General features: G+C 69.1%; 55 protein-coding genes, 1 tRNA gene and 1 pseudogene (1 of these 57 running past the window's edge). 27 read left to right on the top strand and 30 right to left on the bottom strand.

Translation table 11 applies throughout. The features are described from left to right. From ACAM57_RS31435 to ACAM57_RS31420, 4 genes are all read right to left on the bottom strand, one after another. Positions 1-94, bottom strand: partial view of an alpha/beta fold hydrolase gene (locus ACAM57_RS31435; protein ID WP_369660148.1) — the beginning only. The gene continues 710 nt to the left of window position 1, outside the view; only the first 94 of its 804 coding nucleotides appear in the window; its start codon is at positions 92-94; its stop codon lies beyond the left edge, outside the window. Positions 95-167: 73 nt separating this feature from the next. Then, positions 168-1,715 (bottom strand): benzoate-CoA ligase family protein, encoded by a 1,548-nt coding sequence (locus tag ACAM57_RS31430; RefSeq protein ID WP_369660147.1) that lies wholly within the window; start codon positions 1,713-1,715, stop codon positions 168-170. A 29-nt stretch (positions 1,716-1,744) separates the two neighbouring features. Further along, positions 1,745-3,295, bottom strand: coding sequence for a 3,4-dehydroadipyl-CoA semialdehyde dehydrogenase (locus ACAM57_RS31425; RefSeq protein ID WP_369660146.1), 1,551 nt, complete (start codon positions 3,293-3,295; stop codon positions 1,745-1,747). Beyond that, positions 3,292-3,786 (bottom strand): DUF4863 family protein, encoded by a 495-nt coding sequence (locus ACAM57_RS31420; RefSeq protein WP_369660145.1) that lies wholly within the window; start codon positions 3,784-3,786, stop codon positions 3,292-3,294. Before ACAM57_RS31420 ends, ACAM57_RS31425 begins: the two co-directional genes overlap by 4 nt. Positions 3,787-3,949: 163 nt before the next feature. Here ACAM57_RS31420 and ACAM57_RS31415 point away from each other — a divergent pair, with 163 nt between their 5' ends. From ACAM57_RS31415 to ACAM57_RS31395, 5 genes are all read left to right on the top strand, one after another. Next, positions 3,950-4,894: a helix-turn-helix transcriptional regulator gene (locus tag ACAM57_RS31415; RefSeq protein ID WP_369660144.1), complete on the top strand. Its 945-nt coding sequence runs from the start codon at positions 3,950-3,952 to the stop codon at positions 4,892-4,894. A gap of 149 nt (positions 4,895-5,043) precedes the next feature. Then, entirely contained in the window at positions 5,044-6,720 is a 1,677-nt protein-coding gene (boxC, locus tag ACAM57_RS31410; protein WP_184638971.1) for a 2,3-epoxybenzoyl-CoA dihydrolase, read from the top strand. 184 nt (positions 6,721-6,904) lie between these two features. Then, a complete protein-coding gene (boxB, locus tag ACAM57_RS31405; RefSeq protein ID WP_126020605.1) occupies positions 6,905-8,332 on the top strand; it encodes a benzoyl-CoA 2,3-epoxidase subunit BoxB in 1,428 nt (475 codons plus the stop codon). 131 nt (positions 8,333-8,463) lie between these two features. Beyond that, positions 8,464-9,750: a benzoyl-CoA 2,3-epoxidase subunit BoxA gene (boxA, locus tag ACAM57_RS31400; protein ID WP_369660143.1), complete on the top strand. Its 1,287-nt coding sequence runs from the start codon at positions 8,464-8,466 to the stop codon at positions 9,748-9,750. A 10-nt stretch (positions 9,751-9,760) separates the two neighbouring features. After that, positions 9,761-10,231 (top strand): MaoC family dehydratase, encoded by a 471-nt coding sequence (locus tag ACAM57_RS31395; protein ID WP_369660142.1) that lies wholly within the window; start codon positions 9,761-9,763, stop codon positions 10,229-10,231. A 55-nt stretch (positions 10,232-10,286) separates the two neighbouring features. Here the strand turns inward: ACAM57_RS31395 and ACAM57_RS31390 are convergent, their stop codons facing one another. The 3 genes from ACAM57_RS31390 to ACAM57_RS31380 form a co-directional block, all read right to left on the bottom strand. Beyond that, positions 10,287-10,742: an adhesin gene (locus ACAM57_RS31390; RefSeq protein WP_184638963.1), complete on the bottom strand. Its 456-nt coding sequence runs from the start codon at positions 10,740-10,742 to the stop codon at positions 10,287-10,289. Positions 10,743-10,929: 187 nt separating this feature from the next. Beyond that, on the bottom strand, positions 10,930-11,964 hold the full coding sequence (locus ACAM57_RS31385; RefSeq protein WP_369660141.1) for an alpha/beta hydrolase family protein: 1,035 nt from the start codon (positions 11,962-11,964) through the stop codon (positions 10,930-10,932). A gap of 95 nt (positions 11,965-12,059) precedes the next feature. Beyond that, positions 12,060-13,217, bottom strand: a complete 1,158-nt coding sequence (locus ACAM57_RS31380) for a helix-turn-helix domain-containing protein (protein ID WP_369660140.1) — start codon at positions 13,215-13,217, stop codon at positions 12,060-12,062. A gap of 96 nt (positions 13,218-13,313) precedes the next feature. Between ACAM57_RS31380 and ACAM57_RS31375 the strand changes: the two genes are divergently transcribed. From ACAM57_RS31375 to ACAM57_RS31365, 3 genes are all read left to right on the top strand, one after another. Beyond that, positions 13,314-13,775, top strand: coding sequence for an Rrf2 family transcriptional regulator (locus ACAM57_RS31375; RefSeq protein WP_369660139.1), 462 nt, complete (start codon positions 13,314-13,316; stop codon positions 13,773-13,775). Then, positions 13,765-14,670 carry an NAD(P)/FAD-dependent oxidoreductase gene (locus ACAM57_RS31370; RefSeq protein WP_369660138.1) on the top strand — a complete coding sequence of 302 codons (906 nt, stop codon included), beginning with the start codon at positions 13,765-13,767 and terminating at the stop codon, positions 14,668-14,670. The genes ACAM57_RS31375 and ACAM57_RS31370 overlap by 11 nt, the downstream gene beginning before the upstream one ends. Before the next feature lie 92 nt (positions 14,671-14,762). Beyond that, positions 14,763-14,838 (top strand) — tRNA-Gly (locus ACAM57_RS31365). A 52-nt stretch (positions 14,839-14,890) separates the two neighbouring features. On the opposite strand, the gene fahA is transcribed toward ACAM57_RS31365, so the two are convergent. From fahA to ACAM57_RS31330, 7 genes are read right to left on the bottom strand one after another with little or no spacing between them, the layout of a single operon-like run. Next, positions 14,891-16,216, bottom strand: coding sequence for a fumarylacetoacetase (gene fahA, locus ACAM57_RS31360; protein ID WP_369660137.1), 1,326 nt, complete (start codon positions 16,214-16,216; stop codon positions 14,891-14,893). A 10-nt stretch (positions 16,217-16,226) separates the two neighbouring features. Further along, positions 16,227-17,033, bottom strand: a complete 807-nt coding sequence (locus ACAM57_RS31355) for a cyclase family protein (protein ID WP_369660136.1) — start codon at positions 17,031-17,033, stop codon at positions 16,227-16,229. A gap of 44 nt (positions 17,034-17,077) precedes the next feature. Next, positions 17,078-17,860, bottom strand: coding sequence for an ABC transporter permease (locus ACAM57_RS31350; RefSeq protein ID WP_369660135.1), 783 nt, complete (start codon positions 17,858-17,860; stop codon positions 17,078-17,080). Beyond that, complete coding sequence (locus ACAM57_RS31345) at positions 17,857-18,627, bottom strand: ABC transporter permease (RefSeq protein ID WP_184638947.1); 771 nt, start codon at positions 18,625-18,627, stop codon at positions 17,857-17,859. Before ACAM57_RS31345 ends, ACAM57_RS31350 begins: the two co-directional genes overlap by 4 nt. After that, complete coding sequence (locus ACAM57_RS31340; RefSeq protein ID WP_369660134.1) at positions 18,620-19,477, bottom strand: ABC transporter ATP-binding protein; 858 nt, start codon at positions 19,475-19,477, stop codon at positions 18,620-18,622. Before ACAM57_RS31340 ends, ACAM57_RS31345 begins: the two co-directional genes overlap by 8 nt. Next, the gene (locus ACAM57_RS31335) at positions 19,474-20,418 is read right to left on the bottom strand and encodes an ABC transporter substrate-binding protein (RefSeq protein WP_369660133.1); all 945 of its coding nucleotides are present in this window, start codon (positions 20,416-20,418) and stop codon (positions 19,474-19,476) included. The genes ACAM57_RS31340 and ACAM57_RS31335 overlap by 4 nt, the downstream gene beginning before the upstream one ends. Continuing rightward, positions 20,415-21,158 carry a TetR family transcriptional regulator gene (locus tag ACAM57_RS31330; protein ID WP_369660132.1) on the bottom strand — a complete coding sequence of 248 codons (744 nt, stop codon included), beginning with the start codon at positions 21,156-21,158 and terminating at the stop codon, positions 20,415-20,417. Before ACAM57_RS31330 ends, ACAM57_RS31335 begins: the two co-directional genes overlap by 4 nt. A gap of 101 nt (positions 21,159-21,259) precedes the next feature. Here ACAM57_RS31330 and ACAM57_RS31325 point away from each other — a divergent pair, with 101 nt between their 5' ends. Beyond that, entirely contained in the window at positions 21,260-23,254 is a 1,995-nt protein-coding gene (locus ACAM57_RS31325; protein WP_369660131.1) for an acetoacetate--CoA ligase, read from the top strand. Between the two features lie 7 nt (positions 23,255-23,261). Further along, complete coding sequence (locus ACAM57_RS31320) at positions 23,262-23,705, top strand: YbaY family lipoprotein (protein ID WP_369660130.1); 444 nt, start codon at positions 23,262-23,264, stop codon at positions 23,703-23,705. Positions 23,706-23,716: 11 nt separating this feature from the next. Here the strand turns inward: ACAM57_RS31320 and ACAM57_RS31315 are convergent. Then, positions 23,717-25,525 (bottom strand): annotated as a pseudogene (locus tag ACAM57_RS31315) (adenylate/guanylate cyclase domain-containing protein); the annotation flags it as partial. Between the two features lie 361 nt (positions 25,526-25,886). Then, positions 25,887-26,606: a 2OG-Fe(II) oxygenase gene (locus tag ACAM57_RS31310; RefSeq protein WP_126020570.1), complete on the bottom strand. Its 720-nt coding sequence runs from the start codon at positions 26,604-26,606 to the stop codon at positions 25,887-25,889. Between the two features lie 129 nt (positions 26,607-26,735). Here ACAM57_RS31310 and ACAM57_RS31305 point away from each other — a divergent pair, with 129 nt between their 5' ends. The 4 genes from ACAM57_RS31305 to ACAM57_RS31290 are packed head-to-tail and all read left to right on the top strand — an operon-like array spanning position 26,736 to position 29,234. Continuing rightward, positions 26,736-27,083, top strand: a complete 348-nt coding sequence (locus ACAM57_RS31305; RefSeq protein WP_221297555.1) for a hypothetical protein — start codon at positions 26,736-26,738, stop codon at positions 27,081-27,083. Beyond that, positions 27,080-27,901, top strand: coding sequence for a zeta toxin family protein (locus ACAM57_RS31300; protein WP_369660129.1), 822 nt, complete (start codon positions 27,080-27,082; stop codon positions 27,899-27,901). The genes ACAM57_RS31305 and ACAM57_RS31300 overlap by 4 nt, the downstream gene beginning before the upstream one ends. A 12-nt stretch (positions 27,902-27,913) precedes the next feature. Further along, positions 27,914-28,417, top strand: a complete 504-nt coding sequence (locus ACAM57_RS31295) for a GFA family protein (RefSeq protein ID WP_369660128.1) — start codon at positions 27,914-27,916, stop codon at positions 28,415-28,417. A gap of 16 nt (positions 28,418-28,433) precedes the next feature. After that, positions 28,434-29,234 (top strand): 2-keto-4-pentenoate hydratase, encoded by an 801-nt coding sequence (locus ACAM57_RS31290; protein WP_369660127.1) that lies wholly within the window; start codon positions 28,434-28,436, stop codon positions 29,232-29,234. On the opposite strand, the gene ACAM57_RS31285 is transcribed toward ACAM57_RS31290, so the two are convergent. Next, positions 29,221-30,135: a LysR substrate-binding domain-containing protein gene (locus ACAM57_RS31285; RefSeq protein ID WP_369660126.1), complete on the bottom strand. Its 915-nt coding sequence runs from the start codon at positions 30,133-30,135 to the stop codon at positions 29,221-29,223. The two genes, ACAM57_RS31290 and ACAM57_RS31285, sit on opposite strands and share 14 nt — an antisense overlap. Before the next feature lie 192 nt (positions 30,136-30,327). On the opposite strand from ACAM57_RS31285, the gene ACAM57_RS31280 reads away from it, so the two are divergent. The 6 genes from ACAM57_RS31280 (at position 30,328) to ACAM57_RS31255 (ending at position 35,089) form a co-directional block, all read left to right on the top strand. Continuing rightward, positions 30,328-31,527 (top strand): acyl-CoA dehydrogenase, encoded by a 1,200-nt coding sequence (locus ACAM57_RS31280; RefSeq protein ID WP_369660125.1) that lies wholly within the window; start codon positions 30,328-30,330, stop codon positions 31,525-31,527. Between the two features lie 151 nt (positions 31,528-31,678). Beyond that, positions 31,679-32,914 carry a CaiB/BaiF CoA transferase family protein gene (locus ACAM57_RS31275; RefSeq protein ID WP_369660124.1) on the top strand — a complete coding sequence of 412 codons (1,236 nt, stop codon included), beginning with the start codon at positions 31,679-31,681 and terminating at the stop codon, positions 32,912-32,914. 16 nt (positions 32,915-32,930) lie between these two features. Next, entirely contained in the window at positions 32,931-33,365 is a 435-nt protein-coding gene (locus ACAM57_RS31270; protein ID WP_184638912.1) for a VOC family protein, read from the top strand. Positions 33,366-33,581: 216 nt separating this feature from the next. Then, complete coding sequence (locus tag ACAM57_RS31265; protein ID WP_126020558.1) at positions 33,582-33,995, top strand: organic hydroperoxide resistance protein; 414 nt, start codon at positions 33,582-33,584, stop codon at positions 33,993-33,995. A gap of 88 nt (positions 33,996-34,083) precedes the next feature. Next, a complete protein-coding gene (locus ACAM57_RS31260; protein ID WP_369660123.1) occupies positions 34,084-34,668 on the top strand; it encodes a hypothetical protein in 585 nt (194 codons plus the stop codon). Between the two features lie 85 nt (positions 34,669-34,753). Continuing rightward, entirely contained in the window at positions 34,754-35,089 is a 336-nt protein-coding gene (locus ACAM57_RS31255; RefSeq protein WP_369660122.1) for a hypothetical protein, read from the top strand. Here ACAM57_RS31255 and ACAM57_RS31250 read toward each other — a convergent pair. Together ACAM57_RS31250 and ACAM57_RS31245 are read right to left on the bottom strand one after the other, a co-directional pair. Continuing rightward, complete coding sequence (locus ACAM57_RS31250; RefSeq protein WP_369660121.1) at positions 35,086-35,547, bottom strand: CopD family protein; 462 nt, start codon at positions 35,545-35,547, stop codon at positions 35,086-35,088. The two genes, ACAM57_RS31255 and ACAM57_RS31250, sit on opposite strands and share 4 nt — an antisense overlap. A 55-nt stretch (positions 35,548-35,602) precedes the next feature. Continuing rightward, positions 35,603-36,532, bottom strand: a complete 930-nt coding sequence (locus ACAM57_RS31245; RefSeq protein ID WP_369660120.1) for a LysR family transcriptional regulator — start codon at positions 36,530-36,532, stop codon at positions 35,603-35,605. Positions 36,533-36,662: 130 nt separating this feature from the next. On the opposite strand from ACAM57_RS31245, the gene ACAM57_RS31240 reads away from it, so the two are divergent. The 5 genes from ACAM57_RS31240 to ACAM57_RS31220 all read left to right on the top strand — a co-directional run bounded on the left by ACAM57_RS31240 (position 36,663) and on the right by ACAM57_RS31220 (position 42,085). Then, entirely contained in the window at positions 36,663-38,009 is a 1,347-nt protein-coding gene (locus ACAM57_RS31240) for a DUF3100 domain-containing protein (protein WP_369660119.1), read from the top strand. A 34-nt stretch (positions 38,010-38,043) separates the two neighbouring features. Beyond that, entirely contained in the window at positions 38,044-39,234 is a 1,191-nt protein-coding gene (locus ACAM57_RS31235; RefSeq protein ID WP_369660118.1) for a M20 aminoacylase family protein, read from the top strand. Next, positions 39,231-40,616 carry an L-serine ammonia-lyase gene (locus ACAM57_RS31230; protein WP_369662501.1) on the top strand — a complete coding sequence of 462 codons (1,386 nt, stop codon included), beginning with the start codon at positions 39,231-39,233 and terminating at the stop codon, positions 40,614-40,616. Before ACAM57_RS31235 ends, ACAM57_RS31230 begins: the two co-directional genes overlap by 4 nt. Positions 40,617-40,677: 61 nt before the next feature. Then, on the top strand, positions 40,678-41,505 hold the full coding sequence (locus ACAM57_RS31225) for an oxaloacetate decarboxylase (RefSeq protein WP_369660117.1): 828 nt from the start codon (positions 40,678-40,680) through the stop codon (positions 41,503-41,505). 4 nt (positions 41,506-41,509) lie between these two features. Then, the gene (locus ACAM57_RS31220) at positions 41,510-42,085 is read left to right on the top strand and encodes a uracil-DNA glycosylase family protein (RefSeq protein ID WP_126020545.1); all 576 of its coding nucleotides are present in this window, start codon (positions 41,510-41,512) and stop codon (positions 42,083-42,085) included. 7 nt (positions 42,086-42,092) lie between these two features. Here ACAM57_RS31220 and ACAM57_RS31215 read toward each other — a convergent pair whose 3' ends face one another. From ACAM57_RS31215 to ACAM57_RS31185, 7 genes are all read right to left on the bottom strand, one after another. After that, positions 42,093-43,769 carry an amidohydrolase gene (locus ACAM57_RS31215; protein ID WP_369660116.1) on the bottom strand — a complete coding sequence of 559 codons (1,677 nt, stop codon included), beginning with the start codon at positions 43,767-43,769 and terminating at the stop codon, positions 42,093-42,095. Position 43,770: 1 nt separating this feature from the next. Beyond that, complete coding sequence (locus ACAM57_RS31210; RefSeq protein WP_184638900.1) at positions 43,771-44,760, bottom strand: tripartite tricarboxylate transporter substrate binding protein; 990 nt, start codon at positions 44,758-44,760, stop codon at positions 43,771-43,773. Positions 44,761-44,822: 62 nt separating this feature from the next. Beyond that, entirely contained in the window at positions 44,823-45,179 is a 357-nt protein-coding gene (locus tag ACAM57_RS31205) for a cupin domain-containing protein (RefSeq protein ID WP_369660115.1), read from the bottom strand. A 28-nt stretch (positions 45,180-45,207) separates the two neighbouring features. Further along, positions 45,208-46,206 carry a zinc-binding alcohol dehydrogenase family protein gene (locus ACAM57_RS31200; protein WP_369660114.1) on the bottom strand — a complete coding sequence of 333 codons (999 nt, stop codon included), beginning with the start codon at positions 46,204-46,206 and terminating at the stop codon, positions 45,208-45,210. A gap of 3 nt (positions 46,207-46,209) precedes the next feature. After that, positions 46,210-47,100: a 3-keto-5-aminohexanoate cleavage protein gene (locus tag ACAM57_RS31195; RefSeq protein WP_369660113.1), complete on the bottom strand. Its 891-nt coding sequence runs from the start codon at positions 47,098-47,100 to the stop codon at positions 46,210-46,212. Then, complete coding sequence (locus ACAM57_RS31190; protein ID WP_184638895.1) at positions 47,097-47,861, bottom strand: SDR family NAD(P)-dependent oxidoreductase; 765 nt, start codon at positions 47,859-47,861, stop codon at positions 47,097-47,099. The genes ACAM57_RS31195 and ACAM57_RS31190 overlap by 4 nt, the downstream gene beginning before the upstream one ends. A gap of 19 nt (positions 47,862-47,880) precedes the next feature. Next, a complete protein-coding gene (locus ACAM57_RS31185; protein ID WP_369660112.1) occupies positions 47,881-48,747 on the bottom strand; it encodes a dioxygenase in 867 nt (288 codons plus the stop codon). Between the two features lie 130 nt (positions 48,748-48,877). Here ACAM57_RS31185 and ACAM57_RS31180 point away from each other — a divergent pair, with 130 nt between their 5' ends. Further along, a complete protein-coding gene (locus ACAM57_RS31180; protein ID WP_369660111.1) occupies positions 48,878-49,918 on the top strand; it encodes a LacI family DNA-binding transcriptional regulator in 1,041 nt (346 codons plus the stop codon). Between the two features lie 19 nt (positions 49,919-49,937). Here ACAM57_RS31180 and ACAM57_RS31175 read toward each other — a convergent pair whose 3' ends face one another. From ACAM57_RS31175 to ACAM57_RS31165, 3 genes are all read right to left on the bottom strand, one after another. Then, complete coding sequence (locus tag ACAM57_RS31175) at positions 49,938-50,270, bottom strand: hypothetical protein (protein ID WP_126020529.1); 333 nt, start codon at positions 50,268-50,270, stop codon at positions 49,938-49,940. Positions 50,271-50,292: 22 nt separating this feature from the next. Next, complete coding sequence (locus ACAM57_RS31170) at positions 50,293-51,984, bottom strand: hypothetical protein (protein ID WP_369660110.1); 1,692 nt, start codon at positions 51,982-51,984, stop codon at positions 50,293-50,295. A gap of 71 nt (positions 51,985-52,055) precedes the next feature. Next, positions 52,056-52,250, bottom strand: a complete 195-nt coding sequence (locus ACAM57_RS31165; protein WP_126021252.1) for a DUF1127 domain-containing protein — start codon at positions 52,248-52,250, stop codon at positions 52,056-52,058. 104 nt (positions 52,251-52,354) lie between these two features. On the opposite strand from ACAM57_RS31165, the gene ACAM57_RS31160 reads away from it, so the two are divergent. Continuing rightward, a complete protein-coding gene (locus ACAM57_RS31160) occupies positions 52,355-53,248 on the top strand; it encodes a LysR family transcriptional regulator (RefSeq protein WP_126020525.1) in 894 nt (297 codons plus the stop codon). Between the two features lie 6 nt (positions 53,249-53,254). Here the strand turns inward: ACAM57_RS31160 and ACAM57_RS31155 are convergent, their stop codons facing one another. Then, positions 53,255-54,292 (bottom strand): aliphatic amidase, encoded by a 1,038-nt coding sequence (locus tag ACAM57_RS31155; protein ID WP_369660109.1) that lies wholly within the window; start codon positions 54,290-54,292, stop codon positions 53,255-53,257. Positions 54,293-54,422 lie beyond the last annotated feature (130 nt).

Here is a 54,422-nt window from a genome sequence, read left to right as displayed (position 1 = left end):
CGAGCGGCGCAGCGGTGCGCTCGGGCGCGATCCACTGGCATTCGATGCGCACCTCGCGGTTGCGCCAGGTGATGGTGGCGAAGTCGGTGCTCATGGTTGCTGCGCCTTCCCCTTTTGGGGAAAGGTCGGGATGGGGGCAGGCTGCGCCTGCAAAGGCCGTGCCTGCATCACGCCTGCTTTTCCTTCTCGCGCAGCCGGAAGCGCTGGATCTTCCCCGTCGCCGTCTTGGGCAGTTCGCCCACGAATTCGAGAAAACGCGGGTACTTATAGGGCGCCAGGCGTTCCTTGACGAAGGCCTTGAGCTCGTCCTCGGTGGCAGCGCTCCCGTCCTTCAGCACCACGAAGGCCTTGGTCTTGGTCAGGCCGTCGGCGTCTTCCTTGCCGATCACCGCCGCCTCGAGCACGGCCGGGTGCTGCATCAGCGTGGCCTCGACCTCGAAGGGCGAGACGTAGATGCCGCTGACCTTGAGCATGTCGTCGCTGCGCCCGGCGTAGGTGAAATAGCCGTCGGCGTCGCGGGTGTACTTGTCGCCGCTCTTGGTCCAGCCGCCCTGGAAGGTCTCGCGCGACTTCTCGCGGTTGGCCCAGTACATCAGCGCCGAGCTCGGGCCGCGGATGTAGAGGTCGCCCACCTCGCCGTCGGGCACGGGGCGGCCGTCCTCGCCGCGCAGCTCGACCTCGTAGCCTTCCACCGGCCGGCCGGTGGTGCCGTAGCGCACGTCGCCGGGACGGTTGGAGATGAAGATGTGCAGCATCTCGGTCGAGCCGATGCCGTCGATGATCTCGCAGCCGAAGTGCTGCTTGAAGCGCTGCGCGATCTCGCCCGGCAGCGCCTCGCCGGCCGAGGAGCACATGCGCAGCGCCACCGCTTCGCGCGCGGGCAGCCTGGGCGAGGCGAGCATGCCCGCGAAGCCCGTGGGCGCGCCGAAGAACACGGTCGGTTTGTGTTCCACCCAGCGGCGGAAGGTGGCGTCGGGCGTGGGGCGCTCGGCCATCAGCACCACGGTGGCGCCCACCGAGAGCGGAAAGGTCAGCGCGTTGCCCAGGCCGTAGGCGAAGTACATCTTGGCGGCCGAGAAGCAGACGTCGTCCTCGGTCAGGCCGAGCACCGGCTTGCCGTAGAGCTCGGCCGTCCACCACAGGTTGGCGTGCGTGTGGACCGTGCCCTTCGGCTTGCCGGTGGAGCCGGAGGAATACAGCCAGAAGCCCGGGTCGTCGGAAGCCGTGGTCACTGGTGCCGCGAGCGGTTCGACGGCGGCGAGCGCGGCGTCGAATTCCTGTGCGCCTTCGGGCAGCGCGCCGGCGGGCTGCGACACGAAGAGCGCGCGCACCTCGTGCCCGCCGCGCGACATCGCCTCCTGCAGCGTGGGCAGCAGCGCGCCCGACACCAGCACCGCCTGCGCGCGGCTGTGGTCGAGCATGTAGGCGTAGTCGTCGGGCGTGAGCAGGGTGTTGACCGCCACCGGCACCGCGCCGGCATAGAGGCTGCCGAGGAAGCTCACGGGCCAGTCGTTGCCGTCGAGCATGAGCAGCAGCACGCGCTCTTCGCGCCGGATGCCGGCGGCCTGCAGCGCGGCGGCCAGGCGGCGCGAGCGCTCCTCGAGCTGGCCGTAGCTCAGCGTGCCGCGGTCGTCGATGTAGGCGGGGCGCGCGGCGCGTTCGCGGTTGAGGTCGAACAGGTGTCCGGCGAAGTTGAATCGTGGGGGCGGGGTCATGGTCTTGTCTCCTTCGGCCGTGTTCTTTTCTAGAGGCCGAGCGCGGCGATCACGCCAGGGCTCGCCTGCACCGCGGCGCGGCGGTGATAGAAGTCGAGCGCGCGCAGTCCGCCCAGCTCGGCGCCGCCGCCCGCGCGGCCGGGGCCGCCGTGCAGCGACATCGGCATCACGTTGCCGTGGCCGGTGTGGGCCTGCGCCACTTCGGGGCTGACGACGTGCACGCGGCCGTGGCTCGGGGCCACCGCTAGCGTGGCCTGCGCCAGTGCCGCGTCGTCGCTTCCATATATGGAGGTGACGAGCGAGCCCTGGCCGCGATGCGCCAGTGCGATGCCGTGCGCGAGGTCGCGGTAGGGCAGCAGCGTGGCGACGGGGCCGAACACTTCCACGTCGTGCACCTGCTGCGCTGCGTCGGCGTCGCGCGCGCCCAGCAGCACGGGGCCGATGCAGGCGGCAATGGCCGGGTCGGCGTCGACCAGGGGCTTGTCGCGGCCGTCGTGCAGCACGGTGGCCTGCGCGGACAGCGCCGCCAGGCCTTCGCGCACCGAACCGAGCTGCGCGCGGCTCACCAGCGAACCCATGCGCACGCTCTCGTTGCGCGGATTGCCGACAGTGATGCCCGCGAGCCTGGCGCCGATGGCCTCGGCCGCCGCGTCATAGAGCTCCGCCGGCACCAGGATGCGGCGGATGGCGGTGCACTTCTGGCCCGACTTCACCGTCATCTCGCGCACCACTTCGCGCACGAGCAGGTTGAAGGCGTCGCTGCCGGGCGCGGCGCCGGGCAGCAGCAGGGCGCTGTTGAGGCTGTCGGCCTCGATGTTCACGCGCACCGAGCGCTGCGCCACGGCCGGGTGCGAGCGGATCACCGCCGCCGTCTCGGCCGAGCCGGTGAAGGAGGCCACGTCGAAGGGCTGCAGCGCGTCCATCAGGCCGGCCGAGCTGCCGCACACGATGGAAAGCGCGCCGGCCGGCAGCACGCCCGCGTCGACCACGTCCTTCACCATGCGCTGCGTGAGCCAGGCGGTGGCGGTGGCGGGCTTCACGATCACCGGCACGCCGGAGAGCAGCGCGGGCGCGGCCTTCTCCCACAGGCCCCAGGAGGGGAAGTTGAATGCGTTGATGAAGAGCGCCACGCCCTGCGTCGGCACCTGCAGGTGCTGCGACTGGAACACCGGCTCCTTGTCGAGCTTCACCGCGTCGCCGTCGCGCAGCGCGCGCACGTCGCCGAGCGCATCGCCCCACTTGGCGTACTGGCCGAGCGTGAAGATCGCGCCGTCGATGTCCACGGCCGAGTCGTTCTTCACCGTGCCGGAGTTGGCGGTGGCGATCTCGTAATACGCATCGCGGTTGGCCTGCAGCACCTTCACCACGGCCGCAAGCAGCCCCGCGCGCTGGCGGTAGGTGAGGGCGCGCAGCGCGCTGCCGCCCTGTTCGCGTGCGAAGGCGAAGGCGGCCGGCAGGTCCAGGCCGGTGGCATCGACGCGCGCGAGCTCGGTGCCCAGTACCGGGTCGAAAAGAGGCGTGCCTGCGCCTGAACCGCTTTGCCAGCGGCCGGCGACGTAGTTGGGAAGAAGCTCGGTCATTGGGTGAACTTGATCTGCCCTTCAGGCAGGAGATACAGGACAAGCGCGCGGCCCTGGGCCACGGTCGGGCGATGCGCGGTGCCGGGGCCGTAGACGCACCAGCCCGCAGGCCGGCCGTCGAAGGTGGCGGCCGCGCCGTCGAGCGGCATGATCAGGTCGATCTCGCCGTTGGGATGGGTGTGGTGCGGACCGGCGATGTCCTGCATGTCGACCACGTCGACCGAGAAGCGGTGCAGCGCGTCTTCGGCCTTGAAGACGCGGCCGTACCTGATGCCGCCGCCCTCGCGCTCGCAGAGCCACCCTTCGGCGACGCCGCCGATGCAGGCCTGGCGCAGCTGCTCGAAGCTGGCGCTGCCGGCGCCGTGGTGGGTGTTGAGCCACCGGTCGAGTTCGCCGTCGAGCGGCTTGCCGGCGATCTGGGCGGTCAGGCCGGCGATCAGCTGGTGGAATGCTTCCTTGCCGGTGGCGGGAGTGCTGCTGCTGTCGGACATCGTGGGGCCTCGAACTTTGGAACTACCTTGCAGGATCACTGAGTGTGCAGTATCTTGCGTGTGGCCGAACAATAAGCATCGAGACAATGAGTGTCAAGCAATATAGTGCATCTATGGTGTTTACCCTGAGCGCGCACAATCCCGGCGAAGAACGAGGAATTGCATGAACGAGCATGTAGACGCGGCGCTGGCCGCCGCGCCTGAAAGCGGCAACGGCGCGCCAGGCCAGGCCGTCGCCGGGGAGGCGAAGAATCCGCTGCTGTCGGCGCTGGGCGACCGCGTGCGCAACCTGCGCGCGCAGCGCGGGCTCACGCGCAAGGCGGTGGCCGTCGCGGCCGACGTGTCGGAGCGCCATCTGGCCAATCTCGAATACGGTATCGGCAATGCATCGATCCTGGTGCTGCAACAGGTGGCTGGCGCGCTGCACTGCTCGCTGGCCGAGCTGGTGGGCGACGTGACCACCAGCTCGCCAGAGTGGCTGCTCATCCGGGAACTGCTCGAGAACCGCGGCGAGGCCGACCTGCGCCGCGTGCGCGTGGCCATCGGCGAGCTGCTGGGCACCGCCTCGGTCGACCCGGCGCGGCACCGGCGCATCGCGCTCGTGGGTCTGCGCGGCGCGGGCAAGTCGACGCTGGGGCAGATGCTGGCGGAAGACCTGGAAATCCCGTTCATCGAGCTCAGCCGCGAGATCGAAAAGCTCGCCGGCTGCAGCGTGCGCGAGATCCACGACCTGTACGGCACCAACGCCTACCGCCGCTACGAGCGCCGCGCGCTGGAAGAAGCGGTGCAGATCTACAGCGAGGTGGTGATCGCCACGCCCGGCGGCATCGTCTCCGACCCGGCCACCTTCAACGAGCTGCTCGCGCACTGCACCACCGTGTGGCTGCAGGCCGCGCCCGAGGAGCACATGGGCCGCGTGGCCGCGCAGGGCGACACCCGCCCGATGGCCGCCAGCAAGGAAGCGATGGAAGACCTGCGCCGCATCCTGAACGGCCGCGCCGCCTTCTATTCGAAGGCCGACCTGTCGGTGGACACCAGCGGCAAGACGCTCCCGCAGAGCTTCCAGGCCCTGCGTGCGGCCGTCCGCCAGTCCATGGGACTGGTCTAGGCGCCTTCCGGACTCCTGAAATCTGAAAAAAGTGCAGCAGGCATTGACTTGCCTGTGTGCATGCAGCATGATGCATGTCATCGGAGCAAGAAAGTGCATTATCTTTCCTGTTCACGGTTTCCGAACACTGCCCCACAGGAGACTTCCGCATGACCGACACCACCACGCTCCAGGCGCCCCAGCGCGTCGACTACCGCACCGAACCCGGCCAGTACCGCCACTGGTCGCTGAGCTTCGACGGCGCCATCGCGCGCCTCGTGCTCGACATCGCGGAAGACGGCGGCATCCGCCCCGGCTACAAGCTCAAGCTCAACAGCTACGACCTGGGCGTGGACGTGGAGCTGAACGACGCGCTCAACCGCGTGCGCTTCGAGCACCCCGAGGTGCGCAGCGTGATCGTCACCAGCGGCAAGGACCGCATCTTCTGCTCCGGCGCCAACATCTTCATGCTGGGCGTTTCCAGCCACGCCTGGAAGGTGAACTTCTGCAAGTTCACCAACGAGACGCGCAACGGCATCGAAGACTCGTCGAAACACTCGGGCCTGAAGTTCCTGGCGGCCGTCAACGGCGCCTGCGCGGGCGGCGGCTACGAACTGGCGCTGGCCTGCGACGAGATCCTGCTGGTGGACGACCGCTCTTCCGCCGTCTCGCTGCCCGAAGTGCCGCTGCTGGGCGTGCTGCCCGGCACCGGCGGCCTGACCCGCGTGACCGACAAGCGCCACGTGCGCCATGACCTCGCCGACATCTTCTGTACCAGCGTCGAAGGCGTGCGCGGCCAGCGCGCGGTCGACTGGCGCCTGGTCGACGCCGTGGCCAAGCCCGCGCAGTTCGCCGCCGCCGTGCAGGAGCGCGCTTCGCAGCTCGCCGCCGGCAGCGACCGCCCGGCCAACGGCAAGGGCGTGGCGCTGACCCGCCTGGAGCGCACCGACAGCGCCGACGGCATCTCGTACGCGAACGTCGACGTGCGGATCGACCGCAGCAAGCGCACCGCCACCATCACAGTGAAGGCGCCCACCGGCGCGCAGCCGTCGGACATCGCCGCCATCGAGGCAGCCGGCGCCGCATGGTGGCCGCTGGCGATGTGCCGCGAACTCGACGACGCCATCCTGAACCTGCGCACCAACGAACTCGACATCGGCACCTGGCTGCTCAAGACCGAGGGCGACGCTGCCGCCGTGCTCGCGTCGGACGCCGTGATGCTCGCCAACAAGGACCACTGGCTGGTGCGCGAGACCATCGGCGCGCTGCGCCGCACGCTGGCGCGCCTGGACGTGTCCTCGCGCAGCCTGTTCGCCCTGATCGAAGCCGGCTCGTGCTTCGCCGGCACGCTGGCCGAACTGGCCTTCGCGGCCGACCGCGCCTACATGCTCGCGCTGCCCGACGATGCCGAGCGCGCGCCCAGGCTCACGCTGGACGAGTTCAACTTCGGCTTCTTCCCGATGGTGAACGACCAGAGCCGCCTGCAGCGCCGCTTCTATGAAGAGGCCGCGCCGCTGGAAGCCGCTCGCGCCGCCGCCGGCAAGGCGCTCGATGCCGACGAGGCGCTGAAGCTGGGCCTGGTGACCGCCGCGCCCGACGACATCGACTGGGACGACGAAATCCGCATCGCCATCGAGGAACGCGCCGCGATGTCGCCCGACTCCCTGACCGGCCTGGAAGCCAACCTGCGCTTCGCGAGCAAGGAGAACATGGTCACCCGCATCTTCGGCCGCCTCTCGGCCTGGCAGAACTGGATCTTCAACCGCCCCAACGCCGTCGGCGAGAAGGGCGCGCTGAAGGTCTACGGCACCGGCCAGAAAGCCGGCTTCGATTTGAACCGGGTCTGAGGCAAATACAGGACCACAGGAAGAGACAAGAACAGCCGAACGCAGAAGGAAGACAAAAGCTACGCAGAAGCCGCAGAAGAAGAATCACGAGAACCTTCCCTGGTTTTTCTTCTGCGGCTTCTGCGAAACCTTCGCGACTTCTGCGTTCGGTCCCGAGTTTGTGTGTATTCGGAAGGAACCCCCCATGAGCACGATCAACTACAGCGAGAAGATCCCCAACAACGTCAACCTCGGCGAAGACCGCACGCTGCAGCGCGCGCTCGAAGGCTGGCAGCCCAACTTCATCAACTGGTGGGACGACGTGGGCCCCGAGGGCTCCACCAACCACGAGGTGTACCTGCGCACGGCGGTGAGCGTCGATCCGCAGGGCTGGGCGCAGTTCGGCCACGTGAAGATGCGCGACTACCGCTGGGGCATCTTCCTGAACCCGGGCGACGCCAACCGCGAGATCCACTTCGGCGACCACAAGGGCGAGAAGGCCTGGCAGGACGTGCCCGGCGAGCACCGTGCCAACCTGCGCCGCATCATCGTGACGCAGGGCGACACCGAGCCCGCGTCGGTGGAGCAGCAGCGCCACCTGGGCCTCACCGCGCCCAGCATGTACGACCTGCGCAATCTGTTCCAGATCAACGTGGAAGAGGGCCGCCACCTGTGGGCCATGGTCTACCTGCTGCACAAGCACTTCGGCCGCGATGGCCGCGAGGAAGCCGAGGCGCTGCTGCAGCGCACCTCGGGCGACGAGAACAACCCGCGCATCCTGGGCGCCTTCAACGAGCGCACGCCCGACTGGCTCGCGTTCTTCATGTTCACGTACTTCACCGACCGCGACGGCAAGTTCCAGCTGTCGGCGCTGGCCGAGAGCGCCTTCGACCCGCTGGCGCGCACCACGAAGTTCATGCTGACCGAGGAAGCGCACCACATGTTCGTGGGCGAGAGCGGCGTGTCGCGCGTCATCGCACGCACCGCGCAGGTCATGAACGAGCTGAAGACCGATGACCCGCAGAAGGTGCGCGCGGCCGGCTGCATCGACCTGGGCACCATCCAGCGCTACCTGAACTTCCACTACAGCGTGACCATCGACCTGTTCGGCGCCGACCAGTCGAGCAACGCCGCCATCTTCTACAGCTCGGGCCTGAAGGGCCGCTACGAAGAAGGCAAACGCACCGACGACCACGTGCTCAAGGGCCAGACCTACAAGGTGCTCGAGGTGAAGGACGGCCAGCTCGTCGAGAAGGAAGTGCCGATGCTCAACGCGCTGAACGAAGTGCTGCGCGACGACTTCATCAAGGACTCGGTGGCCGGCGTGGGCCGCTGGAACAAGGTGCTGGAAAAAGCCGGCATCCCGACACGCCTGGTGGTGCCGCACAAGGCCTTCAACCGACAGATCGGCGCGCTCGCCGGCATCAAGATGTCGCCGGAAGGCCGCGTGGTGAACGACGTGGAATGGGCCGCCAAGCGCGACGAGTGGTTGCCCAGTGCCGAAGACTTCGCTTTCGTGGCATCGTTGATGGGCCGCGTGGTGGAGCCGGGCAAGTTCGCCGGCTGGATCTCGCCGCCGGTGATGGGCATCAACCGCCAGCCGGTGGATTTCGAGTACGTGCGGTTCGGTTGATCTGCAATTGGGGTATGACTCCCTCTCCCCTCGGGGAGAGGGCGGGGGTGAGGGAGGCAGCGTCCCCACGACAAGCTGCTGCCCCCTCACCCTGACCCTCTCCCCAAGGGGAGAGGGAAAGGAGAAAGAACATGGACATGGCCGTCGAAGCCGGAGTCATCAAGCAGCACCTGATCGACCCCGAGATCTGCATCCGCTGCAACACCTGCGAGGCCACCTGCCCGGTCAACGCGATCACGCACGACGACAACAACTACGTCGTGCGCGCCGACGTCTGCAATGGCTGCATGGCCTGCATCTCGCCGTGCCCCACGGGCTCGATCGACAACTGGCGCACCATGCCGCTGGTGCGCGCGTACTCCATCGAGGAGCAGTTCACCTGGGAATCGCTGCCCGCCGAACTCTCGCCCGAGGAGCTCGAAGCGGCCGGCGTGTCGGCGGGCGCGGAAGCCGCGCCTCCCGCCCAGACGCAGGCACAAGCGCAAACCCAGGCCGCGGTCGAAACGCTCGAGCCGGCCTTCAACTCCGCGCAGTACGGCGCCACCGTGCCGCCCTGGTCGGCCGCGCACGCCTACACCAACCTCTTTCCGCCGAAGACGCCGACCACCGCCACCGTGGTGGGCAACTACAACTGCACCGAGGCTGGCTTCGACAGCGAGACGCACCACATCGTGCTCGACTTCGGCGCGCTGCCGTTCCCGGTGCTCGAGGGCCAGTCGATTGGCATCGTGCCGCCCGGCACCGACGCCATGGGCAAGCGCCACCATGCGCGCCAGTACTCGGTGGCCAGCCCCCGCAATGGCGAGCGCCCCGGCTACAACAATGTCTCGCTTACCGTGAAGCGTGTGACCGAGGACCACGACGGCACGCCCGTGCGCGGCGTGTGCTCCAACTACGTGTGCGACCTGAAGGTGGGCGACACGGTGCAGGTGGTGGGGCCCTTCGGCGCCTCGTTCCTGATGCCGAACCATCCGAAGTCGCACATCGTGATGATCTGCACCGGCACCGGCAGTGCCCCGATGCGCGCCATGACCGAGTGGCGCCGCCGCCTGCGCAAGAGCGGCAAGTTCGAAGGCGGCAAGCTGATGCTGTTCTTCGGCGCGCGCACGCAGCAGGAGCTGCCGTACTTCGGCCCTCTGCAGTCGCTGCCCAAGGACTTCATCGACATCAACCTCGCGTTCTCGCGCACGCCGGGGCAACCCAAGCGCTACGTGCAGGACCTGATGCGCGAGCGCGCCGCCGACCTGGCCGCGCTGCTGAAGGACGGGGCCAGCCACTTCTACGTGTGCGGCCTGAAAAGCATGGAAGAAGGCGTGGTGCTCGCGCTGCGCGACGTGGCGAAGGAAGCCGGACTCGACTGGGACACGGTGGGCGCGGCGCTCAAGCGCGAAGGCCGCCTGCACCTCGAGACCTACTGAGCCCCGGCGGATGAAGTTCGCCGACTTCCACGCGGGCCAGGTCATCGAGGCCGGGCCCTATGTGCTCACAGAGGCCGAGCTTCTGCAGTTCGCGCGGGCCTACGACCCGCAGTGGTTCCACACCGATGCGCAAGCGGCGGCCGAGAGCCCTTTCGGCGGGCTCATCGCAAGCGGCTGGCATACCTGCTCCATCGCGATGCGGCTGGTGGTGGAGGCAGCGCTGGCCGGTTCCGAATCTTTCGCATCGCCGGGGCTGGAGCATGTGCGCTGGCCCAACCCGGTCCGCCCGGGCGACGCGCTGCGGCTGGTGGCCGACGTGATCGAGGTGCGCCGCTCAGAGAAGCGTCCGACGCTGGGCATCCTGCGCTGGCGCTGGCGGCTCTTCAACCAGCGCGAGCTGATGGTGCTCGATGCCGAGGTCACGAGCCTGTTCAAGCTCAAGCCGGCCGACCAGGCGACGGAATCAGGCGACAGAACGTGAAAAGGCCCGCGGCGCTCCGGCGCCGCGGGCCTTTGTCATCGGGCTGCTGCCGTCGTTACTTCTTGATGTCGACAGCGCCCGAACCCTGGGCCTTGCCGTGAGCCTTCGCGCCTACCGCAGGTGCCTTCACCGCGCCGCCGGCCGAGCCGACAGCCCCTGTCGCGCCTTCGAGCGTACCGCCCACCGTGTTGGTCACGCCGCCCACGGCGTTCGTCGCTCCGCCGACCGCGTTCGTGGCGCCGCCCAGAACGCCGCCGACAGCATTGCCGGCCGCGCCCGTGGCGCCGCTCGCCGCGCCGCCGGCATTGGTGTTCGCGCCGGCACCGGCGTTGGCGCCGGTTGCCGCACCCGCACCGCCGCGTGTGCCTGCGGTGGAGCCCGAGGCATTCACGTCGGCATTGACCCCTACGCCCACCCCGACGCCTTGCGCCTGGGCGACGCCGCCGATGGCCAGCATGCCTGCGAGCAGGGTGCCGAGGACGATGCGCTTGTGTTGATGCTGTTGCTTCATGGGTGACTGTTCCTTTCGTTGCATGGTCACGGTTTCATGGACCGATCGGGTTCGATCGATCCGGGTGCAACCATGGCTGTGCCGCGATCTGTCGCCATGTGCGCCGCTTTCGCCCGCTCGCGTGGGAATCGGCCGTCGGCGAAATCGGGGGCTCGTGCGTTAGGCCCCCGGATCGACGTTCGGCCCATCAAGGCAACAGATGCTTACGGAAGAAAGCCGTTGTCTTCGTGTTCACATCCGGCAACACGTTCTGGCGGTCGAAGCCCGGTGGGTCGTCGAGCATGTCGCCGATCAGCCCGCTCAGCTCCGGCGGGGGTGGCGAGAGCAGCGCGCCGTGGCCGCCGGTGGGCATGTCGGCGATCAGCTCGCAGCGCGGCAGGCAGGCCGCGAGCACGCGGTCGCTGTGAAAGCGCGGGATCAGCCAGCGGTCCTGCCGGGCGGTGATGAGGCCCAGCGGCACGCGCGGATCGGCCAGCGAGGCCATGTCGAAATCGGCCGAGGAAGGCACGCCCGCCACGATGGCCGCGATTCGTGGATCGGTGTGCTCGCGCGGCGCGGCGTCGTCGCCGAAGCGGTGGCGTATGACGAAGAGCGCCGCCCATTTCCTGATGCCGTCGAGCGGGCCACCGGTCAGCCGCGTGATGAGGCCGACGCAGGACTGGAAGTCGTCCACCAGGTTCGCCTCGCAATGCCGCGCGAAGGCGGCCGGCGACCAGCGCCCGCCGGCCAGGCTCAGGGCCGTGTGGCCGCCCGCCGACATGCCGTACGTCCCGACCTTGTCGAGCCGCAGCATCGGCGCGAAGCGCGGGTCGCGTGCCACCGCGTCGATGGCGCGCGAAACCTCGGCTGGGCGCATCGTCCAGCTGTCGGGGCCGGGGTCACTGTCGTCCTTGTAGTTGTCGGCCTTGTGCTCGGGCATGGCGACGACGAAGCCGGCCTCGACCAGGCTGCGCGCGATGTCCGCATGCACCCACGGCGCACCGCCCGAGCCGTGAGAGACGATCACCAGCCGGCCATTGCCGGGCACTGGCGCGCCTTGCACGGCCAAGTCGAGCGTGAAGCGGGCGCGCTGGGTCGGTCGGGCTGCGTCGGCCGAGGGATAGAACACCGTGACCGGGCCGTCGCCGGGCGCGGCGGGAAGCTCCGCCATGCCCATCGAGGCCCGCGTCCAACCGCAGAAAAACGCGAGAAACAGGAAGAAGAGAGAAGAAGAACGTCGCATCGTTGGTTCCTTGCCTTTGGAAGCCCCACACGATGCCGGGGCGCTGCTGCCCGGTCTTGCCGAAAGCCGCGAGCGCCAGTTTTCGGCCAGAGATTTCAGGATTCGGCCAGCTTCTTCCTGCGGAATTCGGTGGGCGTGAGGCCCGTGGCGGCCTTGAAGGCGCGGTTGAACGGGCCGATGGACTGGAAGCCCGCTGTCAGAGCGATCGTCAGCACCGGCAGCTCGCGTTTCGAGGAATCGGCCAGCGCCGCCATTGCGTCGGCCAGCCGGAAGCCGTTGACGTAGGCGTTGAAATTCCGATGGCCCAGCCGCTGGTTGATGAGACGGCGCAAGCGGTACTCGGGCACCGAGAGCCGGGCGGCAAGGGCGGCGATGCTCAGGTCTTCGCTGCGGTAGGCGTGCTCGACCGCCATGGCGTGGTGGAGGGAATCGGCGAGGCGGTCTTCGGCGGGGTCGGAGGCTGGCCCGGGTTCCGGTTCAGGGGGCGGGGGATCGGCCGGTGCTTCGACGGGAGGTTGCGGTGCCGGCAGTGGGGGCAGCGGGTCCGGCATCAACAGCGGGATCGCGGCCGGCGCCTGCGCCGCCGGAAAGAGCTCAGACCCCGCCAGCCGGACCATCCGCCACGCCACCACCGCCACGATCAGCAGCAGCATCGCCACGTCGGCCGTGGCGGAAGGGCCCGAGAGCTGTCCGCGCGGCGAGGCCAGCCGCACGGCCAGCATCCCGAGGCTGTAGCCGACGCCCGCCACCACGATGAACACGCGCAGCCGGCGCCGGCCTTCCACCAGGTCCGCGCGCCATTGCGAAGCCGCCGCCATCGCGGCCAGCACCGCGAACAACAGCGGCACGGCGCGCTGGATACCCATGATGACCGGCGCGAGCACCGAGGCGCTGCCCGCGACGATCGCGCAGTTGAGCGCCGCCAGCGCCGCCACGGCCAGCCATGAGGCGACGTGCACCGGCCGCAGGGCGAAGTCGTCGTCGAACAGCGCCCGGACGAACACCCAGAACAGCACCGCGTTGCCGACGGAGACCGCGACGAAGGGCGCCTGCCATGTGCGCGGCACGGAGGCTTCGAACATCGGCGCGGAGCCGACGACCTGGATGCACAGCCCCAGCGCGAGCAACACGCCCGCGCGCGCCGCCGGCAGGCGAGGGCGGTCGCGGCCGAGGATCAGCGCGAGCACGAGCAGCAGGGCCAGCAGCACGCCGCGCAGGGCGGCGTCGAGCAGGGTGATCGGGGCGGGTGTCATGGCAGGGGGCAGTGCAGCCGGGCAGATTCTCGCCGCCCGGGGCGATGCAAGACCCTTTCGCCCGTCATGGCAAACACACGCAACTCATAATGTTGCATGAAACGCGACAGCAAGCTCTCCGCCGTCCTCCACGTGCTGCTGCACATGGCCGAGATGAAGACGCCCGTCACCTCCGAGTCGCTCGCGGTTGCGATGCAGACCAACCCGGTGGTCGTGCGCCGACTCATGGCCGGCCTGCGGCAGGCGGGGTTCGTGAGTTCGGCCAAGGGCCATGGCGGCGGGTGGATGCTGTCGTGCACCTTGTCGGCGGTGACGCTGGGCGACGTCCACAACGCGGTGGGCGCGCCCGCGCTGCTGGCCATGGGCAACCGCACCGAGAGCCCGGGGTGCATCGTCGAGCAGGCGGTGAACGCGGCGCTCGACGGCGTCTGCGACGAGGCCGAGGCGCTGCTGCTCAGGCGCTTCAACAGCATCACGCTGGCCGATCTTTCCAGGGACTTCCATCGCCGCATGACAGGCGGCGGCTTCACATCGAAGGACATCGAACATGCGTCATGACGCTCTGATCGTGGGCGGCAGCTTTGCCGGCCTTTCCGCTGCCATGCAGCTTGCCCGGGCGCGGCGCAAGGTCTGCGTCGTCGACACCGGCGCGCCGCGCAACCGCTTCGCGGCCGCGTCGCACGGCTTCTTCGGGCAGGACGGCGTGCCGCCCCTGAAGATGATTGCGGATGCGCGCGAGAAGCTGCTTGCGTATCCCAGCGTCGAGTTCGTCGAGGCGGCCGTGGTGGATGCGGGTGCCGAGGAGGCAGGTGGATTCACCGTATCGCTGAGCAACGGCGAGCGCCGCTCGGCCGGCAAGCTGCTGCTGGCCTATGGCGTGCAGGACGGCCTGCCGGAGATTTCCGGCATCGGCGAACGCTGGGGCTCGAGCGTGCTGCACTGTCCCTATTGCCACGGCTACGAGTTCAGCGAGCGCCAGCTGGGCGTGCTCTATCACCACGGCGCGCAGCCGCCGGATCATGCGCTGCTGATCGCCGAATGGGGCCCGACCACGCTCTTCCTGCATGGCGGCGAAGGGCCCGATGCCGAGGCGCGCGCGAAGCTGCAGGCGCGTGGCGTGATCATCGAACCCGGGCGCATCGCCGGCCTTGAAGGCGAGGGGCAAGAATTGACCGGTGCGCGCATCGGTGACGGCAGGCTGGTGCCCATCGAGGCGCTCTACGTGGCGCCGCGCACGCGGCCCGCGAGTCCGCTGGCCGAGCGGCTGGGCTGCGCCTTCGACGACGGCCCGCTCGGCAAGGTGCTGCGCGTCGACGCGATGAAGATGACGACCGTGCCCGGCGTCTACGGCGCGGGCGATCTGGCGATGATGTTCTCCAACGCCACGATGGCATCGGCGGACGGGCTGATGGCGGGCGTGTCGATGCACCGCTCGATGGTGTTCGACGCCTGAAATCACTCCGGCAAGGGAAAAAGGGGAAAAAAGAACTTTTTTCTGGGATCCAGGCAAATCCGTCAAAGATCGCTATATAATCTGAGGCTCACGCGGGAATAGCTCAGTTGGTAGAGCGCAACCTTGCCAAGGTTGAGGTCGAGAGTTCGAGACTCTTTTCCCGCTCCAGATCGCAGAAAAGGCCACCTCATCAGGTGGCCTTTTTCTTTGGCGCTTCAGCTCAGCCTTTTGCCGCCAACACCATCCCCCGGCTCTCCCCGAACCCGATGCGCGCATGCCCCGGCTTCTCGCACCAGCCGCGCAGCAGCACCGCGTCGCCGTCTTCCAGGAAGCCGCGCTGTTCGCCGTTGGCCAGCTTCACCGGGCTTTGCCCAGCGCGCGTCAACTCGATGATCGCGCCGGCCTCGCCTTCGCCGGGACCGGAGATCGTGCCGCTGCCGAACAGGTCGCCGGGGTTCAGGCTGCAGCCGCCCATGGTGTGGTGCGCCACCATCTGGGCGACGGTCCAGTACTGATGCCTGAAGCTGGTGGAGGACAGGCGCGAGGGCCCGGTCTTATCCCTGCGTGCCTTTTCGCTTTCGAGCCACACCTCCAGCCGGATGTCGAGCGCGCCGCTCTCGCGGTTCGTCGCGTGCTCCAGGTAGGCCAGCGGCTGGGGCTCGTTCGACGGGCGGGTCCATGCCTGGCGGTAGGGCGCGAGCGCTTCCATGGTCACGATCCACGGCGAAATGGTGGTGGCGAAGTTCTTTGCGAGGAAGGGCCCGAGCGGCGCCATTTCCCAGAACTGGATGTCGCGCGCCGACCAGTCGTTGAGCAGGCAGATGCCGAAGATGTGTTCGTCCGCGTGTTCGAGCGCAATCGCGTCGCCCTGTGCGTTGCCCTTGCCGATCCACACGCCGAGTTCCAGTTCGTAGTCGAGCCGCGCGCATGCCTGATAGGTGGGCGCTTTCGCGCCGGGCGCCATCGCCTGCCCCATCGGCCGATGGAAGCGCTGGCCGCTCACGCCGATGGTCGACACGCGCCCGTGGTACGCGATCGGAATCCATCGGAAGTTGGGCGTCACATCGCCGTCCGGGTTCATCAGGCGGCTGATGTTCAGCGCGTGGTCGATCGAGGTGTAGAAGTCGGTGTAGTCGCCGATGCGCGCGGGCACGGTGTATTCGGCCTCGGCCTGCGGCACGAGGCATTCGCGCACGGCCTGCACTGCGGCGATGGGCGCGTCGTTCTTCAGCAGATCGAAGAGCGCGTGGCGCAGCGCCTTCCATGCGGCGTTGCCGAGCGCGAAGAAGTCGTTGAGCGCCGGCAGTGCGGCCGCCTTCGCAGCGTCGAGCGCGAGGCCGTCGAGCTGCTGCTTGGTGACGAGCGCGGCCAGGTCCAGCACCTGGTCGCCGATCGCGACGCCGCCGCGAAATGCCTCCGCGCTGCCGGCACGGCGGAACACCGCATGCGGCAGGTTCTGGATCGGAAAGTCGCTGTCCGTCGCATTGGCCGATTCGACCCAGCTGCGCGCGTGAACGTCGTGCGTGTGGTTGAGTGCAATGCTCATGAGCCGTGCCTCATGCCGACGCCATCAGCGCGTCGTCGAAGATGGCGACCGCGCGCGTCCATCCGGCCGAAGCGCCGCGGATCTTGTGTGGAAAGCAGCTGATGTAGAAGCCCGTGGGCGGCAGCGCCTCCAGGTTGTGCAGCTTCTCGATGTGGCAGTAGCCGATGTCGCGGCCGGCCTTGTGGCCTTCCCAGATCAGCGAGGCGTCCTGCGTCTCGCCGTACTTCTTCGCGGTGTGCACGAAGGGTGCGTCCCAGCTCCATGCGTCGGTTCCCGTGAGGCGAACGCCGCGCTCCAGCAGGTACATCGTCGCCTCGTAGCCCATGCCGGCGCCGGCCGACACGTAGTCGGGGTGGCCGTAGCGCGAGCCCGCGCGGGTGTTGACCACCACGATCTCCAGCGGGCTCAGCGTGTGGCCGATGCGCTTGAGCTCGGCCTCGACGTCGGCGGCCGTCACCACGTAGCCGTCGGCGAAGTGGCGGAAGTCGAGCTTCACGCCGGGCTGGAAGCACCACTCGAGCGGCACGTCGTGGATCGCGATGGCGGGCTTCTTCTCGCCCAGCGCCTTGTCCATGGTCGAGTGGAAGTGATAGGGCGCGTCGAGGTGCGTGCCGTTGTGCGTCGACAGCTGCACCAGCTCCACGGCCCAGCCTTCGCCGTCGGGCAGGTCTTCCTTTTTCAGGCCGGGAAAGAAGGGCTCGATCTGCTCGTAGGTCTGCTCGTGCGTGAAGTACTGGATCTTCGGCGCGAAGGCCGGTGGGTCGGAGAGCACATCGTTCTCGAGAAAGATCGAGAGATCGACGAATTTGCGTGGCATGGGAACTCCTTGTGGGGTGTACGTGTTGGAAGAAGACGAAGGAATCAGGGGCGCTGCCAGCGCAGCAGGCGCTGTTCCGCGAAGGCCAGCAGCGCATTGCTCACGAAGCCGATGAGGCCGAGCAGCACGATGCCGGCGAACAGGTCGCTTGCACGGAAGGCGCGCGCGGCCAGCAGGATGGCCTGGCCCAGGCCGCTTTGCGAGGCGATCATCTCGCCCACCACCGCGACGATCAGCGCGATGGTCAGCGCCAGCCGCATGCCGGCCAGGATGTCGGGCATCGCGTTGGGAAGGCCCATCTTCCAGATGTACGCCGCGCGCGACATCTGCAGGCAGCGCGCCACCTCCGAAAGGCGTGGCTCCACGGCCGCGAAGCCGTGCACCGTGGCCAGCAGCACCGGCCACATCGCGCCGAAAGCCACCACGAAGAGCACCATGCCGGGGTTCAGCCCGAAGATGGAGATGGCCAGCGGCAGCAGCGCGGAGGCGGGCAGGGGGCGGATGAATTCGAGCGTCGGCTGCACCCATGCGCGCACCTGGGGCGACACGCCGATGGCCGCGCCCAGCAGCACGCCGAAGAGCGAGGCGAGCAGCCAGCCTTCGATCATCCGGCCCACCGTGGCGCGCGTGAAGCCGAGCAGCTCGCCGCCATCGCCGCTTCCCGAGAGATTCAGTCCTTCGAGCAGGCTCGCGAAGGTGGCCTGCGGCGTCGGCAGGAACACGCGGCTCACCCAGCCGGCATTGCTCGCGACCCACCACAGCGCGACCAGCGCCAGCAGCACGCCCAGTGAGCCGAACCTGTACAGGCCGATGCGGTTGTCGTTCATGACGGCACTCCCATGCGCCGCGACACCGCGCGCTGCAGCATCAGCATGCCTGCGTTGACCGCGAAGCCCACGACGCCGATCCAGCCCAGCCAGGCGAGCATCAGCGCGGGGTCGAAGCTCTGCTGCGCGATCATCATCGCGTAGCCCATGCCGTTGGGGTTGGCCGCGATCTCCACCGTCACGGCCACCACCAGCGCCACCGCCACGCCGAGGCGCAATGCGACGAACAGGCGCGGCACGATGGCCGGCAGCACGATCTTGAACGCGCGCTCGCGCGCCGAAAGCCCCAGCACGCGGCTGACCTCGAGCAGCCGCGGCTCGACCTGCTGCACCGCCGCCTGCACCAGCACCAGCAGCGGCCAGAAGGTGGCGAAGGCGACGATGGCCAGTTCCATGCGCACGCCGAAGCCGAAGCCCAGCATCGCGAGCGGAATCAGGGCGACGGATGGCACGGGCCGCAGCACTTCGATGGAGACGGAGCCCAACTGAGCCGCGCGGCGCGAGAGCCCGAGCGCCACGCCCAGCGCGATGCCGAGCACCGCGCCCAGCAGCAGCCCGAGCGCGGCGGTGCCGAGCGTGAAGCCGGTGGCCGTCCAGAGCGAGCCGTCCATCGCGGCGCCCACGAAAGCCTTCGCCGCGGCGCTGGGCGGCGCGAGCGCATCGCTGCCGAGGGCTGCCGCTCGTCGCGCGTACCACTCGAAGGCGCCGATCAGCACGACGGGAAACACCCACGGCCGCAGCCAGCGGTAGAGGCGGCCGTCAGTCATGGCCCTGCTCGATGAAGGCGAAGAGTTCGCGGCGCAGATGCAGGTATTCCGGATGCTCCTTGGTCGAGAGCTGGTCACGCGGGCGCGGGATCTTCACGTCGATCATCCGCGCGAGGCTGGGCCGGCCCGGCCCCGGGTTGGCCTGCAGCGCGATCACTCGGTCGCCGAGGTAGATGGCTTCTTCGAGATCGTGCGTGACGAAGAGGACGGTGAGCCCGTCCTCGCGCACCAGCCGCGCGAGCTCGTCCTGCAGGCTCTGGCGGGTGAGCGCGTCCAGCGCGCCGAAGGGCTCGTCCATCATCATCAGCTCGGGCTTCTGCGCGAGGCAGCGGGCGATTTGCGCGCGCTGCTGCATGCCGCCCGACAGCTGCACCGGGAACTTGTGCGCATGCTTCGCGAGGCCGACCTTGCCGAGCACGTCGGCGATGCGTGGCGCGCGCTGCGCGGCGGGCACGCCGGCCGCTTCCAGCGCCAGGCTCACGTTGCCCTCGACCGTGCGCCAGGGCAGCAGGGCGCGTCCGTAGTCCTGGAACACGAAGGCCACTTCGCGCGAGGGCTCGGTCATCTTCACGCCGTTGCGCCGCACCTCGCCTGCGCTGGCCGTGACCAGCCCGCTGGCTGCGCGCAGCAGCGTGGTCTTGCCGCAGCCGCTGGGGCCGACGATGCAGACGAACTCGCCGCGCGCCACGTCGAACGAGGTGGGCGAAAGAATCTCGCGCCCGCCGAGGCGGATGGTCACGCCGTCGAAGCGCAGGAAGGGTGTGGCCTGCGTCGCGGTGCCGGCCGGTGCGCGAAAGGTGCCCGCCTGCAATGCGGCACGCGCGGTGACTGGGGCGGGTGCTGCGATCACTTCGCCACCAGCTTCGCCACGTCGATGTTCGTCTTGAGCATCTCCTGCTCCTTCATCAGCCCGGTCCAGTAGGACAGTTGTTTGTCCGTCACCACGGGGCCGGGCGGCGAGACCTGCACCTTGGCGAGCACGTCGGGCGGCAGCTTGATGTACTTGCCGATGGATGCGCGCACCTTGGCGTCGTTCTTCGGCTGCTGCATGAACGTGGCGGCTTCCACCAGCGCCTCGCGGAAGGCGCGCGCCGCCGCCGGATTCTTCGCCACCCACTCGCGCTTGGCCGCGTGCACGATGGTCTGGTTGTTCTCGGGCAGGAAGGTCGAGTAGTACGAGGCCACGTAGCCCGCGCCGCTCTCGGTGATGCGGCTCATGAACGGGTCGGCCGACACCACCGCGTCGACCGAGCCGCCGCGCAGCAGGTCGGCATGCTGCGGGAACGCGGCTTCGACGAAGTTGACCTTGCGGTAGTCCACGCCGCTGTCCTTCAGCCATGCGCGGAAGGTCACGTGCAGGAAGGCGCCCAGGCCCGGCACGCCGATCTTCTTGCCCACGCAGTCCTGCGCGCTCTTGATGCCCGAGCCCGCACGCGCCACCAGCCCGAAGCCGGTGATGGTCTTGGACGTGAGGCCGCCGCCGGCCACCAGCATCAGGTCGAGCCCGCCGTCCACCGCCTGCAGGAACACCGAGGGCGTGGGGCCGCCGACCTGCAGCGAATCGGACTGCAGCGCGGCCGGAATCGTCGAGTTCAGCGGGATGAACTTGAGCTCCACGTCGAGGCCGCGCTTCTTGAAGTAGCCCTCCTCGGCGGCCACGAACACCGATGCGAAGTCGGTCACGGCCGTGTAGCCGAACACGATCTTCGTGGTGGACTGGGCGCGCGAAGGCAGCGCCGCGGCAGCCGACGCCGCGGCGAGTGCCGACAGCAGGGTGCGTCGTTTCATCATGTCTTCTGTCTCCTGGGAGTGGTTTTCTTGCGTGGGGTCTTGGGCCGCGGCAGGGCAGCGCGCAGGCCGCCGACGATGAAGCTCACCAGCATCGGTGCCACGGCCGGGTCGGCGCGCGTGTTCTCGCCGCGCGAGAGCCGTTCGATGCGGCTGTCGTTCAGGTGGTGCAGCAGCGAGCCCAGCGCGAACTGGTAGCCCCAGGCGGCCTGGCTGCGCGTGGCGTGCGGCATCGCGAGATGCAGCGCGTCGATGTAGGCCTCGGCCAGCGGATCGAAGTAGGCACGCAGCACGCGGTCGGCTTCCTCTGTGGCGTGATAGAGCTCGCGCGCCACCAGCAGTGCGTAGTACTCGCCCTCGGCGCTCGCGCGCAGCGCCAGCACGGGCGCGGTGAAGGCGTCGATGATGCGCGGCAGCGTGCGCGCGTCGTCGGGGTCGATGTCGACCGCGGCCAGGCCGGCCAGCCGCGCCTCGATGGAATGGCCCCAGTGCTCGAAGATCGCGTGGAAGAGCTCGTGCTTCTGCCCGTAGTAGTAGCCCACCAGCGCCAGCGGCACGCCGGCCTCCTCGGCGATCTGGCGGATCGTCACCACGTGGTAGCCGTGCTGCGAAAAAAGCTTCTCCGCCGCCAGCAGGATCGCCTGCTTGCGGTCGGGCCGCGCAGTCTCGATGGCGACTGCGGCCGCGGCCTGTGCCGGGGCGCGCGAGACCTGGCGCTTTGCGGTGGGTGTGCGGGTACTCATCGGGGCCGTATTGAACGCTTGTACAAAAACATTGAACACGCGTACAAACCCTGAGGTCAACCCTCATTGAGCACGGTCGTTCGCGGCGCTACGCTCGTGCAATGCCCGCTCCCAACATCCCCCAGATCCGCCTCTACCAGGACTGGCTGCGCGAGACGCGCGGCCTCGCATTCGACAGCTACGACGCCCTGTGGCGCTGGTCCGTCACCGAGCTCGATGCCTTCTGGCAGAGCATCTGGGACTACGCCCGCATCGAGTCGCCCACACCGCACACGGCGGTGCTCGCCGAATCGCGCATGCCCGGCGCGCGCTGGTTCCCCGGTGCACAGGTCAACTACGCGCGCGAGGTGCTGCGCCACGTCGACGCGGCCCATGCGGCAGGCATGCCCGCCATCGTGAGCGACAACGAACTGGGCCAGGTGCGCGAGATGTCGTGGCCCGAGATGCGCCGCCAGGTCGCATCGGTGGCGCTCACGCTGAAGTCGCTGGGCGTGAAGCGCGGCGACCGCGTCGCGGCCTACATGCCCAATGTGCCCGAGACCATGGTCGCCTTTCTCGCATGCTCCAGCATCGGCGCGATCTGGAGCGTGTGCGCGCCCGACATGGGCACGGCCGCCGTGGCCGACCGCTTCCGCCAGATCGAGCCCAAGGTGCTGATCGCTGTCGACGGCGTGCACTACGGCGGCAAGCCGCTGGACCGCAGCGCCGTGCTGCAGGAGCTGCGCGGCCAGCTGCCCAGCGTGCAGAAGCTGCTGCTGGCGAAGTCGCCCTACGCAGCCAGCACGGTGCCGCACGACGTCGAATGGACGCAGGCCATCGCGCGCGACGACGCCGAGGTCGCCGCCTTCGAGCCCGAGTGGCTGCCCTTCGACCACCCGATCTGGATCGTCTATTCGAGCGGCACCACCGGCCTGCCCAAGCCCATCGTGCACGGGCAGGGCGGCATCATCCTCACCATGCATGCCTGCGGGCTGCACAACGACGTGGGCGCGAGCTACGGCGCCAACAACTTCGGCGAGCGCTACCACTGGTTCAGCTCCACCGGCTGGGTGATGTGGAACTCGCAGCTCTCGGGCATGGCCTTCGGCGCCACCATCTGCATCTACGACGGCAACCCGGCGGGCAGCAAGGAGAAGCCCGACTGGGGCGTGCTGTGGCGCTTCGTGGCGCGCCACAAGGTCACCTTCTTCGGCGCGGGCGCGGCCTACTTCACCAACTGCATGAAGGCCGGGCTCGTCGCGAAGGAGTGCGGCGATCTCTCGCGCGTGCGCGCGCTGGGCAGCACCGGCTCGCCGCTGCCCGAGGAGGTGCAGCGCTGGGGCTCGAGGCAGATCCTCGAAGCGGGTTCGAAGGAGGTGTGGTGGTGCAACATCTCGGGCGGTACCGATTTCTGCGGCGCCTTCGTCGGCGGCAACCGCGACCTGCCCGAGGTGCCCGGACAGATGCAGTGCCGCGAGCTCGGCCATGCGGTCGAGGCCTGGAACGAACAGGGCCAGCCCGTCATCGGCGAAGTGGGCGAGCTCGTCTGCACCAAGGCCATTCCGTCGATGCCGCTGTACTTCTGGGGCGACGAGGGTAACGCGCGCTACCTGTCGAGCTACTTCGACACCTACCCGGGCGTCTGGCGCCACGGCGACTGGATAAAGATCGGCACCGACGGCGGCTGCATCATCTACGGCCGCAGCGACGCCACCATCAACCGCCAGGGCTTGCGCATGGGCACCAGCGAGATCTACAGCGCCGTCGAAGGCCTGCCCGAGGTGCTCGACTCGATGGTGGTCGACCTCGAATACCTGGGCCGCGACAGCTACATGCCGCTGTTCGTGGTGCTGCGCCCCGGCGTGGCGCTCGACGACGCCATGCGCGCGAAGATCAATAACGCCATCAAGACATCGCTGTCGCCGCGCTTCGTGCCCAACGACATCTTCCAGGTGGCCGAGATACCGCGCACGCTCTCGGGCAAGAAGCAGGAGCTGCCGATCAAGAAGCTGCTGCTGGGCCAGCCTATAGAAAAGGTTGTCAACCGTGAAGCAATGGCGAACCCCGGCAGCCTCGACTGGTACGTGGCCTTTGCCGCGCAGCGTGCCTCCGCATAATGGGCGGATGAAAAGACGCACCAGCCTCCTCATGTTCTCCGCCATCGCGGGCGCCTCGCTGCTGAGCGCCTGCGCAGTGCCTTCTTCTCCGGCAGCGGGCGGTACCGCGCAGCTGCGCGTGACCGGTACCGTCACCTACCGCGAACGCATCGCGCTCGACCCCGCGGCCGACATCGTGGTGCAGCTGCTCGACGTGTCGCTCATGGACGCGCCTTCGAAGGTCCTCGCCGAACAGCGCATCAAGGCCAACGGCAAGCAGGTGCCCTTCGCCTACGAGCTGAAGGTGGATGCCGCGCGCATCGATCCACGTATGCGCTACGCGGTGTCGGCGCGCATCACGCGCGGCGAGCAGCTCCTCTTCATCAACGACACGCAGTACCCGGTGCTCACGCAGGGCGGCACCACCAGCGCCGACCTCGTGCTGGTGCGCGTCACCCAGGCGCCGCGCTAGGCGGTTCAGGACATCACCAGCTCGTAGAGCACCATGCGCGTCTGCCGGCCGCGCAGCTCGACCTGCTCTTCGATGCGCCGCGTATGCAGCCGGCCATCGAGCCCGGCGAAGGTGGTCTCGGACATCAGCGCCAGCGTGCCCAGCTGCTTGTTGATGCCTTCGATGCGGCTCGCCACGTTGATCGCATCGCCGAACGCGGTGTACGAGAGCCGGTCGTTCGAGCCCAGCACCCCCGCGATCACCGTGCCCGTGTGAATGCCCACGCGCGTGCGGAACTCGGGCAGGCCCTGCTCGGCCCACTTGCGGTTGAGCTCGTCCATCTCCACGTGCAGCTCCAGCGTGGCCAGGCAGGCCTTGTACTCCGCGTCCTTGAGGTCGGAGGGCGCGCCCCACAGCACCATGATGCCGTCGCCGATGAACTTGTCGATCACGCCGCCGTGCCGCGAGAAAACGCCGGTCGCGAGGTTGAAGTATTCGGTGAGCATGCCCACCAGAACGTCGGTGTCCAGCGACTCCGAGATCGAGGTGAAGCCCTCCACGTCGGTGAACATCACCGTCACGCGGCGCGGCGAACCCGAAGGAGCGAGCGCGTGGCCTTCGTCGATGAGCTGGTTGATCACGTCCACCGGCACGAACTTGCTGAAGGCCTTGAGGCTGCGCGCCGAATCGTCCAGCGCCTGGTCCAGGTGCTGTATCTCGAGCACGCGGCTAGGCTCGCGCGGCAGGTTGTCGAGCTCCAGCAGGCCGATGCGGCGCGCGATGTGCGAGAGGTTCTCCACCGGCGCGGTCACCAGCTTCGAGAGCTTCAGCGACATGAACAGCGCGATCACCAGGAAGGCCATCGCCAGCCCCAAGCCCCAGAGCACGGCACGGCGCAAGTCGCCCAGCAGCACGTCTTCGGGCACCCAGCTCACCAGCTGCCAGCCGGTGCTCGGGATGAGCGAGGTCTGCACCAGGTAGCGGCGGCCTTCGTAGGTGAAGGAGAACGCCGTGTCGCTGCCGCTGCCCGCGGTGCCGGCAGTGAGCATGTGGGCGTGCAGCGCGCCCAGCACGCCGCTGGGCGGCTCCAGCTTGTGAAGCACGCCGGGCATGTCGCTGCGCGCGAGCACCCGGAAGTCGGCGCTCAGCAGCGCGCTGTCGCCGTAGCCGTCGCTGTTGAACTGGCGCACGAATTCCGAGAGCCGGCCGAGCGAAACGTCGCCCGCCACCACCAGCTTCTGCGCACCGCCCGGGTAGCTGCGCTGGCTGGGCAGCGCGTATGTCACGCCGAGCTCCTGCGCGGCGGCGAACACATAGGGCTGCGTCCAGACCGGACCGCCCGCCTTCGAGGCCTGCAGGTACCAGCTGCGCCTGGTCGGGTCGTAGTCGCTGCGGAATGCGCCCAGGCGCTGGGTGGCGTAGCGCTGCTGCACGTTGGCCTCGGCGCCCAGCGGCAGCTTGTACTGCCAGGTCTCGGTGGTGAAGCCTTCGTCGAGCTCGATGTGGCGCATGGCCGGCACCGGGTAGCGCAGGGCCATCAGCATCTGGCCCCTCTCGTTGCTCACGTAGATGCTGTCGAGCTCGGGCGACTGCTGCAGCAGTGTCCAGAGCAGCTCCGCCGTCTTCTCCGATTGTTCGCCCGCTGGGCGCAGGCTGGGCGCGGAGCCCACTGCGTTGATGACCGATTCCGCCTTCTGCAGGAAGGCCAGCACCTTGTCCTCGGTGCGGTCGTGGTTCGACTTGTGCGCCGACACGCCGATGCGCGACACCAGCCTCTGCGAGCCCCAGTAGCCCAGCGACACCAGCAGCAGCGACTGCGCCAGCGCCACCGCGCTCACGATGGTGCCCACGTCCACCCGGAAGCGGCGCGAGCGCCCGGGAGGTGCGACGAGCGCCGGCGTGGGGGGCGACGCTCCCGTGACAGATTTGACCGGCGGCTTTCCAGCCGCTTCCGGATTTCCGGACGAGTTCTTGTTCATACAGCTCCCTGACAACCACTCGACGCCGCAAGGCCGAAGCCGCGGGCCGGCTTCCGTCAGGCCCGCGGCGCCGATCGTTGGTGTCGGGGTCCGTGGCTGCGCGGAAGCGGGCGTGATTTTCGCTCGACTTCGGCTTGCCGTGCGGTATTGCACGGCGCGGCGGTGGCTCGAGCCTGTCTAGACCAGTCCGGGGAAGATGCTGAAAAAAGAGGCGGCTCGTCCGTCAGCGCGCGTCGTGGAAGATGATGCCCAGCGTATGCCGGCGCCCCGAGCGTACGCGGCTCACACCGTGGCGCATCGTCACGCGATAGCTGCCGCGCGTGCCGGCCACCGGCCGCTGGTTGACCGCGAAGATCACCGCCTCGCCCCGCGAGAGCGACACCACCTCGGCGCGCGACTGCATGCGCGGGCGCTGTTCGGTCAGCACGAACTCGCCGCCGGCGAAATCGCTGCCGGGCTCGCTCAGCAGCACCGTGAGCTGCAACGGGAATTGCAGGTCGCCGTACAGGTCCTGGTGCAGGCAGTTGTAGTCGCCCTCGCCGTAGCGCAGCAGCAGCGGGGTGGGGCGCTCCTGGCCGGCTGCGTGGCAGCGCGCCAGGTACGCGGCGTGTTCCGCCGGATAGTCGGCCGGCTGGCCCATTGCCGCCGCCCACGCGTTGGCCAGCGGCGCGAGGCGCTCGTACAGCGCGGCGCGCCACGCCGCCAGCTTCGGCGGCAGCGGATAGGCGAAGTACTGGTACTCGCCCTGGCCGAAGCCGTGGCGCTGCATCACCACGCGGCTGCGGAAATGACGGGGCCGGTCGTACATCGCCACGAGCGCGGCGCATTCCGTCGGGGTGAAAAGCGGTGTGCCGGTGGTGGCGCAGCCGCGGGCGGCGATGTCGGCTTCGATGCGGGGCCAGTCGAGGGCTTCGACCAGGGAGGCTGGGGTTGCTGCTGTCATGCGTGCAGTGTCCCGTCTTCGGCACCGAGCGGCTGGCCGTTTCCGGACGCGGATTTCCGCACCGGTTCGCATCGCGGGCTTTGGAGGGCCAAGCGGAGGCTGTCCGGGGTTTTGAGCGATCATCCCCTCATGGCAAGAGAAAAAACCACCTCGCGCGAAGGCTCCACGGGGCAGCTGGTGCAGGGCCGGCCGGTGGCCGTGCTGGGGCGCGGCATGGCGCTGGTCAAGGTCGGCAAGGCGCCGCGTCCGCAGGTGCGGCCCGAGGACAACACCACGGCGCTGATGAAGAAGGCGGCCCGTGCGCTGGGCAAGCCCGGCATCGACAGGTCGGTGGTCTTCCGCGGACCCAACGCGGCCAAGGTGTACGCCTACTCGGCCTATCCGCCGGACCCGAGCAAGATCGTGCGCGAAGCGGCCGACGGCACCAAGGTCATCGGCCGCATGGTCGACGGCAGGTTCCGCGCGAGCAAGGCGTGAGCATCAACCGCCCGCCGAAGCTCGAAAAACTGCTGGAGCAGACGCAGGGCCCGCGTCCCGTGGCCTTCGTGCTGGCCGGCCACAACGGCTCCGGCAAATCCACCCTCTGGTATTCGCGCCTGGCGCCCTCGCTGCGCCTGCCGCTGGTCAATGCCGACCGGATGATGATGTCCATCCTGCCCGACGCAGACCCCGCCACCGGACACATCCCCGCCTGGGCCCAGCGCCTGCGCGACGACGACGAGCGCTGGCAGATCCTCTCGCAGAAGGGCGTGCGCGCCTTCAAGAGCCTGGTGATGGACCAGCGCATGCCCTTCGCCTTCGAGACCGTCTTCTCGCACTGGAAGCCGCTGCCCGGCGGCGGCCACGAGTCGAAGGCCGACGACATCCGCGCGATGCAGGAAGCCGGCTACTTCGTCGTGCTGCTCTTCGTGGGGCTGGTGTCGGTGGACATGTCGGTCTTCCGCGTGAGCACGCGCAGGCAGCAGGGCGGCCATGACGTGGACCGCAGGAAGCTCATCGAGCGCTTTCCCCGCACGCAGGCGGCGGTCGGCCACGCGGCGCAGATCGCGAACATGACGCTCATGTTCGACAACAGCCGCTCGGAAAAGGACGCCTTCTCGCTGGTGCGCGCGCAGGCGAAGAAGTCGGTGCTGTTCGACGCGCGCGACCCGCAGTTCGACGTCGACCCGCAGCTGCGCGCCGTCTGCGACCCGTGGCTGGAGAAGGTCACGGGACCGTTCAGGCCGCCGCGCGCTTCGCCGCCGAGGAAGAACAGCGCGGCATCGGCAGCGCCGGCGACCACATCGACAACCTGACCGGAGACCTTTGTGAGCACCTCGAATCCATCCCCCGATCAAGCCGGCGACTGGCAACTTCCCTGGACCGGCGGCTGCCGCTGCGGCCGGGTGCGCCTGCGCATCAGCGCGCCGCCGCTGCTGTCGATGGCTTGCCACTGCACCGGCTGCCAGACCATGAGCGCGAGCGCCTTCTCGCTCTCCATCGCCATTCCCACGCAGGGCTTCGAGGTGGTGTCGGGCGAGCCCGTCATCGGCGGGCCGCACGGCGCCGATTCGCATCACTACTTCTGCCCGCACTGCAAGAGCTGGATGTTCACGCGCGCCGAAGGCCTCGACCAGTTCGTCAACCTCCGGCCGTCGATGCTCGATAGCCACGCATGGGTCGAGCCCTTCGTCGAGACCTGGACCGACGAGAAGCTGCCCTGGGCCACGACGCCCGCGAAGCACAGCTTCGGCGCCCTGCCCGAGATGGACGCCTTCCCGGCGCTCATCGAAGCCTATGCCCGGGAAGGCTCCCGGCCCCCGAAGCGCTGACGGAAGGGCTGGCGCCATGACGCCCCAGGCCGTTCTCGACCACTACGACCAGGGCCTGCTGTGGCCCGCCGATCGCCCGCTCCCGATCGCCGCCGACCTGGACGCCGCCTACCAGCAGGCCCTGGCCCTGCGCGCGCTTCGCGCCGCTCGCGGCGAACGCGCAGTGGGCTACAAGATCGGCTTCACCAACCGCACGATCTGGCCCCGCTACGAGGTCTACGCGCCCATCTGGGGCACCGTGTGGAACACCACGCTCACGCGCAGCAGCGGCGGCACCGGCGAAGTGAGCCTCGACAGGCTGTGCCAGCCGCGCCTCGAACCGGAGATCGTGTTCGGCATGGCCGCCACCCCGCCGCGTGACGCCACGCTGGAAGACCTCTTCGGCTGCATCGCGTGGCTCGCGCCGGGTTTCGAGATCGTGCAGTCGCACCTGCCCGGCTGGAAATTCAGCGCCGCTGACACCGTGGCCGACGGCGGCCTGCACGCGCGCCTGCTGATCGGGCGCGAAACGCCCGTCGGCCACTTCGCCACCAGCGCCCATGCGCTCGACGAACTGCTCGGCTGCACGCATGTGAGGCTCCATCGCGGCGATGAACTCGTCGAAGAAGGCAAGGGTGCCAACGTGCTCGACGGCCCGCTGCATGCCTTGCACCACTTCAACCATGAGCTGCAGCGCTGCGCCGGCGCACCGGCCTTGATGCCCGGCGACGTGGTCACCACCGGCACATGGACTGACGCCTGGCCGCTGGAGCCCGGCCAGTCGTGGCGCGCCGAATTCGACGCGCCCTTCGATTCGCTCGGGATCACGCTGCGCTAGCGGCGGCCCGCGCCTGCTCCAGCAGCCACTCGCTGAAGAACCTCAACAACGGCCGCTGGTCGGCCCGTTCGGGCGTCACGAGGTAGTAGTTGCGCTCGCCCGAGAGCGGCCGCGCGCAGGCCACCACCAGTTCGCCGCGCGCGAGCTCGTCGGCCACCAGCATGGTCGGCATCAGCGCCACGCCGAGCCCGTGCGACGCGGCAGCGGCGAGGATGGAGAACAGCTCGTAGCGCGGGCCGCCGCGTGCGTTGGGTGCGTCCACGCGCTGCGCATCGAACCACTGGCGCCAGCCGTCGGGGCGCGTGCTCTGCTGCAGCAGCGGCATCCTGGCGATGGCGGCGGGCGTCACGGCCTTGCCGCGCGGAAGAAGGGCGGGGCTGCACACCGGCACCACGTCCTCGTGCATCAGCAGCAGCGCGCGCGTGCCGGCCCAGTTCTCGACTTGCGCGGGCGTGCCGGCGTAGAGCGCGGCGTCGAACTCCGCGTCGGCGAACAGAAAGGGCCGGGTGCGCGTCTCGATGTGCACCACCACGTCGGGCTGCAGCGCCGCGAAGCCCTTCAGGCGCGGCATCAGCCAGCGGGTGGCGAAGGTGGGCACGGCCGCCAGCGAGAGCGAGCCGCCCTCGCCCTGGTGCGCCATGGCGTCGAGCGTGTCGCGCTCCATCGCTTCGAGCCGTTTGCTGATCTGCCGCGCATAGGCCGCGCCGCTGGCCGTGAGCGCCACGCCGTGCCGCGTGCGGCGGAACAGCGCCACGCCCAGGAAGGCCTCGAGCGTGCCGATCTGGCGCGACACCGCGCTCTGCGTGAGGGCCAGTTCCTGCGCGGCGCGGGTGTAGCTCTCGTGGCGCGCGGCGGCGTCGAAGCACACCAGGGTCTGCAGGGGCGGGATCTTGCGGCGCATGTATGCCTCGGCTGTATGTATGGATCCGATGGCTCGTCAATGGAGAAGCCGCTCGAACATCTTGCAAGACATTCTACGAACGCATATCTGGGTGCGGAATCATCGTTTGCGTCATGGCCCCCGCGTGGCTAGCATCGGCCGATCCCCCTCGTTTTTGTTTTTCTTTCTTCCCCCTTTTCCGGAGACAGCCACATGGCCGCCAAAGCGCAATTCCACTGGGACGACCCCCTTCTTCTCGACCAGCAGCTGACCGACGAAGAACGCATGATCCGCGACGCGGCCAATGCCTACTGCCAGGAGCGCCTCGCGCCCCGCGTGCTCGAAGGCTTCCGCACCGGCGAGACCGACCCCGCCATCTTTCGCGAAATGGGCGCCCTCGGCCTGCTGGGCCCCACCATCCCCGAGCAGTACGGCGGCCCCGGCCTCAACTACGTGGCCTACGGCCTGATCGCCCGCGAAGTCGAGCGCGTCGACTCGGGCTACCGCTCGATGGCCAGCGTGCAGAGCTCACTGGTGATGGTGCCGATCTTCGAGTTCGGCTCCGAGGGCCAGAAGCAGAAGTTCCTGCCCAAGCTCGCCACCGGTGAATGGATCGGCTGCTTCGGCCTGACCGAACCCGACCACGGCTCCGACCCCGGGAGCATGGCCACGCGCGCCAAGAAGGTGCCGGGCGGCTACTCGCTCACCGGCTCGAAGATGTGGATCAGCAATTCGCCCATCGCCGACGTGTTCGTGGTGTGGGCCAAGGAAGTCAGCGAGAGCGGCGCCGTCGGCCCGATCCGCGGCTTCGTGCTCGAGAAGGGCATGAAGGGCCTGAGCGCTCCCGCCATTCACGGCAAGGTCGGCCTGCGCGCCAGCATCACCGGCGAGATCGTGATGGACGGCGTGTTCTGCCCCGAAGAGAACGCCTTCCCCGAAGTGCAGGGCCTCAAGGGCCCCTTCACCTGCCTCAACAGCGCCCGCTACGGCATCTCGTGGGGCGCGCTCGGCGCCGCCGAGGACTGCTGGCACCGCGCCCGCCAGTACACGCTGGACCGCAAGCAGTTCGGCCGCCCGCTGGCCGCCAACCAGCTCGTCCAGAAGAAGCTGGCCGACATGCAGACCGAGATCACCCTGGGCCTGCAGGGCAGCCTGCGCCTGGGCCGCATGAAGGACGAAGGCATCGCCGCGGTGGAAATCACCTCGATCATGAAGCGCAACAACTGCGGCAAGTCGCTCGACATCGCCCGCATGGCGCGCGACATGATGGGCGGCAACGGCATCAGCGACGAGTTCGGCGTGGCGCGCCACCTGGTGAACCTGGAAGTGGTCAACACCTACGAAGGCACGCACGACATCCATGCGCTGATCCTGGGCCGTGCGATCACGGGCATCGCGGCGTTCTCGAACTGAAAGCGGACAGCCGAACGCAGAAGAAATACACAAAAGGCACGCAGAAGTCGCAGAAGGAAACCTAAGCAAATTCCTGGGTTTTACTTCTGCGACCTTTGCGTGGCCTTCGCGACTTCTGCGTTCTGTCCCCGTATTCCTTCTCGATAGACCCATGACCCCTCAAGCAGCCCTGGACGGCATCAAAGTCCTCGACCTCTCCCGCGTGCTCGCCGGCCCGTGGTGCACGCAGATCCTCGCGGACCTGGGCGCCGACGTCGTCAAGATCGAGCGCCCCGGCGTCGGCGACGACACGCGCACCTGGGGCCCGCCCTTCATCAAGGACGCGGACGGCAACGACACCGACCAGGCCAGCTACTTCACCGCCTGCAACCGCAACAAGCGCTCCGTCACGGTCGACATGGCCACGCCCGACGGGCAGGCGCTGCTCAGGCAGATGGCGGCGCAGGCCGACATCGTGGTGGAGAACTTCAAGACCGGCGGCCTGAAGCAGTACGGCCTCGACCACGAGAGCCTGCGCGCGGCCAACCCGCGCCTCATCTACTGCAGCGTGACCGGCTTCGGCCACGACGGCCCGTATGCCGAGCGCGCGGGCTACGACCTGATGATCCAGGCCATGACCGGCATGATGAGCATCACCGGCCGCCCCGACGACGTGCCCGGCGGCGGCCCGCTGCGCGTGGGCGTGGCGCTGACCGACCTGTTCACCGGCGTCTACGCCAGCACCGCCATCCTCGCGGCGCTGCAGGTGCGCGAGCGCACCGGCGAGGGCCAGCACATCGACATGGCGCTGCTCGACGTGGGCATGGCCATCCTCGCCAACCAGGCCAGCGCCTTCCTCAATACCGGCAAGGCGCCCGGACGCCAGGGCAACACGCACCCCAGCCTCGCGCCGTACCAGGACTTTCCGACGCAGGACGGCGCGATGCTGCTGGCCATCGGCAACAACGGCCAGTTCGCGCGCTTCTGCGAGGCCGGCGGCCACCCCGAGTGGGCGACCGACGCGCGCTTCGCCACCAACACCCTGCGCGTGAAGCACCGCGGCGTGCTCATTCCGATGATGGAAGAGCTCACCCGCACCCGCACCACCGCCGCGTGGGTCACGCTGCTCGAAGACAAGGCCGTGCCCTGCGGCCCGATCAACGACATCGCGCAGGCCTTCGACGACGCGCAGGTCAAGGCGCGCGGCCTCGCGGTCACGCTGCCGCGCGATGCGGGTGACGGCATAGCCAGCATCACCGGCGTGGCGAGCCCGCTGCGCCTGTCGGCCACGCCGCCCGTGCTTCGCCACGCGCCCCCGGCGCTGGGCCAGCACACGCAGGAGGTGCTGACGGAAATGGGCATCGACGCCGCCCGCTTCGAGGCGCTGCGTTCGGCCGGCGTGGTCTGACGAAGAGGAAAGCGGCATGACGAACCCGATGCGCCAGCCGCCGTTCTCGGTGCTGCGCATCGACCACGTCGTGCTGCGCGTGAAGGACGCCGAACGCGCCATCGCGTTCTACTGCGGCGTGCTGGGCTGCACCGTCGAGAAGCGCCGCAACGACCTGGGGCTCGTGCACCTGCGCGCGGGCGCCAGCCTGATCGACCTCGTCACGCCCGACGGCCCGCTGGGCAGGCAGGGCGGGGCGCTCGCCGGTACCGAGGGCCGCAACGTCGATCACTTCTGCCTGCGCATCGAGCCTTTCGACGAAGCCGCCATCCGCGCGTTGATGGCGGCGAATGGCGTGACGGTGTACGGCGATGTACAGAACAACTTCGGCGCCGAGGGCAACGGCCCCTCGATCTACATCGCCGACCCCGACGGCAACAGCGTCGAGCTCAAGGGCCCCGCGGCGGCCTGAGCGTTCCTCTCTTTCTTCTTTCTCCGCCGATTTGTACGCCACTGTGTCTGCCCGACGCAGTGAACACACGCGCATGCAAATCGGCAGGTGGTTCGACACATCGCGGATACAGCCCGCCGATGTAATTCCTGCATCGCTTCAGATGCACGTCACACGAGGCGATGGGGCCCGAGACAGGGCCTCATTCCGAACCACCTTCCATCCAAAGGAACCACCATGACCGACAAGCAAGTCCTCTACACCGGCAAGACCCACACCACCGGCGGCCGCCTCGGCGCATCGCGCAGCAGCGACGGCCACCTGGACATCCAGCTGTCGCCCCCCGGCGGCAATGGCACCGGCACCAATCCCGAGCAGCTGTTCGCCGCCGGCTGGTCGGCCTGCTTCATCGGCGCCATGGGCAAGGCCGCGGGCACGCTGAAGGTCAAGCTGCCGGCCGACCTGTCGGTGGATGCCGAGGTCGACCTGGTCCTGCAGGAAGGCCAGTACTTCCTGCAGGCCCGACTGAACGTGAGCCTGCCCGGCCTCGACCGCGAAACCGCGCGCGCCGTGGTCGACACCGCGCACCAGACCTGCCCGTACTCCAAGCTCACGCGCGGCAACATCGAAGTGGAGCTCAACCTGGTCTGAGCGGGCCGGCATCGGAGCCGTCTCCGGGCTTCGCGGAGAATCGCCCCGCGCCATCTCGCGCAGAACGATTCTTCCAGGGAGGGTTCCGATGTCCGGACATTCATTCGCCGCGCGCGTTGCCGCGCGGCTTTCCTTCGCCATGCCCGCCGTGGCCGTCGCAGCACTGCTGGCCGCATGCGGCTCGCGCCAGCCGACGCCGCCCGAGCCGCCGCCTGCGACCGCCACGCCGCGCAACAGCGTCGTCATGCCCGCAGTCGCCTACGGCACCACGGCCAAGGGCCTGCAGCTGTCGAAGGCCGACGACGCCTGCGACGTGCCCGCATCGCTGCGGCAGGCGGTGCAGGACCAACTGCTCGAACCCTACGAATTCGTGCTCACGCCGCCAGCGCCCGACAACGCGAAGGCCGCGCCCGTGCTGAAGGTGGAGATCACCGACCTGCTGGCGAATGCGGGTGGCCTCTACGGCGGCCCAAAGATCGTTCAGTTGCGCGGCACGCTGGAGCGCCAGGGCGAAGAGCCCGCGACGTTCACTGCGCAGCGCCAGATGTTCATCTACTTCGGCATGCCGCGCAGCACCTGCAGCATGGTCGGTGTGGTGACCTACAAGCTGGGCGAGGACATCGCGCAGTGGCTGCTGAAGCCGGTGAACGGCGCGGTGCTGGGCGAACGCTGAGGTCGATCAAGATATGACTTGCCCGGTCAAGGTCGACGCGGTCGCAGTGCCTTCCCCGTACGACGGTCATGGCGCTCTTGAGATCGTGCGCATCGACTACGTGCCTCGGCAACTCACCATCGTTGCCCGGGATGCGAATGGCGGTGCGCCGATCGGAGTGAGTTTCGCAGGCGTCGTGGCCCATCGGGTCATGGACGAACGCGACCTCGCTGAATACTGGCCCGCCTGTTCATTGCCGAGCGGCTGGGTGTTCTTTATCCAGTCCGGTGGCTGGCTTTCTCAGGAGATGGTGCGCCCCGGCAGCTGCATCGGCTCGTTCTATGGCGAGGTTCGCGAATACCTGGTTGCGGGACTCACCGATTGCGTCTCCGTCCTGTGCACAGGCGAGCCACGATTCGGATTGGAGTGCCGCAGCAGCTAGCTCGCGCGCCCGATGGTCGCCACGCCGAACACGATCACGCCCAGCGCCAGGTTCACCGTCACCAGCTTGCGCACCGTGTTCAGCCGCGCGGCCGCGGCGGGCCAGGCGCTTTCATCCACCGCACGGCGCATCGCCCTGAATACCGAGGCGCGGATGTAGGTGTAGATGGCGGCCATCACGATCGCGATGCTCATCATCGCCTCGATGCGCCAGTGCAGGCTGCGGAAGCCGCCGCCAGCCAGGATCATCGCGACACCGGTCGCGAAGAGCAGCGTGACCGATGCGTCCACCCCCACGAAGAAGCGCCTGAGCGTCGCGGCCATCATGCGCAGGCGCTGCGGCGGTTGTTCGAGCGTGGCGACGGCCGAGGGGCGCACCGCGAAGTGCATGGTGGCCATGCCGCCGACCCAGAAGGCGGCGCACAGCAGGTGGATGAAGAGGGCGGTGACGTAGAGCATGTTGGGCCCGATCAGAACACCGAAGGGCCCCGGCGCGCAACGAAGCCCTTCATCGTCATCCGGAGGGCTTGGTTTCCGCGAAACGCCGCATGTCCGCCACCACCTGCCGCAGCAGCTCCGATGCGGCCGGCGAGAGCATGCGCCCGTGTCGCGACACGATGTGCGAGCGGCCCTGCGACAGCAGCGGGTTCTTCATCGGCAGTTCCACCAGTTCGGGGTTGCTCGCGTTGGGCGTGAGCGAGATGCGCGTGCCCAGCGCATAGCCCAGCCCCGCCGACACGAAGTGCCCGAGCGCGCTGAAGGAGGTGGTGGTCAGGAGCGAGGCCAGGCGAACGCCCTCGCTGATCTCGGCGGCCTCGATGTGCTGGCGCACGCCGAAATTGCGGTGCAGCGTGGCGCCCGGGTAGGGCTGCAGGTCGGCGAGCGTCAGAGGGCGGTCGAGCTGCGCGAGCGGGTGCGAGCGCAGCACCATTGCCTGGATCGGCTGCGGGTGGGAATGGTGCGAGGTCAGTCGCTCGTCCTTCGGCGGCTGGAACAGCAGGCCGACGTGGGCGCGCTCCTCCACCACCCGCTGCACGATCTCGTCGGTGCTGGCCACGTCGAGATCGATCGTGATCTTCGGGTGCGAGATCATGAAGTCGCGCAGGCTGTGGCGCATGAGCCAGTCCACGTAGCCCTCGCCGGCCACGATGTCGATGTGGCCGCGCTCGATCTTGCGGATGCTGTCGAGCTGCGCCATCAGGTGCTGCTTCTGGCTGTGCTGGCGCCGCACGTAGCCGGCCAGCATCTGGCCCGCGTCGGTGGGCACCACGCCGCGCCCGTGGCGCTCCAGCAGCGGCAGGCCGCACTCCTGCTCCAGGATGCCGATGGCGCGGCTGACGGCCGAGGGGTCCATGTCGAGCACCTCGGCGGCGCCGCGTACGGAGCCGCTGTCCAGCACCTGCATGAAGTAGCGCACGCGGCGCGTGTCGAGCCTGTCGTCCATGGCCCTGTCTCCTGAGTGTTGCATCCAATGCAACAAATATGTCAATTCGCGGTCATTGATGCAAGAGGCGGGCGATCCGAAACTCCCCGGCACCCCGCAGCCGCCGCTGCGCCACACGATGCCCCACCCGATGACATCCGCCGCCTCAACCACCTCCACGCTGCCCTCCGTCGCTTCTTCCTCGGCTTCCGGAAAACTCAGGCTCGTGCTCGTCACTCTGGCCGTCGTGGCCGCGGCCGAGCTCATCGGCCCGGTGCAGTTCAGCGTCGGCCCGGGCAAGGTGGCGCTGCTGCCGATGCTGTGGGCGCTGCTGATCGCGGCCGCTTGGGGCATCGCGCATCGCCGCGTGCCGGGCGCGGTGCGCGTGGCGACGGCCGAGCAGTCCTTCGCGGGCGGCCTGCTGAACGCGGGCCTGCTGCTCTTCGTGGTGAAGCTGGGCCTCACGGTGGGCGCCGCGCTGCCGCAGGTGAAGCAGGCGGGCTGGGCGCTGCTCTTCCAGGAGTTCGGCCACGCGCTGGGCACGCTGGCGCTGGGCCTGCCGCTGGCGCTGCTGCTGGGCATCAAGCGCGAGGCGGTGGGCGCCACCTTCTCGGTGGGGCGCGAGGGCAACCTGGTGATCATCGGAGAGAAGTACGGCATGGCCTCGCCAGAAGGCCGCGGCGTGCTGGCCGAGTACATCACCGGCACGGTGCTGGGTGCGCTCTTCATCGCGGTGCTGGCGGGCTTCATCGCCAGCCTGCACATCTTCGACCCGCGCTCGCTGGCCATGGGCGCCGGCGTGGGCTCGGGCAGCCTGATGGCGGCGGCGCTGGGCGCCATCGCCGCGCAGCAGCCGGCGGAGATGCTGCCGCAGCTCACGGCCATTGCCGCGGCGTCGAACCTGCTGACGACGGTGGTGGGCTTCTACTTCACGCTGTTCCTGTCGCTGCCGCTGTGCTCGTGGCTCTACGGCAAGCTGGAGCCGGTGCTGGGCCGCTTCTCGAAGCGCGGTGCGCAGGACGCGGGCACCGCGGCCGTCTCGCAGGCCAGCGTCGGCCACGGCGGCGCATTGCCGCTGCGCGACACGCTCATCGCCTGGGCGGTGGTCAGCGGCGGCGTGCTCATCGGCAATTCGCTGACCTACAAGGTGCCGGTGCTGGTGTCGCTCGAAGGCCTGGCGGCGGTGGCGTTGATCGCGCTGATCGTCGAGGGCATCAAGCGCCTGGTGCCGCGCCTGCCGATGGTGCTGGTGCTGTCGGTGGTGGCCACGGTGGCCGGCATTCCGGGGCTTTTCCCGTTCTCCGACGCGCTGATCGCGATCACCGCCAAGCTCAACTTCCTGGCCTTCACCACCCCCGTGCTCGCGCTGGCCGGCTTCTCGGTCGCGAAGGACCTGCCGGTGTTCCGCCAGCTCGGGTGGCGCATCGTGGTGGTGTCGCTCACCGCCACCGCAGGCACCTTCCTCGGCGCCACGGTGATCGCCGAATTCTTCCACTGACAACCAATCCATCCCACGACAGGACCCGCAAACCATGTACCGCGACCCCGAAATCGCCGAAGACACCCGTGCCCGCATGCTGGCCTGGCGCCGCGACATCCACGCCAACCCCGAGACCGCCTTCGAGGAGCACCGCACCGCCAACGTCGTCGCCAACGCGCTGATGCTGATGGGCCTGCCGGTGCACCGCGGTCTGGCCGGCACCGGCGTGGTGGGCACGCTGAAGAACGGCGAGGGCCCGAGCATCGCGCTGCGCGCCGACCTCGACGCGCTCAACATGCAGGAGCTGGGCACCCGGCCGCACGCCTCGAAGTGCGCCGGCAAGATGCACGCCTGCGGCCACGACGGCCACACGGCCATGCTGCTGGGCGCGGCCGAGCATCTCTCGCGCCACAGGCCCTTCAAGGGCACGGTGCATTTCGTGTTCCAGCCCGCCGAGGAGAACGAGGGCGGCGGCCGCGTGATGGTGGACGAGGGCCTGTTCGAGCAGTTCCCGGCCGACGCCGTCTACGGCATGCACAACTTCCCCAGCCTGCCGCGCGGCCAGTTCGCGATCCGCAAGGGCACGATGACGGCCTTTCTCGACACCTTCGAGATCGTCGTCACCGGCAAGGGCAGCCACGGCGCGATGCCCGAGACCGGCATCGACTCGGTGGTGGTCTCGGCCCAGCTGGTGAATGCGCTGCAGACGATCGTGAGCCGCCGTACCGGCGCCACCGATTCGGCGGTGGTCAGCGTCACGCAGATCCATGGCGGCGACACCTGGAACGTGATTCCCGAGACCGTCGTGCTGCGCGGCACCGTGCGCACGCTGGACCCCGGCATCCAGGACCAGACCCAGGCCGCCATGCAGCAGATCTGCGACGGCGTGGCCGCCACGCACGGTGCGAAGGTGGCGCTCGACTACCGCCGCGGCTACCCCGGCGTGGTCAACACGCCCGCCGAGACCGATGCCGCCATCGCCGCGGCCGCCAGCCTGGTCGAGCGCGCGCAGGTGCACACCGACATCCCGCCCGCCATGGGCTCGGAAGACTTCGCCTTCATGCTGCAGAAGCGCCCGGGCGCCTACATCGGCATCGGCGCGGGCGAGGGCCCGAACGACCCGAACGTGCACAACCCGTACTACGACTTCAACGACAACATCCTGCCGCTGGGCGCCGCCTACTGGGTGGCACTGGTCAAACAGCAGCTTCCCGCATCGAGAGATGAGAGCATGATGCGCTGATGCTCTCCGCCTTCGACATCTTCAAGATCGGCATCGGGCCCTCCAGCTCGCACACCGTGGGGCCGATGCGCGCCGCGCTCATGTTCGCGCGCTCGCTCGAAGCGCGCGGCCTGCTCGCGCAGGTGGCGCGGCTGCGCATTGACCTTTTCGGCTCGCTCGGCGCCACCGGCCACGGCCACGCGACCGACCAGGGTGTGATCCTCGGCCTCTTCGGCGACGCGCCCGACACGGTACGGCCCGAGACCGTTCAGCCCCGGCTGGAGGCGCTGCGCCGCACGGGCCGGCTCGAGCTGCTGGGCACCACGCCCGTCGAATTCGACCGGGTGCGCGACATCGCCTTCAGGGGCGAGGAGTCGCTGGCGGAGCATCCCAACGCGATGCGCTTCACCGCCTTCGCGGCCGATGGCGGCGTGCTGGCCGGGGGCACCTACTTCTCGGTCGGCGGCGGCTTCGTCGTCGAAGGCGGGCAGGCCGTGGCCCAGACGGCTGCGGCGACATCCGCCGTGCCGCATCCCTTCAGCACCGGCGACGAGCTCATGGCGCAGTGCCGCGACCACTGCCTCTCGGTCGCCGCGCTCGTCATGCGCAACGAATGCGCGTGGCGGCCCGAGGCCGAGGTGCGCGCCGGCCTGCTGCGCGTATGGCAGGTGATGCAGCAGTGCGTGCAGCGCGGATTCGGCATCGACAACCCGCTGGCCGCGCAGGCGCTTCCCGGCCCGCTGCGCATGCGCCGCCGCGCGCCCGAGCTGCACCGCGAGCTGCTCGCCCAAGCCGGCGCGGCCGATCCGCTCGCGGCCATGGACTGGGTCAACGCCTTCGCAATGGCCGTGAACGAGGAGAACGCCGCCGGCGGCCGCGTGGTCACCGCGCCCACCAACGGCGCGGCCGGCGTGGTGCCCGCGGTGATGCACTACTACCAGCGCTTCGTGCCGCAGGCGAACGATGAAGGCATCGTCGACTTCCTGCTCACCGCCGCGGCCATCGGCATGCTCTACAAGACCAATGCCTCCATCTCGGGCGCCGAGGTCGGCTGCCAGGGCGAGGTGGGCGTGGCCTGCTCGATGGCGGCCGGCGCGCTCGCAGCAGTGTTCGGCGCCACGCCGGCGCAGGTCGAGAACGCGGCCGAGATCGGCATGGAGCACAACCTCGGCCTCACCTGCGACCCGGTCGGCGGCATGGTGCAGATACCGTGCGTGGAGCGCAACGCGATGGGCGCCGTGAAGGCCATCAACGCGGCGCGCATGGCGCTGCGCGGCGACGGCAGCCACTATGTGTCGCTCGACGCGGTGATCCGCACCATGAAGCAGACCGGCGAGGACATGAAGGCCACCTACAAGGAAACCTCGCTGGGCGGACTGGCCGTGAACGTCGTGGAGTGCTGAGGACGCGAGGCTGCGTCAGAATGGCCGGCCCACCGTCTTGAACATTCAAAGCCGAGGCCCCATGACCCGCACCATCGCCGAAAAACGCGCCGATTTCCGCGCGCTCCATCAACAAGGCTGCTTCGTCATTCCGAACCCGTGGGACACGGGCAGCGCGCGCTATCTCGAAGGCCTGGGCTTCAAGGCGCTGGCCACCACCAGCTCCGGCTTCGCGTGGTCGCAGGGGCAGGCGGACGGCGCGATGTCGCGCGAGCACATCCTCGCGCACCTGCGCGAACTCGTGGAAGCCACCGACCTGCCGGTGAACGCCGACTTCGAGAACGGCTTCGCCGCCGATGCGCAGGGCGTGGCCGAAAGCGTGAGCCTGGCCATCGAGATGGGCGTGGCGGGCCTGTCCATCGAGGACTCGACGGGCAATGCCGCCGATCCGCTCTTTCCCGTCGACGTGGCAATCGAGCGCCTGCGCGCCGCGCGCAAGGCCATCGACGCATCGGGCGCCGACGTGCTGCTGGTCGGCCGCGCCGAGAACTTCTTCGCCGACCGCCCCGACCTGGACGATGCCGTCGCGCGCATCAAGGCGTATGCGAATGCGGGCGCCGACTGCCTCTACGCCCCCGGCATCAAGACCCGCGAGCAGATCGCCGCCGTGGTCGCCGCCGCGGGAGGCAAGCCGGTCAACCTGCTGGTGGGCGCGCCCAGCGAACTCACGTTGAAGGACATCGCCGAACTCGGCGTGCGCCGCGTCAGCGTGGGCGGCGGGCTGGCGCGCGCGGCGTGGGGCGGCTTCATCCGGGCCGCGCGCATGCTGGCCGACGGGCGCTTCGACGGCTTTGCCGATGCCGCGCCGGGTGCCGAGCTCAACGCCTTCTTCAAACCCTTCGCAGACTGAGGCCGTGGAGGCGCTGCTCGCCGAGGTCCGCGCCTGCCGTGCGTGCGCGGTGCACCTGCCGCTGGGCCCCAGGCCGGTGGTGCAGGCCAGCGCGAGCGCGAGGCTGCTCATCGTCGGCCAGGCGCCCAGCCTCACGGTGCACCAGACCGGCGTACCGTGGAACGACCGCAGCGGCGACCAGCTGCGCCGCTGGCTCGGCATCGAGCGCGAGGTGTTCTACGACGCCGCGCGCGTGGCGATCGTGCCGATGGGCTACTGCTACCCCGGCCGAGGCAAGAGCGGCGACCTGCCGCCGCGCAGGGAATGCGCCGAGTTGTGGCACGAGAAGCTGTTCGCGCAGATGAAGCAGGTGGAGCTGACGCTGCTCATCGGCCAGTACGCGCAGCGCCATTTCCTCGGCAGGAAGGCGCACGCGGGCGTCACCGAGACCGTGCAGGCCTTCGCCGACTACGCGCCGCGCTTCGTTCCGCTGCCGCATCCGTCGCCGCGAAACACGGGCTGGCTCAAGCACCACCCGTGGTTCGAGAGCGACGTGCTGCCGGTGCTGCGCGAGCGCGTGCGGCACGCGCTCGGGCTCTGAGTGGGTTTCAGGGCGCCGAGGCGACCGAAGCACCCGTGGCGTTGAAGGGCCGCGCCGCATACACGATGCGCCCGCCCACCACCGTCATCAGCGATGTTGTCTTGCCTATGCGCTCCAGCGGCACGCTGAAGAAGTCCTGGTCGAGCACGGCGAAGTCGGCGAGCTTGCCCACCTCCAGCGTGCCGCGCCTGCCCTCGTCGAAGCTGAACCACGCGCTGCCCTGCGTGTACAGGCGCAGCGCCTGCTCGCGCGTGGGCGTCTCGTCGGCGCCGCGCATGGCCTTGCCGCTCACCGTCTTGCCGTCGAGTATCCACTGCAGCGCAACGAAGGGGTTGTACGAGGCCACGCGGTGCGCGTCGGTGCCCGCGCCCACGTTCACGCCGGCGCGAAGGGCGGTGCCGATGGGCGGCATGCGCCTTGCCGCGTCGCCGCGCACGGCGAGCGCGCGGTCGCCCTGGAAGTACATCGCGTCCTGCATGGTCCAGCCGATGCCTAGCGCCTTCATGCGCGCGAGCGTCTCGGGCGAGGCGTCGTCCAGGTGGGCGATGGACCAGCGCAGGTCCTTGATGGGCACTTCGGCATTCAGCTTCTCGTACAGCCCGAGCAGGTGGTCGACCGAGCCGTTCTCCTGCCAGTGGATGGTGACGGCCATCTTCTTCGTGGCGGCCCACTTGACGAGTTCGTAGAACTTCGCCTTCGCGGCCTCGTCGGGGAAGTTGTTGTTGTACATCGCGAGCGTCACGCGTTCGCCCAATCCGTTGAACTTGAGCATGTCGTCGCCGAAGCCCATCGGCAGCATCTGCGTGAGGTCGCGGAACTCCTGCAGCTCCGCACCGGGCTTCTGCGCGAACACGCTGTAGGCCACGCGCAGCGTCAGCGCCTTCTCGCGCCACAGCTGGAAGAGCGCGGCGTACTGCGATGGCGCGATGCTGAAGCCGCCCGGGTCCACCAGCCCGGTGATGCCCAGGCGGTTGAGCTCGGTGAAGAAGGCGCGCGTGCCGGCGACGTTGTCGTCGTAGGTCGGCTTGGGCAGCTTGTCGAAGAGGGCGGAGATGCCGACGATGTCGCCGCTCATCCAGCCGGGTGCGCCATCGGGCACGGGCTTCATGCCGGCGGGCAGCGTGCCGGGTGCGACGCCCAGCGCTTCCAGCGCCTTGGGCGTCATCACCACCGCCTCGTAGAAGAGCTGCACGTACACCGGGTTGTTCGGCGCCGCTTCCTGCAGCTCGGCCAGCGTGGGGCGGCGGCGCTCGGCGAACTGCTGCTCGGTCCAGCCGCCGGCCACGATCAGCCAGCCGCCCGGGCGCGCGTTGGCGGCGGCGGTGCGGATGCGCGCCATCGCCTCGGCGATGGTGCCTGCGCCGATCCAGTTGACCTCGGTGGAGTAGCTCAGCGCGGCGCGCACCGCGTGCATGTGCGAGTCGATCAGGCCCGGAATGACGGTGCGGCCGCCCGCGTCGATCGTGCGCGTAGCGGGACCTGCGAGCGCGCCCATCTGCGCGGCATTGCCCACGGCCAATATGCGACCGTCGCGCACCGCAATCGCCTGCGCCATGGTGCCGGCCGCATCGAGCGTGGCGATCTTCGCGTTCGTGACGACGAGGTCTGCCGGTTGTGCCTGCGCGGCGACAGGCAGCAGCAAGCTGGCGGCGATGGCAGCCGCCGTGAAGAGTGTGCGTGCCATGTCAGTCGACCTTGATGCTGGCGGCCTTCACGACCTGCTGCGCCTTCGCCGTCTCGTCGACGATGAACTTGTTGAACTGAGCCGAAGGCATGGTGAACGGCTCCGCACCCAGCTTCTCCAGCCGCTCCTTCAGCTCTGGCGACACCATGATCTTCGCGACCTCGGCCTGCAGCCGGTCGACCACCGGCTGCGGCGTCTTCGCCGGCGCGAACAGGCCGACCCAGAACAGGTACTCCGAGCCCGGCACGCCGGCCTCCACGGTGGTGGGTGCACTGGGCAGTGCCGACGAGCGCTTGCCCGTGCCCACCGCCAGCGCCTGCAGCTTGCCGGTCTGTATCAGCGGCAGGGCAGACACCATGGGCGCGAAGAACCAGTCGACGCGCCCGGCCATCACCTCGGTCATCGCCTCGGGCGTGCCGCGGAAGGGCACGTGCTGCGCGTCGACGCCGGCCGCGAGGCGGAACACCTCGGCGTTCATGTGCGTGGCCGAGCCGTTGCCGGCGGAGCCGTAGTTGAAGCCGCCGGGCTTGGCCTTCGCCTTGGCCACGAGGTCCTTCACGTCGGCGAAGTGCGAGGGCGCGGTCACCAGCACGTTGGGCAGGCTGGCCATCGGCGTGATGCCGGTGAAGTCCTTGAGGGTGTCGTACGACAGGCCCTTGTAGATCCACGGGTTCACGAGGTGGCCGGCCGAATGCACCAGCAGCGTGTAGCCGTCGGCCGGCGACTTGGCCACGATGGCCGCGCCCAGCGTGCCGCCCGCGCCGGGCTTGTTGTCCACGATCACGCTGGTGCCCAGCGCCGGTCCGAGCTTCTCGGCCACCAGGCGCGCGACGATGTCGGTGCCGCTGCCGGCCGTGAAGGGCACGACCAGCCGCACCGCCTGCGTGCCGGGCCAGTTGCCCTGCGCGTGGGCGCCCGTGAGCGCGCAGGCCGCGAGGGCCGCCGCCGCGGCGAGCGTCTGCCGGCGGCTCCAGTTGAAAGTCTTCTTCATGCGTCTTGTCTCCGTCGATTTAATTGGTTGAGCGATGAATGACTGAAAAGAGGGAAGGGGCGCTACGCGGGTGGCGCGTTCGGCATCACCAGCGCCACAAGCACCGGCCGGTTGCCGCGGTTCTCCAGCTGGCGCTTCTCGCCGGGCGCGAAGCGGCAGCTGTCGTAAGGGCCGAGCACTTCTTCCTGGTGCGCGCCGTCGATTTCGCCGACCACATGCAACTGGCCTTCGAGCACGAGGTAGAGCTTTTCCATCGGCGAGCCGTCGAGGCCGGTGCGCCCGCCGGGCAGGATCTGGCTCATGCCCATCCACATCTGCGTGGAAGGGCCTGCCTCCTTGCCCTGAAGGCGCAGGCAGCGCATGTCGAAATGGTTGGGCGCCTCGTAGTGCGGCGCCTCGGTGAAACGGGTGACGTGCATGGATGTGCTCCGGAAAATAGAAGCAGGCTCAGGGCCGCAGCACGACGCGGTCGGTGCTGCCCGAGAGCACCAGCCGGTAGGCCTCGTGCGCCTCGTCGAGCGTGAAGTGGCGCGCCACAGGGAAGGGCTTCAGCGTGCCGCGCTCGAAGCCCTCGCGCATCGCGTCGAGCTGTGCGGTGCTGGCGACGCAGTCCATCGCCAGCGAGTCGATGCCCACGTAGGTGTGCATGCCGCGGTAGAAGGCGAAGATGTCGAAGGGCACGGCGCGGTCGTGCGTGGCGATGAAGATCTGCGTCGCACCCTTGGCCATCGCCTTGTTGGCCGCCTCGAAGTAGGCGCTGCCCACGGTGTTGTAGACGATGTGCGCGCCGCGCCCGTCGGTGAGCTCGCGCACCCGCGCGCCCACGTCGGTGTGGTGGCGCGCGTCGATCGTGTCCACCGGCCCGCTCGCGAAACCCTGGAAGGGCCCGGCGTGCCGCTGCACCGCGATCACGCGCGCGCGGGCCTGCGAGGCGAGCTGCACCGCCGCCTGCCCGACCTTGCCGTTGGCGCCGAGCACCAGCACCGTCTGGCCGGCCTGCGGCATGCCGCTGCGGCGGAAGCCCTCGTAGGCGGTGACGAAGGGCACGCCCACCGCGCCGGCCTCGTCCATCGAGATGCCGCGCGGCTTGGCGCGCAGCGCCTGCTCGGGCAGCACCAGGTAGCGCGCATGGGAGCCGTCGCGGGTGATGCCAACGTCGCCGCCGGAACCGTAGACCTCGCGGCCGATCCATTCGGAAGGCCCGCTGACGACGGTGCCCGCGAAGTCGCGGCCGGGGGTTCTGGGCCACACGGCCTGCGGCATGATGCCCAGCGTCGCTTTCACGTCGCTGGGGTTCACCGCTGCGGCGGCGATGCGCACCACGGCGTGGCCGGGTGGCGGCACAGGTTCGGGTTGCGGCGCGGCTTCGAGCCTCAGCGCGTCGAGGTCGGCGGCCTTCTGGTTCACGCGAAGTGCGCGCGGGCTGTGCATGGCTGTGTCGCTCATCGTTCAGCTCCTCGCATCGGGCAGGCCCAGCATGGCGCGCGCCTCGCGCGGGTTGGCGACTTCGCCGCCCAGGCTCACGAGGATGTCGCGCGCCTTCGCCACGAGCTGGGCATTGCTCTCGGCGAGCACGCCCTTCTCCAGGTAGATGTTGTCCTCCATGCCCACGCGCACGTGGCCGCCCAGCAGCCAGGCCTGCGCGACGATCGGGAACTCCATGCGGCCGATGCCGAAGGCGCTCCAGAAGGCGCCGCGCGGCAGCATGTTGCGCGCGTAGAGCAGCGTCTCGGGCGTGGGCGCGAAGCCGTACTTCACGCCGAGCACGAAGGTCCACATGGCGGGCCCCTCGAGCGTGCCGTCGGCAATCAGGTCGAGCGCGAGGTTGATGTCGCCCGAGTCGAATATCTCCAGCTCGGGCTTCACGCCCGCCTCGCGCATCACCTTCGCCATGCGCCGTACGTTGCGCGGCGTGTTGATGACCACGTCGGGGCCGGAGTTCATGGTGTTCAGGTCGAGCGAGCACACATCGGGCCTGATGAGCGCGATGTGCTCCACGCGCTTCTCGGGCGGCAGCAGCGTCGTGCCGGGCGCCGCGACCTTCGGGTCGTCCTCGCTCGGAATGAAGCGCCCGCCGGGGCCGGTCGTGAGGTTCACGATCAGCTCGCGGTTGCCGCGGCGGATGCGGTCCACCACCTCGCGGTAGAGCTCCACTTCCATCGAGGGCCTGCCGGTCTCGGGGTTGCGCACGTGGATGTGCACCTGCGCCGCGCCGGCTTCGGCTGCAGCAAGGCATTCGTCGGCAATCTGCACCGGCGTGATCGGCAGGTGCGGCGTCTGCTCCGGCTTCACGAGGTTGCCCGTGACGGCGCAGGTGATGAGGGTCTTGGCGGTGCTCACAGGTGGCGCCCTCCGTCGACCACGATGCGCGTGCCGGTCACGAAGCGCATGGTGGTGGCCAGCGCCTCGACCGTGGCGGCCACGTCCTCGGGCTGGCCGATGCGGCCCAGCGGCGTGGTGCTGGCCATCTTGCTGGCGAACTCCGCGCCGCGCCCGGGCACGAAGCCCGATTCCACCGCGCCTGGCGACACCGACACCACGCGCACCGCGGGCGCCAGCGCCTTGGCCAGCGCGTCGCCCACCACGTCGAGCCCGGCCTTGGCCGCCACGTAGGCGAGGTTGCTGCCCACGCCCGTGAAGCCCGCGATCGACGAGATGTTGGCCACGAGGCCGTCGCCGCTCGCCTTCAGCAGCGGCGCGAAGGCGCGGATGGTGGCGAACACGCCGCGGAAGTTGGAACGCACGATGTCGTCGATGAGCTCGTCCGTCAGCGCGTCGAGGTCGCCGGCCGGCACCGGCTTGGTGTGGCCTGCGCTGTTGACCAGGATGTCGCAGCGCCCGAGCGTGGCCTTCACCTCGGCGGCCGCCGCAACGAGGCTGGGCGTGTCGACGATGTCGGCGCGGATCGCCGCATGGCGCTGGCCGCTGGCCGAGGGCAGGGCGGCCGCGCGCGCCGCCGCATCGTCGCCCTTGCGGTGCAGCAGCACGCAGGTGGCGCCGAGCGCGGCCAAGCGCGTGGCGGTGGCATAGCCAATGGCGCCGAGGCCGCCGGTGATGACGGCGACCTTGCCGTCGAGTCTGGAGACTGGGTCGAAGCTCATGTCGGTGTGGGAAGTGGAGTCAGGGAATGGGGGGGCGGGGGAACTTCATCTCGCCGGGTTCGAGCTCGAAGTCGTGGTGGAGTGACGCGCTCTTGCCGTCAGGAGCCAGCGCGAAGCGGCCGATGAGCCTGCGCGTCACGCCGAAGGTCGGGTCGCTTTCCAGGTTTTCGTCGTCATCGGCGAAGACCTGCGTGATCAGCACCTTGTAGCCCGGCTTGCTCACCATGAAGTGCAGGTGCGCGGGGCGGTTCGGGTGGCGCTTCTGCGCGCGCAGCAGCACGCCGCAGGGGCCGTCGGTCGGCACCGGATAGCCGGCGGGGCGCACGCTGCGGAAGTGGAAGCGGCCCTCGGCGTCGGTGGCAAAGCGTCCGCGCAGGTTCATGTTCTCCTGCGACGGGTCCTGGTTCTCGTAGAGGCCGACGGGCGAGGCCTGCCACACGTCGACGGTGGCGCCTTCCACGGGCCGGCCTTCGTGGTCGCGCACCGTGCCTGTCACTTCGAGCGGAGTGCCTGGCGTACCCGAGCGCGCGATGTTCTCGCCCTGCGCGCAGGCCGGTGCATTGGCGCGCCAGAAGGGGCCGAGCAGCGCGGCCGGCGACTCGCCCTGCGGGTCCTGGTTGTTCTGCAGCGCGACCACGGTCGATACCCCCAGGATGTCGGCAGCCAGCACGACTTCGTTCTTGGTCTCGCCGGTGGCCTGGCCGATGGCGACGATGAATTCGAGCGCCTGCTCGAACTCCTCTTCCGTCAGCTTCACTTCCTGCACCAGTGCGTGAAGGTGGCGCGTGACCGCTTCCATCACGGTGCGCAGCCGCGGGTCGGGCGTGTGCCGCATGGCGTCGAGCACATGGCCCAGCACCGATTGGGGGGAGGTGGCGATGTTCATGGCGGGTCTTTGCAATCGTTTGCAAGATATTAGTCCAAATCGCCGAAAAGTAAAATGGAGGGAATCCGGGCTTCAGGAATGAGGGAAAGCCACCCGAAGCCATGCAGCCCGGCGACAATCGTTTGCACCAATGAGCGCCAATCAACCTTCCACACCAGCCACAGTGACCATCCGCGACGTCGCCCGCGCCGCCGGCGTGCACGTGTCCACCGTCTCGCGCGCGCTGAGCCCCGAGAAGCGCTCGCTCATCAGCGACGAGGTGCTGCGCGTGGTCGAGGAGGCGGCGCAGCGCCTGGGCTACCGGCCCAACCGCGCGGCCTCGGCGCTGCGCACGGGCCGCACCCACACCATCGGCGTGCTGGTGCCCGACATCACCAACGCGGTGTTCCCGCCGATCCTGCAGGGCATCGAGGCCAGCGCCGCCGCGCGCGGCTACTTCGTGTTCGTCACCAACGTGGTCGACCACGCGCTGGCGCGGCCGGTGCTGGAGCGCATGCTGGCGCAGCGCGTGGACGGCGTGGTCATGGCCACTGCCACGCGCGACGATCCGCTGGTCGACTTCGTCACCAAAGCCGGCATGACGGCCGTGCTGGTCAACCGCGCCGACGAAACCGGGCGCCTGCCGGCCGTGGTGAGCGACGACCGGCTCGCGATGAAGCTCGCGGTCGACCATCTCGTGGGCCTGGGCCACAAGCGCATCGCGCACCTCGCGGGCCCGCAGACCATTCCCACCGGCGTGGGCCGCCGCCTCGGCGTGGAGCAGGCATTGCGCGACCACCGCATGAAGCCCTTCCGCGTGGTGGAGTGCGCGAGCTACAGCCGCGAAGCCGGCGCCGCAGCGATGAAGCAGATGCTCGAGGCGGGAGCCGCGCCGCAGGCGGTGGTGTGCTGCAACGACCTGGTTGCGCTGGGCGCCTACGACGCGCTGCGCGAGGCGGGCCTGCGCGTGCCGCAGGACATTTCAGTCACCGGCCATAACGACATGCCCCTGGTCGACATGGTCGACCCGCCGCTCACCACCATCCGGCTGCCGCACCGCGAGCTGGGCTGGCGCGCGGCCGAGATGCTGTTCGAGGAGATCGACGGCCATTCGATGTCGGCCTCGACCGTGGTGCTGCGCCCCGAGCTGGTGGTGCGCCAGTCGACCGCCGCGCCGGCAGGCACGCGCTGAGCCTTCGCCGCTGCTGCCGCTACCACCACCAGCGGGCGATGTCGTCGCTCAGGCCCATGTAGAGCAGCACCAGCGTGACCAGCACGACGATGCACTTGCTGCGCAGCGACATCTTCGGCTTCGGCGCGAAGACCGCGGCACCGCCCAGAAAGTGCACGCCGCAGTGCGGGCACTGCCGCACCTTGCCGTAGATGAGCTCCCCGCACCGGGCGCAGGGCACGTCGTCGGGGCCAGGCTCCGGCGGCGGCGTGCCGGCGTCGTGCCGCCCGTCCCGCTGGCGCTGCTGCTGCAGCCGCGCGCGGCGTTCGCGGTGCGCGGCCAGGTCGATGGGGTCGTTGGGCTTGTCGGACATGCTCTGGTGAGAACGTATCCGGCTAGCGTGCCACACCTGCGCGCGACGTGGGTTTCCTGCGCGCGGCGGGCCGGCGCGGCGGCTTCGCCTCCAGCACCAGCTCGGCCGGCAGCTGGTCGTTCCACGATTCGGTGAAGTAGGCGCGGTCGCTGGGCACCAGCTGGGGCAGCACCTCGCGCAGCAGCGCCAGCGACTGCTCGGCCGCTTTCAGCTCGCCCGCATGCGCCGCGTACCAGGCGTGCTCGAAGAGCAGGCTGCAGTGCTGCAGGCCCGGGTAGCGGCGGCGTCCGGCCTGGTGGTCGGCCAGCCGCGCCTGCGCCACCTGCACCCAGCGCGCGGGCCAGTTGGCCGCGTCGAAGGCGTCGGCGAGCGGGCCGGCCAGCTTCGAGATGGCGGCCGGGTCCAGCGGCTTCTGCGCGCGGAATTGCGCGAGCGTGGGCTGCCGCTCCGGCCGGCAGTGGCCGCGCGCGATGCGCATCAGGTAGATCGCGTTCCATGCCGAGCGGCCCTGGCCGTCGGTGTGGCCGCAGAGCCATTCGCTGAAGGCGATCCATTGCACCGCGCGGCGGGTGGTGTCGGCGTTGCCGTCGTGCGCCAGTGCCGGCAGGTCGGCCAGGCCCACGCGGTCGAAGAGCCATGCGGCCATGCCCATGTTGGCGGCCACGTGCTGCGCGGCGTCGAAAGAGTGCGATTCGAAGGCGGCCGCCAGCGCCTCGCCGAAGCGCTGCAGCGATTCCTCGGCCAGCGCGGCGGCGGCGGGCTTGTCGTCGGCCGCGAGCGCCAGCGCGCGCGAGCGGCAGGCCAGCGCCCACAGGTTGCACCACTCGAAGCGCACGTCGGGATGGTGGCGCAGCACCAGGGCGCGCACCGCGTCTTCGGCCATGCCGCTCAGCAGCGACTGCGCCAGCGGCAGGTCGCGCGCGGTGTAGGCGCACCATGCGGAAACGATGCACTCCATCGCGCCCAGGTAGTCGTTGCCCGCCACGTGGTGCGCGAGCCGCTGCTTCTTGAGTGCCTGCAGCCGGCGCCGTGCCTGCTCGTTGTCGCCGAGGCGGCGCCACAACATGGCCTCGTTGAGCGTGACCAGCGCGCGCTGGAAGTCGGTGGCCGCCAGCGTGCCGGCGAGGCGGATCGATTCGAGGGCGTTGCCCCCTGCGTTCTCGCCGGCCTTCTCGCCTGCGACAGGCGCCATCAGCCGCCCCTGCCGCGCCGCCTGCTGCGAGGCGACGAGCTGCTTCCAGAACGCCGCGTCCTGCAGATGCACCGCGTCGGGCGGCGGCGCTCCGGCGGCCTGGCGCGAGGCGCGCGAGCGCAGGCCGAGGAAGGACGCCACTTCTGCCGCGGTGGCCGCGCGGCCTTCCACCAGCACGCGCACGCGCTTCGCCTCGGCGGCGGGCAGCCAGAAGGGGCCCTGGCTGCGCCGCTCGGCATTCAGGAAGCGGGGCTCGCGCTGCGTGCCCTCGCCCCAGCCGGCGTCGATGCCCCAGGCCTTGAAGTCGCGGAACGCGCGGCTCACCACCATGCGCAGGGTGCTGGCGTCGGAGACCTCGCCGCGCAGGTCGGCCAGCCGCACGACATCGGCGCCGGCCTCGTGGGCATGCTGCATGCGTACCAGCAGCCACAGCGACTGGAAGGCCGCGCGCCGGCCGTTCACCGACTGCGGCGAGGTGAGTTCGATGGAAACCTGGTTTGCGTGTGGGGCTGGCTTGGGCACGCCCCCGATTTGAACCTCAAAACGGGGCGCTACCTGAAGATGACGCCGCAGAAGAAGGCTCGGCCCCGCGTTCAGTACCGGTGCTCGTCCAGCAGCCCGGGCACTTCGCTGCGCCCGATGCCCAGGTCGCGCAGATCGTGCTCGCTCATGCCGGCGAGGTGCCGCGAATCGGCGCGGGCGCGGCGGCGATTCACCACGCGGCGGCGCCAGCCGCGCAGGGCATGGATCAGGCGTTGATGAAAGGACGTTGGCTTAGGCGCATTCACGATGGGCTCCTTGGTTGGTGCGCTCATCTTCCCGCCGGGCGTGATATTGTGGAAGTTGAGAATTCTGAGCCTGGCAATCAGGCTTCCTGATACCGGCACAGCCCATGCGACAGCTCAACCTCGATCAACTGCGCACCCTCATCGCCATCGTCGACCTCGGCACCTTCTCTGCGGCCGCTCAGGCGCTGCACCTTGCCCAGCCCACGGTGAGCCTGCACATCAGCGAACTCGAATCGCGCCTGGGCGCGGCGCTGGTGGTGCGCGGCAACCGCCGCATCACGCCGACAGCGGCGGGCTCGGCGCTGGTCGAGCGCGGGCGAAAGCTGCTGCGCGACACCGACGACGCGGTCGAGGCGGTCAAGCGGCAGGCCGAGGGGCGGGTGGGCCGCGTGCGTCTCGGTACTTCCACCGGTGTCCTGGTCGACCTGCTGCCGCAGGTTCTGGAGGCGCTGGGCGCGGAGCATTCGGGCATCGACGTGGAGGTGAGCATCCGCGGCTCCTTCGAGGCCATGGAGCGGCTGGCCGCGGGCACGCTCGACATCGGCCTGGTCGCCATTCCGCAGCCGCCGCTGCGCGGCATCGTCGTCACTCCCTGGTGCGAGCAGCCCATGATGGCCTTCGTGCCTCGCCGCTGGAAGGCGCCGAAGCGCGTCACGCCGGCCTGGCTGGCGGCGCAGCCATTGATCTTCAACGAGGCGACCACGCACATGTACCGCCTCACCATGGAGTGGTTCGCCGCCGCCGGCTTCGCGCCGCGCGCGCGCATCGAGCTCAACTACGACGCCGCCATGCGCAGCCTGGTGGCCGCCGGCTACGGCGCCGCACTGCTGCCGCTGCAGCAGTCCACCGATACCTTGCCGAGCAACGACCGCATGCAGATCCTGCCGGTGAGCCCGAAGCTCACGCGCCGCGTGGGCATCGCGCACCGCCAGCATGCGCTGCTCGACGGCGCGACGCTGAGCGTGCTCGAGGTGCTGAAGACCTTCAGCCAGGCCTGAGCACCTTCAGCGCGACTGCGCCGGATCGTTCGGAATCCCCCCGATCGGGCACTCGGGCGTGCCCACCGTGCTGCGCGTGAACGACTCCACCATCTCGCGCGTGCCCTCGGGGTCGTTGATCCACTTCGTGTAGAAGTTGTAGGGGCAGGCCGCCACGCCTTTGTCGCCGTCGCCGGAGTTGATGGTGCCGGTGTAGCCGCGGTGCACCAGCTTGAACAGGTGGTTCTGCGACTGGCCATTGCGGCGCGCGTCGCGGATCAGGCCCATCGACAGCTCGGCGTAGTTGATGCCCATCTCCTCCTCGCCGCATTCGCCCAGCGTGCGGCCGTCGAAGCCGATGAGCGCCGAGTGGCCGAAGTACGAGTACACGCCGTCGAAGCCCGCCGCATTGGCCACCGCCACGTAGGTGTTGTTCATGAAGGCCATGGCCTTCGACACCATGATCTGCTGCTCCTTGGCGGGGTACATGTAGCCCTGGCAGCGGATGATGAGCTCGGCGCCGCGCATCGCGCAGTCGCGCCAGATCTCGGGGTAGTTGCCGTCGTCGCAGATGATCAGGCTGATCTTCATGCCCTTGGGGCCCTCGCTCACGTAGGTGCAGTCGCCCGGGTACCAGCCCTCGATGGGCACCCACGGCATGATCTTGCGGTACTTCTGGACGATCTCGCCCTTGTTGTTCATGAGGATCAGGGTGTTGTAGGGCGCCTTGTTCGGGTGCTCCTCGTGGCGCTCGCCGGTCAGCGAGAACACGCCCCACACGTTCGCGCGGCGGCAGGCGTCGGCGAAGATGGCCGTCTCCTCGCCGGGCACGGTGGCGGCCGTGTCGTACATCTCCTTCGCGTCGTACATGATCCCGTGCGTGGAGTACTCGGGGAACACCACCAGGTCCATGCCCGGCAGGCCCTTCTTCATGCCGACGAGCATCTCGCCGATCTTGCGCGCGTTGTCCAGCACCTCGGCCTTGGTGTGCAGGCGGGGCATCTTGTAGTTGACGACCGCGACGCCCACGCAATCGCTGCTGCTCGAAATATCACCGTGTCTCATGACGCTGCTCCTGAAGGATGGTTGATGAAGAAAGAAAACAAGAAGGCCCGGATCGGCGTTCAACCGATCCGGGCCTTCCGGTGGAGCAATGGGTTCGTGTCGTCGGAGCCGATTGTTCTCAACTCATCGC

The sequence above is a fragment of the Variovorax sp. V15 genome (assembly GCF_041154425.1).
Taxonomy (GTDB): Bacteria; Pseudomonadota; Gammaproteobacteria; order Burkholderiales; family Burkholderiaceae_C; genus Variovorax; species Variovorax guangxiensis.
The sequence above is the reverse complement of the archived record's forward strand: the minus strand, read 5'-3'. Positions and strand labels throughout refer to the sequence as shown.

Excerpts from the sequence above, each read along its gene's own strand:
- ACAM57_RS31280 (WP_369660125.1), top strand. The coding sequence starts at position 30,328 with ATGGCCGCCAAAGCGCAATTCCACTGGGACGACCCCCTTCTTCTCGAC.
- ACAM57_RS31430 (WP_369660147.1), bottom strand. The coding sequence starts at position 1,715 with ATGACCCCGCCCCCACGATTCAACTTCGCCGGACACCTGTTCGACCTC.
- ACAM57_RS31215 (WP_369660116.1), bottom strand. The coding sequence starts at position 43,769 with ATGGCACGCACACTCTTCACGGCGGCTGCCATCGCCGCCAGCTTGCTG.
- ACAM57_RS31265 (WP_126020558.1), top strand. The coding sequence starts at position 33,582 with ATGACCGACAAGCAAGTCCTCTACACCGGCAAGACCCACACCACCGGC.
- ACAM57_RS31285 (WP_369660126.1), bottom strand. The coding sequence starts at position 30,135 with ATGCGCCGCAAGATCCCGCCCCTGCAGACCCTGGTGTGCTTCGACGCC.
- ACAM57_RS31420 (WP_369660145.1), bottom strand. The coding sequence starts at position 3,786 with ATGTCCGACAGCAGCAGCACTCCCGCCACCGGCAAGGAAGCATTCCAC.
- ACAM57_RS31160 (WP_126020525.1), top strand. The coding sequence starts at position 52,355 with ATGCGACAGCTCAACCTCGATCAACTGCGCACCCTCATCGCCATCGTC.
- ACAM57_RS31305 (WP_221297555.1), top strand. The coding sequence starts at position 26,736 with ATGGCAAGAGAAAAAACCACCTCGCGCGAAGGCTCCACGGGGCAGCTG.
- ACAM57_RS31425 (WP_369660146.1), bottom strand. The coding sequence starts at position 3,295 with ATGACCGAGCTTCTTCCCAACTACGTCGCCGGCCGCTGGCAAAGCGGT.
- ACAM57_RS31390 (WP_184638963.1), bottom strand. The coding sequence starts at position 10,742 with ATGAAGCAACAGCATCAACACAAGCGCATCGTCCTCGGCACCCTGCTC.
- ACAM57_RS31270 (WP_184638912.1), top strand. The coding sequence starts at position 32,931 with ATGACGAACCCGATGCGCCAGCCGCCGTTCTCGGTGCTGCGCATCGAC.
- ACAM57_RS31155 (WP_369660109.1), bottom strand. The coding sequence starts at position 54,292 with ATGAGACACGGTGATATTTCGAGCAGCAGCGATTGCGTGGGCGTCGCG.
- ACAM57_RS31205 (WP_369660115.1), bottom strand. The coding sequence starts at position 45,179 with ATGCACGTCACCCGTTTCACCGAGGCGCCGCACTACGAGGCGCCCAAC.
- boxB (WP_126020605.1), top strand. The coding sequence starts at position 6,905 with ATGAGCACGATCAACTACAGCGAGAAGATCCCCAACAACGTCAACCTC.
- ACAM57_RS31415 (WP_369660144.1), top strand. The coding sequence starts at position 3,950 with ATGAACGAGCATGTAGACGCGGCGCTGGCCGCCGCGCCTGAAAGCGGC.
- ACAM57_RS31190 (WP_184638895.1), bottom strand. The coding sequence starts at position 47,861 with ATGAGCTTCGACCCAGTCTCCAGACTCGACGGCAAGGTCGCCGTCATC.
- ACAM57_RS31225 (WP_369660117.1), top strand. The coding sequence starts at position 40,678 with ATGACCCGCACCATCGCCGAAAAACGCGCCGATTTCCGCGCGCTCCAT.
- ACAM57_RS31235 (WP_369660118.1), top strand. The coding sequence starts at position 38,044 with ATGTACCGCGACCCCGAAATCGCCGAAGACACCCGTGCCCGCATGCTG.
- ACAM57_RS31375 (WP_369660139.1), top strand. The coding sequence starts at position 13,314 with ATGAAACGCGACAGCAAGCTCTCCGCCGTCCTCCACGTGCTGCTGCAC.
- boxC (WP_184638971.1), top strand. The coding sequence starts at position 5,044 with ATGACCGACACCACCACGCTCCAGGCGCCCCAGCGCGTCGACTACCGC.
- ACAM57_RS31335 (WP_369660133.1), bottom strand. The coding sequence starts at position 20,418 with ATGATGAAACGACGCACCCTGCTGTCGGCACTCGCCGCGGCGTCGGCT.
- ACAM57_RS31185 (WP_369660112.1), bottom strand. The coding sequence starts at position 48,747 with ATGAACATCGCCACCTCCCCCCAATCGGTGCTGGGCCATGTGCTCGAC.
- fahA (WP_369660137.1), bottom strand. The coding sequence starts at position 16,216 with ATGAGCATTGCACTCAACCACACGCACGACGTTCACGCGCGCAGCTGG.
- ACAM57_RS31180 (WP_369660111.1), top strand. The coding sequence starts at position 48,878 with ATGAGCGCCAATCAACCTTCCACACCAGCCACAGTGACCATCCGCGAC.
- ACAM57_RS31370 (WP_369660138.1), top strand. The coding sequence starts at position 13,765 with ATGCGTCATGACGCTCTGATCGTGGGCGGCAGCTTTGCCGGCCTTTCC.
- ACAM57_RS31355 (WP_369660136.1), bottom strand. The coding sequence starts at position 17,033 with ATGCCACGCAAATTCGTCGATCTCTCGATCTTTCTCGAGAACGATGTG.
- ACAM57_RS31395 (WP_369660142.1), top strand. The coding sequence starts at position 9,761 with ATGAAGTTCGCCGACTTCCACGCGGGCCAGGTCATCGAGGCCGGGCCC.
- ACAM57_RS31310 (WP_126020570.1), bottom strand. The coding sequence starts at position 26,606 with ATGACAGCAGCAACCCCAGCCTCCCTGGTCGAAGCCCTCGACTGGCCC.
- ACAM57_RS31275 (WP_369660124.1), top strand. The coding sequence starts at position 31,679 with ATGACCCCTCAAGCAGCCCTGGACGGCATCAAAGTCCTCGACCTCTCC.
- ACAM57_RS31260 (WP_369660123.1), top strand. The coding sequence starts at position 34,084 with ATGTCCGGACATTCATTCGCCGCGCGCGTTGCCGCGCGGCTTTCCTTC.
- boxA (WP_369660143.1), top strand. The coding sequence starts at position 8,464 with ATGGACATGGCCGTCGAAGCCGGAGTCATCAAGCAGCACCTGATCGAC.
- ACAM57_RS31350 (WP_369660135.1), bottom strand. The coding sequence starts at position 17,860 with ATGAACGACAACCGCATCGGCCTGTACAGGTTCGGCTCACTGGGCGTG.
- ACAM57_RS31320 (WP_369660130.1), top strand. The coding sequence starts at position 23,262 with ATGAAAAGACGCACCAGCCTCCTCATGTTCTCCGCCATCGCGGGCGCC.
- ACAM57_RS31175 (WP_126020529.1), bottom strand. The coding sequence starts at position 50,270 with ATGTCCGACAAGCCCAACGACCCCATCGACCTGGCCGCGCACCGCGAA.
- ACAM57_RS31325 (WP_369660131.1), top strand. The coding sequence starts at position 21,260 with ATGCCCGCTCCCAACATCCCCCAGATCCGCCTCTACCAGGACTGGCTG.
- ACAM57_RS31240 (WP_369660119.1), top strand. The coding sequence starts at position 36,663 with ATGACATCCGCCGCCTCAACCACCTCCACGCTGCCCTCCGTCGCTTCT.
- ACAM57_RS31245 (WP_369660120.1), bottom strand. The coding sequence starts at position 36,532 with ATGGACGACAGGCTCGACACGCGCCGCGTGCGCTACTTCATGCAGGTG.
- ACAM57_RS31330 (WP_369660132.1), bottom strand. The coding sequence starts at position 21,158 with ATGAGTACCCGCACACCCACCGCAAAGCGCCAGGTCTCGCGCGCCCCG.
- ACAM57_RS31210 (WP_184638900.1), bottom strand. The coding sequence starts at position 44,760 with ATGAAGAAGACTTTCAACTGGAGCCGCCGGCAGACGCTCGCCGCGGCG.
- ACAM57_RS31290 (WP_369660127.1), top strand. The coding sequence starts at position 28,434 with ATGACGCCCCAGGCCGTTCTCGACCACTACGACCAGGGCCTGCTGTGG.
- ACAM57_RS31385 (WP_369660141.1), bottom strand. The coding sequence starts at position 11,964 with ATGCGACGTTCTTCTTCTCTCTTCTTCCTGTTTCTCGCGTTTTTCTGC.
- ACAM57_RS31200 (WP_369660114.1), bottom strand. The coding sequence starts at position 46,206 with ATGAGCGACACAGCCATGCACAGCCCGCGCGCACTTCGCGTGAACCAG.
- ACAM57_RS31345 (WP_184638947.1), bottom strand. The coding sequence starts at position 18,627 with ATGACTGACGGCCGCCTCTACCGCTGGCTGCGGCCGTGGGTGTTTCCC.
- ACAM57_RS31250 (WP_369660121.1), bottom strand. The coding sequence starts at position 35,547 with ATGCTCTACGTCACCGCCCTCTTCATCCACCTGCTGTGCGCCGCCTTC.
- ACAM57_RS31380 (WP_369660140.1), bottom strand. The coding sequence starts at position 13,217 with ATGACACCCGCCCCGATCACCCTGCTCGACGCCGCCCTGCGCGGCGTG.